The sequence below is a fragment of the Planosporangium flavigriseum genome (genome assembly GCF_011947225.1).
In the GTDB taxonomy this organism is placed as follows: domain Bacteria; phylum Actinomycetota; class Actinomycetes; order Mycobacteriales; family Micromonosporaceae; genus Planosporangium; species Planosporangium flavigriseum.
Map to the genome: position 1 here is coordinate 1 of NZ_JAATVW010000012.1, position 57671 is coordinate 57671.

At 67.6% G+C, this 57671-nt stretch carries 45 protein-coding genes, 4 pseudogenes and 4 riboswitches (1 of these 53 running past the window's edge); of the genes and pseudogenes, 25 read left to right on the forward strand and 24 right to left on the reverse strand.

Annotation, left to right across the window (positions count from 1 at the left end; translation table 11 throughout):
- Positions 1 to 181: 181 nt before the first annotated feature.
- A pseudogene (locus HC028_RS17005) lies at positions 182 to 592 on the reverse strand (DDE-type integrase/transposase/recombinase); the annotation flags it as partial.
- A gap of 142 nt (positions 593 to 734) precedes the next feature.
- On the reverse strand, positions 735 to 1175 hold the full coding sequence (locus tag HC028_RS17010) for a winged helix-turn-helix transcriptional regulator (protein ID WP_168078337.1): 441 nt from the start codon (positions 1173 to 1175) through the stop codon (positions 735 to 737).
- Positions 1176 to 1267: 92 nt separating this feature from the next.
- Between HC028_RS17010 and HC028_RS17015 the strand changes: the two genes are divergently transcribed.
- Positions 1268 to 2662, forward strand: a complete 1395-nt coding sequence (locus tag HC028_RS17015; RefSeq protein ID WP_168078338.1) for an MFS transporter — start codon at positions 1268 to 1270, stop codon at positions 2660 to 2662.
- A gap of 2 nt (positions 2663 to 2664) precedes the next feature.
- Here the strand turns inward: HC028_RS17015 and HC028_RS17020 are convergent, their stop codons facing one another.
- The 3 genes from HC028_RS17020 to HC028_RS17030 all read right to left on the reverse strand — a co-directional run bounded on the left by HC028_RS17020 (position 2665) and on the right by HC028_RS17030 (position 5894).
- Positions 2665 to 4752 carry a bifunctional copper resistance protein CopD/cytochrome c oxidase assembly protein gene (locus HC028_RS17020; RefSeq protein ID WP_168078339.1) on the reverse strand — a complete coding sequence of 696 codons (2088 nt, stop codon included), beginning with the start codon at positions 4750 to 4752 and terminating at the stop codon, positions 2665 to 2667.
- Positions 4749 to 5327 carry a copper resistance CopC family protein gene (locus HC028_RS17025; protein ID WP_168078340.1) on the reverse strand — a complete coding sequence of 193 codons (579 nt, stop codon included), beginning with the start codon at positions 5325 to 5327 and terminating at the stop codon, positions 4749 to 4751. Before HC028_RS17025 ends, HC028_RS17020 begins: the two co-directional genes overlap by 4 nt.
- Positions 5328 to 5474: 147 nt before the next feature.
- Positions 5475 to 5894, reverse strand: coding sequence for a PH domain-containing protein (locus tag HC028_RS17030; protein ID WP_168078341.1), 420 nt, complete (start codon positions 5892 to 5894; stop codon positions 5475 to 5477).
- A gap of 221 nt (positions 5895 to 6115) precedes the next feature.
- Here HC028_RS17030 and HC028_RS17035 point away from each other — a divergent pair, with 221 nt between their 5' ends.
- Both HC028_RS17035 and HC028_RS17040 read left to right on the forward strand, forming a co-directional pair.
- Positions 6116 to 7309, forward strand: a complete 1194-nt coding sequence (locus tag HC028_RS17035; protein WP_168078342.1) for a TIGR03118 family protein — start codon at positions 6116 to 6118, stop codon at positions 7307 to 7309.
- Between the two features lie 358 nt (positions 7310 to 7667).
- Complete coding sequence (locus tag HC028_RS17040) at positions 7668 to 8660, forward strand: LCP family protein (RefSeq protein ID WP_239075720.1); 993 nt, start codon at positions 7668 to 7670, stop codon at positions 8658 to 8660.
- A 598-nt stretch (positions 8661 to 9258) separates the two neighbouring features.
- Here the strand turns inward: HC028_RS17040 and HC028_RS17045 are convergent.
- Complete coding sequence (locus HC028_RS17045; protein WP_308442099.1) at positions 9259 to 9705, reverse strand: CBS domain-containing protein; 447 nt, start codon at positions 9703 to 9705, stop codon at positions 9259 to 9261.
- 700 nt (positions 9706 to 10405) lie between these two features.
- Between HC028_RS17045 and HC028_RS17050 the strand changes: the two genes are divergently transcribed.
- The 4 genes and pseudogenes from HC028_RS17050 to HC028_RS17065 all read left to right on the forward strand — a co-directional run bounded on the left by HC028_RS17050 (position 10406) and on the right by HC028_RS17065 (position 13213).
- The gene (locus HC028_RS17050; RefSeq protein WP_168078344.1) at positions 10406 to 10912 is read left to right on the forward strand and encodes a hypothetical protein; all 507 of its coding nucleotides are present in this window, start codon (positions 10406 to 10408) and stop codon (positions 10910 to 10912) included.
- Entirely contained in the window at positions 10905 to 11570 is a 666-nt protein-coding gene (locus HC028_RS17055; protein ID WP_203981596.1) for a class F sortase, read from the forward strand. Before HC028_RS17050 ends, HC028_RS17055 begins: the two co-directional genes overlap by 8 nt.
- A gap of 98 nt (positions 11571 to 11668) precedes the next feature.
- Positions 11669 to 12330, forward strand: a pseudogene (locus HC028_RS17060) (polyprenol monophosphomannose synthase).
- 199 nt (positions 12331 to 12529) lie between these two features.
- A complete protein-coding gene (locus HC028_RS17065; RefSeq protein WP_308442100.1) occupies positions 12530 to 13213 on the forward strand; it encodes an IS6 family transposase in 684 nt (227 codons plus the stop codon).
- Positions 13214 to 13394: 181 nt separating this feature from the next.
- Here HC028_RS17065 and HC028_RS17070 read toward each other — a convergent pair whose 3' ends face one another.
- The 6 genes from HC028_RS17070 to HC028_RS17095 form a co-directional block, all read right to left on the reverse strand.
- Entirely contained in the window at positions 13395 to 14105 is a 711-nt protein-coding gene (locus HC028_RS17070) for an ABC transporter ATP-binding protein (protein WP_168078345.1), read from the reverse strand.
- Complete coding sequence (locus tag HC028_RS17075) at positions 14092 to 15798, reverse strand: dipeptide/oligopeptide/nickel ABC transporter permease/ATP-binding protein (protein WP_168078346.1); 1707 nt, start codon at positions 15796 to 15798, stop codon at positions 14092 to 14094. Before HC028_RS17075 ends, HC028_RS17070 begins: the two co-directional genes overlap by 14 nt.
- Positions 15795 to 16751 carry a nickel ABC transporter permease gene (nikB, locus tag HC028_RS17080; protein WP_168078347.1) on the reverse strand — a complete coding sequence of 319 codons (957 nt, stop codon included), beginning with the start codon at positions 16749 to 16751 and terminating at the stop codon, positions 15795 to 15797. The genes HC028_RS17075 and nikB overlap by 4 nt, the downstream gene beginning before the upstream one ends.
- Entirely contained in the window at positions 16751 to 18307 is a 1557-nt protein-coding gene (locus HC028_RS17085) for an ABC transporter substrate-binding protein (protein WP_168078348.1), read from the reverse strand. Before HC028_RS17085 ends, nikB begins: the two co-directional genes overlap by 1 nt.
- A 201-nt stretch (positions 18308 to 18508) precedes the next feature.
- A riboswitch (cobalamin riboswitch) is annotated at positions 18509 to 18691 on the reverse strand.
- Between the two features lie 79 nt (positions 18692 to 18770).
- Positions 18771 to 19502, reverse strand: coding sequence for a CbtA family protein (locus HC028_RS17090; RefSeq protein ID WP_168078349.1), 732 nt, complete (start codon positions 19500 to 19502; stop codon positions 18771 to 18773).
- Positions 19503 to 19521: 19 nt separating this feature from the next.
- On the reverse strand, positions 19522 to 19743 hold the full coding sequence (locus HC028_RS17095; protein WP_168078350.1) for a CbtB domain-containing protein: 222 nt from the start codon (positions 19741 to 19743) through the stop codon (positions 19522 to 19524).
- A gap of 21 nt (positions 19744 to 19764) precedes the next feature.
- Positions 19765 to 19872: riboswitch (cobalamin riboswitch) on the reverse strand.
- A 222-nt stretch (positions 19873 to 20094) separates the two neighbouring features.
- Between HC028_RS17095 and HC028_RS17100 the strand changes: the two genes are divergently transcribed.
- The 3 genes from HC028_RS17100 to HC028_RS17110 all read left to right on the forward strand — a co-directional run bounded on the left by HC028_RS17100 (position 20095) and on the right by HC028_RS17110 (position 22095).
- A complete protein-coding gene (locus HC028_RS17100; RefSeq protein ID WP_168078351.1) occupies positions 20095 to 20247 on the forward strand; it encodes a hypothetical protein in 153 nt (50 codons plus the stop codon).
- A gap of 9 nt (positions 20248 to 20256) precedes the next feature.
- Positions 20257 to 21384: an FxsB family cyclophane-forming radical SAM/SPASM peptide maturase gene (locus tag HC028_RS17105; protein ID WP_168078352.1), complete on the forward strand. Its 1128-nt coding sequence runs from the start codon at positions 20257 to 20259 to the stop codon at positions 21382 to 21384.
- Positions 21385 to 21440: 56 nt separating this feature from the next.
- A riboswitch (cobalamin riboswitch) is annotated at positions 21441 to 21619 on the forward strand.
- A gap of 41 nt (positions 21620 to 21660) precedes the next feature.
- A complete protein-coding gene (locus tag HC028_RS17110) occupies positions 21661 to 22095 on the forward strand; it encodes a (2Fe-2S) ferredoxin domain-containing protein (protein WP_240940217.1) in 435 nt (144 codons plus the stop codon).
- 141 nt (positions 22096 to 22236) lie between these two features.
- On the opposite strand, the gene HC028_RS17115 is transcribed toward HC028_RS17110, so the two are convergent.
- Positions 22237 to 23232: a ribonucleotide-diphosphate reductase subunit beta gene (locus HC028_RS17115; protein WP_168078470.1), complete on the reverse strand. Its 996-nt coding sequence runs from the start codon at positions 23230 to 23232 to the stop codon at positions 22237 to 22239.
- A gap of 38 nt (positions 23233 to 23270) precedes the next feature.
- On the reverse strand, positions 23271 to 25646 hold the full coding sequence (locus tag HC028_RS17120) for a ribonucleoside-diphosphate reductase subunit alpha (RefSeq protein ID WP_203981593.1): 2376 nt from the start codon (positions 25644 to 25646) through the stop codon (positions 23271 to 23273).
- A 128-nt stretch (positions 25647 to 25774) separates the two neighbouring features.
- Positions 25775 to 25988: riboswitch (cobalamin riboswitch) on the reverse strand.
- Between the two features lie 137 nt (positions 25989 to 26125).
- Between HC028_RS17120 and HC028_RS17125 the strand changes: the two genes are divergently transcribed.
- On the forward strand, positions 26126 to 26554 hold the full coding sequence (locus HC028_RS17125; RefSeq protein WP_168078354.1) for a hypothetical protein: 429 nt from the start codon (positions 26126 to 26128) through the stop codon (positions 26552 to 26554).
- Positions 26527 to 26895 (forward strand): (2Fe-2S)-binding protein, encoded by a 369-nt coding sequence (locus tag HC028_RS17130; RefSeq protein WP_168078355.1) that lies wholly within the window; start codon positions 26527 to 26529, stop codon positions 26893 to 26895. The genes HC028_RS17125 and HC028_RS17130 overlap by 28 nt, the downstream gene beginning before the upstream one ends.
- Positions 26896 to 27486: 591 nt before the next feature.
- Here HC028_RS17130 and HC028_RS17135 read toward each other — a convergent pair.
- Positions 27487 to 28176: an IS6 family transposase gene (locus tag HC028_RS17135; RefSeq protein ID WP_168078471.1), complete on the reverse strand. Its 690-nt coding sequence runs from the start codon at positions 28174 to 28176 to the stop codon at positions 27487 to 27489.
- A 99-nt stretch (positions 28177 to 28275) separates the two neighbouring features.
- Here HC028_RS17135 and HC028_RS28745 point away from each other — a divergent pair.
- The 10 genes and pseudogenes from HC028_RS28745 to HC028_RS17185 all read left to right on the forward strand — a co-directional run.
- A pseudogene (locus HC028_RS28745) lies at positions 28276 to 28422 on the forward strand (helix-turn-helix domain-containing protein); the annotation flags it as partial.
- Positions 28423 to 28701: 279 nt separating this feature from the next.
- Positions 28702 to 29301: a helix-turn-helix domain-containing protein gene (locus HC028_RS17145; RefSeq protein WP_168078356.1), complete on the forward strand. Its 600-nt coding sequence runs from the start codon at positions 28702 to 28704 to the stop codon at positions 29299 to 29301.
- Positions 29302 to 29401: 100 nt separating this feature from the next.
- Positions 29402 to 31036: an amidohydrolase gene (locus tag HC028_RS17150; protein ID WP_275408261.1), complete on the forward strand. Its 1635-nt coding sequence runs from the start codon at positions 29402 to 29404 to the stop codon at positions 31034 to 31036.
- A 131-nt stretch (positions 31037 to 31167) separates the two neighbouring features.
- Positions 31168 to 32382 (forward strand): ABC transporter substrate-binding protein, encoded by a 1215-nt coding sequence (locus tag HC028_RS17155; protein WP_168078358.1) that lies wholly within the window; start codon positions 31168 to 31170, stop codon positions 32380 to 32382.
- A 44-nt stretch (positions 32383 to 32426) separates the two neighbouring features.
- Positions 32427 to 33188: an ABC transporter ATP-binding protein gene (locus HC028_RS17160; RefSeq protein ID WP_168078359.1), complete on the forward strand. Its 762-nt coding sequence runs from the start codon at positions 32427 to 32429 to the stop codon at positions 33186 to 33188.
- Positions 33185 to 33961, forward strand: a complete 777-nt coding sequence (locus HC028_RS17165; protein ID WP_168078360.1) for an ABC transporter ATP-binding protein — start codon at positions 33185 to 33187, stop codon at positions 33959 to 33961. Before HC028_RS17160 ends, HC028_RS17165 begins: the two co-directional genes overlap by 4 nt.
- Positions 33958 to 34833 (forward strand): branched-chain amino acid ABC transporter permease, encoded by an 876-nt coding sequence (locus tag HC028_RS17170; RefSeq protein ID WP_168078361.1) that lies wholly within the window; start codon positions 33958 to 33960, stop codon positions 34831 to 34833. Before HC028_RS17165 ends, HC028_RS17170 begins: the two co-directional genes overlap by 4 nt.
- A 5-nt stretch (positions 34834 to 34838) precedes the next feature.
- Complete coding sequence (locus tag HC028_RS17175; RefSeq protein ID WP_168078362.1) at positions 34839 to 35957, forward strand: branched-chain amino acid ABC transporter permease; 1119 nt, start codon at positions 34839 to 34841, stop codon at positions 35955 to 35957.
- A 520-nt stretch (positions 35958 to 36477) separates the two neighbouring features.
- Positions 36478 to 36795 (forward strand): trypco2 family protein, encoded by a 318-nt coding sequence (locus HC028_RS17180; protein WP_168078363.1) that lies wholly within the window; start codon positions 36478 to 36480, stop codon positions 36793 to 36795.
- A 31-nt stretch (positions 36796 to 36826) separates the two neighbouring features.
- Positions 36827 to 39781, forward strand: a complete 2955-nt coding sequence (locus HC028_RS17185) for a tetratricopeptide repeat-containing S1 family peptidase (protein ID WP_168078364.1) — start codon at positions 36827 to 36829, stop codon at positions 39779 to 39781.
- Between the two features lie 402 nt (positions 39782 to 40183).
- Here the strand turns inward: HC028_RS17185 and HC028_RS17190 are convergent, their stop codons facing one another.
- The 3 genes from HC028_RS17190 to HC028_RS17200 all read right to left on the reverse strand — a co-directional run bounded on the left by HC028_RS17190 (position 40184) and on the right by HC028_RS17200 (position 48681).
- Positions 40184 to 42313 carry an AAA family ATPase gene (locus HC028_RS17190; RefSeq protein ID WP_168078365.1) on the reverse strand — a complete coding sequence of 710 codons (2130 nt, stop codon included), beginning with the start codon at positions 42311 to 42313 and terminating at the stop codon, positions 40184 to 40186.
- A gap of 82 nt (positions 42314 to 42395) precedes the next feature.
- Positions 42396 to 45332: a hypothetical protein gene (locus tag HC028_RS17195; protein ID WP_168078366.1), complete on the reverse strand. Its 2937-nt coding sequence runs from the start codon at positions 45330 to 45332 to the stop codon at positions 42396 to 42398.
- 292 nt (positions 45333 to 45624) lie between these two features.
- Positions 45625 to 48681: a hypothetical protein gene (locus tag HC028_RS17200; protein ID WP_168078367.1), complete on the reverse strand. Its 3057-nt coding sequence runs from the start codon at positions 48679 to 48681 to the stop codon at positions 45625 to 45627.
- A gap of 239 nt (positions 48682 to 48920) precedes the next feature.
- Between HC028_RS17200 and HC028_RS17205 the strand changes: the two are divergent.
- The 3 genes and pseudogenes from HC028_RS17205 (at position 48921) to HC028_RS17215 (ending at position 52542) form a co-directional block, all read left to right on the forward strand.
- Positions 48921 to 49780: pseudogene (locus HC028_RS17205) on the forward strand (IS5 family transposase).
- 19 nt (positions 49781 to 49799) lie between these two features.
- Positions 49800 to 51152 carry a serine dehydratase alpha family protein gene (locus HC028_RS17210; protein WP_168078368.1) on the forward strand — a complete coding sequence of 451 codons (1353 nt, stop codon included), beginning with the start codon at positions 49800 to 49802 and terminating at the stop codon, positions 51150 to 51152.
- Positions 51153 to 51393: 241 nt separating this feature from the next.
- Positions 51394 to 52542 (forward strand): hypothetical protein, encoded by a 1149-nt coding sequence (locus tag HC028_RS17215; RefSeq protein WP_168078369.1) that lies wholly within the window; start codon positions 51394 to 51396, stop codon positions 52540 to 52542.
- A gap of 399 nt (positions 52543 to 52941) precedes the next feature.
- Here HC028_RS17215 and HC028_RS17220 read toward each other — a convergent pair whose 3' ends face one another.
- From HC028_RS17220 to HC028_RS17245, 6 genes are all read right to left on the reverse strand, one after another.
- Complete coding sequence (locus HC028_RS17220; RefSeq protein WP_168078370.1) at positions 52942 to 53742, reverse strand: hypothetical protein; 801 nt, start codon at positions 53740 to 53742, stop codon at positions 52942 to 52944.
- 72 nt (positions 53743 to 53814) lie between these two features.
- Positions 53815 to 54786 (reverse strand): GNAT family N-acetyltransferase, encoded by a 972-nt coding sequence (locus HC028_RS17225; RefSeq protein ID WP_168078371.1) that lies wholly within the window; start codon positions 54784 to 54786, stop codon positions 53815 to 53817.
- Positions 54783 to 55649 (reverse strand): class I SAM-dependent methyltransferase, encoded by an 867-nt coding sequence (locus HC028_RS17230; protein ID WP_168078372.1) that lies wholly within the window; start codon positions 55647 to 55649, stop codon positions 54783 to 54785. Before HC028_RS17230 ends, HC028_RS17225 begins: the two co-directional genes overlap by 4 nt.
- Positions 55649 to 56434: a methyltransferase gene (locus HC028_RS17235; RefSeq protein ID WP_168078373.1), complete on the reverse strand. Its 786-nt coding sequence runs from the start codon at positions 56432 to 56434 to the stop codon at positions 55649 to 55651. The genes HC028_RS17230 and HC028_RS17235 overlap by 1 nt, the downstream gene beginning before the upstream one ends.
- A complete protein-coding gene (locus HC028_RS17240; protein WP_168078374.1) occupies positions 56431 to 57093 on the reverse strand; it encodes a hypothetical protein in 663 nt (220 codons plus the stop codon). Before HC028_RS17240 ends, HC028_RS17235 begins: the two co-directional genes overlap by 4 nt.
- Before the next feature lie 2 nt (positions 57094 to 57095).
- Positions 57096 to 57671 carry the final stretch of an NAD(P)-dependent oxidoreductase gene (locus HC028_RS17245; protein ID WP_168078375.1) on the reverse strand. Its footprint extends 951 nt past the window's final position, so the window shows 576 of its 1527 coding nt (coding positions 952–1527); its start codon lies beyond the right edge, outside the window — the gene reads right to left on this strand; its stop codon occupies positions 57096 to 57098.

The following is a 57671-nucleotide window of genomic DNA, read 5'->3' on the forward strand; positions in this document are numbered from 1 at the left end:
GGTCCGCTTCACCCCCGGCCTGAAGGCCGGAGCACTACGGACGATCCAGGTAGCGGCGGAACGTGTGGGTGGCCAACTCGAATCGGCCGGAACGTCCGCACGCCACCACCGAGCAGGTCGCCGCGGTCGCTGACCGGATGCGACGGCCGATCGACGCGCTGAACTCGTGCTGGGTCCGCGGTCAGATCGCTTGGGCGATTTCGGTGAACGCGGCGGCGACCCGCAGTATGGGCGGGGCGTCGACGGCGAGTTCGTAGTGGCCACGGTGGAGGTTCTGCATGAAGGCGTGTCCGGCGATGATCACGTGTGCTGTCTGGTCCGTTCGTAATCCGCGCATCGGTCTCAACCGGTGCTTCAGTCGACTGTGATCAGCCTCGCTCGGGTTGTTGGCGTACTGATCGACGTGGTGCCACGCCTGCGGGATCAGCTCGTCGAGCACGCCGGGGTAGACCGCGGCGGCGTCGGTAACCACCTCGGTGGGCTTGACCTTCAACGCCGATAGCGCCCGGCGGAAGATCCTCCGGGCCGCGTCGGCGTCGCGGCGCGCCGACACCAGCACGTCGATGACCTGTCCGGACTGCGCGGCCGCCCGACACGACGAGCAGGACGGTGGCGGGCAGCACGGGCGGGACGGTGACCGGGATGCGGTTCATTGTCGCGTTGTCACGGTGGGCCCGCATCGAGGGCCTGCCGCACGACGCCGTCCGCGAGGCGCTGTGGACACGCAGGGTGCTTCAGCTGGCCAGATCGCGCTCGACGTCGTCGACCTCGACGGGCGCGCCGCAGTCGGCACAGACGCGTCGGTCGGTGATGAGCCCGCCGCAGTCGCGGTGGCGGACCAGCAGCGGCGGATTTCCGCCCATGAGGTGCCGGTCGCCCCAGGTGCGCAGGGCGCTGAGCACCGGCCAGAGATCGCGGCCCTTCGCGGTCAGGCAATATTCGAAACGCTCGGGACGCTCCTGGTAGCGCCGCCGTTTCATAATCCCCTCGTCGACCAGCCGGGCGAGCCGGTCGCTGAGCACCGTGCGCGCCACGCCGAGCCGGTCCTCGAAGTCCGTGAAGCGCCGGACCCCCTGGCAAGCCTCGCGCAGGATGAGCAGCGTCCAGCGATCGCCCACGATCTCCAGGGTCGCGGCGATGGAGCAGTGCTCGTTGGCGTACGCGCGCGGCAACATCCTCACGATTGTAGCGTGACCGTACCAACTCTTGGTAGCGTAACGATACCGAGTTAGTCCAATGAAACTACCCACTCCGAACGGGGTAGCCGGTGTCCGAAACGTGGCGCCTGCGGCTGGTCCTGCTGACCGCGTCCGCTGGAACCTTCATGGCCAGCCTCGACCTGTTCATCGTCAACGTCGCCTACCCCGACCTCCAGCGTGTCTTCCACGATTCGACTGACGCCTCGTTGTCCTGGATCCTCAACGCCTACACGATCGTCTTCGCCGCCCTGCCGATCCCGTTCGGCCGGCTGGCCGACGCCTACGGCCGCAAGCGTGGCTTCATCGCCGGCACGCTCGTCTTCGCCCTCGCCTCTGCCTGGTGCGCCGCTACGTCCTCGGTGTCGTGGCTGGTCGCTGCTCGGGTGCTGCAGGCCGTCGGCGCCGCCGCGCTGCTGCCCACCTCGTTGAGCCTGTTGCTGGACGAGTTCCCCGCCGCCCGCCGCACCGCCGCCGTCACAGTCTGGGCCGCCAGCGGCGCGCTCGCGGCCGCCGCCGGAGTACCCGTCGGCGCCCTACTTGTCCAGCTCAGCTGGCACTGGATCTTCCTGGTCAACCTGCCGGTGGCGGCGCTTACCGTCCTCGGCGCAACGTTGCTGCTGCATGAGTCGCGCGCCGAACACCGGCCCGGACGCCCCGACCTGCTCGGCGCGCTGTTGCTGATCGGCGGGCTGGGCCTGCTCACGCTCGGCATCGTGAAAGGCAACGAGTGGTCATGGACCTCCGGCACAACCATGGGTGTCCTCTGCGCTGGGCTACTCGCCGTCGCCGGGTTCCTCGCCCGCTGCGCTCGTCATCCGCAACCGGTGCTCGAACTCGCCCTCTTCGCCGGGCGCTCGTTCTCCGCAGCCACGGCGGCGAGCGTCGTATTCTTCGCCGGCTTCGGCGCTCACGTGTTCGGCAACATCGTGTTCCTCACACGGGTCTGGCACCACAGCGTCCTTCGCGCCGGCCTCGAGTTCGCGCCCGGTCCGGTCGTGGTGACAATCGTGGCGCTCGGCCTGACCGCTCGACTCATCAACCGCTACGGCCACCGCGCCGTGACCATGACCGGAGCCGCGGTGTTCGCGCTCGGCGCGGCACTGTTCGTCGCGTTCGTCGGCCAGACGCCGGACTACCCCGGCGCCTACCTGCCATCCCTGCTCCTCGCCGGCGTCGGCATCGGGTTCGTCGCGCCCGCCCTACCCGGCGCCATGACCGCCGCGCTACCGCCCGAACGCCGCGCGACCGGCAGCGCCATCTTCGCGATGAGCCGACAACTCGGCACCGTTCTGGGCGTGGCAACCCTCGTAGCCCTGCTCGGCGTCACCACGAGCCAACCGGTCGACGCGTTCCACCGCGCCTGGACATTCGTCGTCGCCGCGCAGATCGCGGCCCTACTGACCAGCCTAGGCATCAAACAAGCGAGTCGGGGGCCGGTGGGTGGCGTCGGTCAGACGTGTTGAGATCAGTTGTCGTCGCGTGGTCGGACGAGATTCCCGTCTGTGGCGCACGCCTCCGGCGTGCTCGATGTCGCGGCCCATGGCTCGTGCCGGTCGGTCGATACGGCCGCGCCGGGCGGCCCGACCGCGGAACCGGCCGACAGCGGATCCGTCACGTCCTGCGGCGCGGTGGCCGGGGTGGATGGGGCGGGCTGGTCGAGGCCGCGCTGTGCGCGTGCGCGGGCCCATCCGAGCAGCAGGGCGATGACGACCAGCAGGGCCGGTATTTCGCCGAACGACCAGGCGATGCCGCCGGCTGTGTGCTGGTCGGCCAGCGGGGTGGGTCCCCACGGCCGGGCCAGCTGGGCGAACCAACGGGCGGCGATCGGGGTGGCCGACTGCGTCAGCGCCACGCCGAGCAAGGCCTGGACGGCCATGCTGGCGGCCGCCAGCAGCATCCGCCGCGGGTGGGCTAGCCGTCGCGGGCCGGGGTCGGCGCCGATGATGACCCAGAAGAACAGGCAGCCGGCGGCGAGGAAACACGCGATCGTCACCAGGTGCGCGGCGTGGGCGCGCAGGGTCAGCTCGTACAGGCCGGTGAGGTACAGCGCGTACAGGCTCCCCGCGTAGATGCCGAGGACGACCAGCGGATGGGTGAGCACCCGGGCCAGCCGAGCGTGCAGGCAGGCGTGGATCCATTCGCGCGGTCCCGGCCAGTCCCGGTCGCCGGCTGCTGGCAGGGCCCGCAGCGCGAGCGTGACCGGCGCGGCCAGCACCAGCAGGATCGCGGCGACCGTGCCCAGCAGCAGGTGCTGGATCAGGTGCACGCTCACCAGCATCGGCGCGTACCGGGCCAGGCCGCTGCTGGTGGCTGCGGCCACCACTGCCCAGCCGGCCAGCCACGCCGCGGTCCGCGGCGCCGGCCAGCGCTCACCGCGGCGGCGCAGCCGCCGCGCCCCGCTCAGGTACAGCCCGGCCGCGGCCAGCGCGGCGGAAAGCACCAGTGGTTCGGGCAGCCATGCGCCCACCAGCGCGCCGGCCGTCAGGGGCGGTGGCATGGGGTAGCCCAGCAGTGCGGTGGCCGCGTCCTCCTCGGCACCGCCGGGTGGCGGCGGCGTACGTGACAGCGCCGCCGCCGCGCCCATCGCGACGGCGAACAGCAGCACCTCGACGGCGGCCAGCCGCCGGAACGGCCGGGGGTCGCCGGCGGTCAGCGCGGGCAGCGCCGAGCGGCGCTGCCACCAGCCCGCCGCGGCGATGGCGGCGAGCACGACGGTCTTGATCAGAATCAGGTGCCCGTAGCGGCTGCCGAAAAGCGCCGCGACGCCGCCCAGCCGCAGCCAGGCGCTGGCCAGCCCGGACAGCGCCACCGCGACCAGACACCACACGGCCAGCCGGGAGAACCGCCGCGCGGCCACGGCCAATACCGGCGCCGGTTGCCGCCGCGACACGGTTAGCGCCAGCAGCCCGCCGGCCCACAGCGTCACCGGCACCACATGCAACAGCAGCGCGGATACCGCCAGCTGGTGGTTTCCCGCGGCGGCGGCGTGTCCGGTGAACAGTGGCGGCACCACCGCGCCCGCCGCGGCGACCAGCGCTACTTGGCCGCCGCGCGGTGTCCACGTCAGGCGGCAGACGACGCACACCGCCGCGGCGGCCAGCGCGGTGAGTGTCCAAGCCCGGCCCAGCGGTATCACGGTGGCGAAGTTCGTCACCGCTGGCATCGACAGCGCCAGCGGCAGCGGCCTGGCGATCAGGTCGGCCAGGGTGGCGCAGAACACCGTCACCGCCGCGAGGGACCAGACCGCGGCCGTCCAGCCGGCGGCGCGCAGCCAGCGGAACCCGGCCGCCGACAGCCGGCCGTCGGTGCGCGGCGCCAGGACCAGTGCCGCCAGCAGCAGCCCGACGGTGGCCGTCGCGGCCGCTGTTGCCGTCAACCGGGCCGCGACCAACAGCCAGACCGTGGCTGCCCCGGCCGACGGCAGGCCTGGCAGGGTCGAGACCCGGGTCGCGCCGCTGTACCAGGCGAGCAGACCCAGGGTCACCGTGGCGACGGCGACGGCGGCTACCGCGAGCGCGGGCCGTGGGCGTCGCGTCGTGGAAGCGGCGGTCATGACCGGCCGGTCCGTGCCCGGCGGACGGCCCACCAGCCCGCGCCCGCGGCTAGCGCGACGGCGGCCAGTCCGGCCGCAGACCAGGCGGCAGTGCTTGATCCGCCGGACGTGCCGCCCGCGGCCTTACCCGCCGCCCCCACCGCGACCGGGGCTTGCGCGGTTGCGGCGATGGGGGACACGGGCGTGGGCGAGGGTGCGGCGGCAGGTGCGGCCACGGTGAAGCTGAGCTGCCCCTGTACCGGATGTCCGTCCACCGAGACCACCCGGTAGGCAACGGTGTAGCGCCCGTCGGGCAGCGTCGCCGGCAGTGGCTGTACCGCTCGCACGCCGTCGACGCCGACCGGCTCGCCGGTGACCGGGCCTCCGGGGCCGGTGATCGCCACGACGGTGAACTTCGGGTCGAGTCGTTCCCGGAACTCCAACACCACCTGCCGCGGCGGCGCGGCCAGCTGCTCACCATCAGCTGGGCTCGACGAACGCAGCGCGTTATGAGCCCACGCCGGCGTCGCGACCAGCGAAAGCGCCACGGTCGCCACGGCTGCGGCCAGGGCGGCCCGGATCCAACCCAGCTTCACGGTCTACCTCATCGTTTTCCGGCTACTGCGGTCACCAACGGTAGCCGCTGGTGTGCGATTGGTGTCGGTCAGTGGCGGCGGCAACCGTGGGGTGCACCCGTGGCGGGTGGCGGGCGCTGCCTGGCGGCGCGCCCGTGGGCTACTGGGTCAGCGGTGTGACGAGGGCTGCCGTGCCGCGGCATGCAGGGCGCGCAGCGCCGTTACTGCTGTCACCGCAGGGGTGCCGTCGATGCTTTGCACGGCGCTGAGTCCGACCACGTCGCCGTTATCGAGCTCGAGGTTTGCCCACAACTCGCCGCGGGGAACGCGGATACGGGTCACCGCGCTCCACGGCAGCGTGTAGTCGCCGGTGATGTGGCGAATTTCGATGGCGGTGGCGTCGGCTCGGACCAGGGGACGGGTGCCCAGCCACCAGACGATGAGCGCGAGCACGATGCCGGCGCAGACGAGCGCGACCCGTTCCGGGGTTTGATCCACCGGGGCACCGGCGGCCGTGACAGCTCCGGTCATGGTGGCGGCGCTGACCAGAGCCACGCCGATGATCGCCACTGCGGCTGCCACGCTCATGCGCTGCCACCGCAGGGGTCGTATCACCAGCGGTGCTGCGGGCTTACCTCGGCTGGCGCCTGAACCCGGCGCGCGCGACGCCGGACGCACCCGCGGGCAAAGATGGTCCGACAACCGTCGATGTGTCAGTCGAGATGGTGCGGTTTAACCAGGAGTGTTCGGGTAGGCGCGTGCCGCTCGTTCCCCGGGACCCATGTCCCGGCCTTGGCGAAGGGAGAACCGTGAAGCGAAAGGCACTCTCCCGCACCGTTGTGCGGGCGCTCGCACTCGGCCCCACCGCACTGCTGGCGCTTTCGGCGGCTGCGCCGGCCCATGCTGCGGGAGTCACCGTGACCTCATCCGGCGGCGGAGGATCCGTCTCGACCTCATCCGACGCTGGGCAGTCCGCCCCGGCGTCATCCGAAGCCGACGATGAGAGTGAAGAGACCCAGTTCAACCGGGTCGACTTGATCTCCGATCAGATGGGCACGACACCGCTGTTCGACGCGGACGTGCAAAACGCGTGGGGGTTGGCACTCGGACCGGACACGCCGCTGTGGGTGGCGAACAACGGCACCGGAGTGGCCACCATGTATGCCGACGGAATGAACGGCGAGACGCCGACGAAGGTGGACGACTCGGTGACGATCCCGGGCGGCGCGCCGACGGGAGTGGTCTTCAACGACACCGACGAATTCAAGGTGAAGACCCCGGACGGCAAGGAAGCCCCGGCCAGGTTCATCTTCGCCAGCGAGGCCGGTGACATCACCGCCGTCAGCCGGCACACCTCGACACCGGGTGAGGCCACCCTGGTCGCACAGGTGGACGGCGCCGTGTACAAGGGGATCACCATAGTCCACTGGGACGGCCACCCATTCCTGCTCGCGGCCAACTTCCACCAGAACCGCATCGACGTCTTCGACGAGCACTTCACGCTGCGGCCCGAGCTGTCCAAGCGCTTCCAGGACCCGGACATACCCGAGGGCTTCGCGCCGTTCAACGTGAAGGCCTTCGGTGACTCCGTCTTCGTCACCTTCGCCAAGCAACTGCCGCCGGACAACGTCGACGACGAGGCCGGTCCGGGCAACGGGTTCGTCGACGAGTTCACCGGGGACAAGGGCCTGACGCGCGTCGCCAGTCGCGGCACCCTCAACTCCCCATGGGGACTGGCCTTCGCGCCCGACAGCTTCGGAGAGCTCGCCGGTGCCCTGCTTGTCGGCAACTTCGGCGACGGACACATCAACGCCTTCCGCGATGGCAAGTTCCTCGGCCAACTACGCGACCAGAACGACCAAACAATCGTGATCGACGGGTTGTGGTCGCTGCTGCCTGGCACAGCTAAGACCGGCGGTACCGGCACGCTGTGGTTCAGCGCCGGCCCCAACGGCGAGATGAACGGCCTGGTCGGCCAGCTCCTGCCGGCGGACACCAACTGACCCCTACCCCCACACCAGCACACGAAGATCTCCGCCTCGTCGGGGTGGCTGTCACCACACCCGCACCCCGACGGGGCCACCGCCAGCATGCGCGCCAGGCGACCGGCTGCCAGGTCTTGTTTCCGTTGTTGTGGTCGCACGGTTCATATGTAAATGGACGGAAATACCGGAAGGCCTGAGCGGGCTTAGCGTCGGTGTCATGTCCAGTTCGCCTACTGAGACCGGTAAGCGGATGAGGAGGTCAGGCATGTTTGATCCCGGCGCCGGGTCCGCTGCGTCCGTCCGATCTACCATCGGTGGCAGGTCCCGCCGCAGGCGTCGTCCTCCCTGGGGCTGGATCGCTGCCACCGCTGCTCTGGTGCTTCTGCTGGTTGCAGTCTTCGGCATCGGTGGCGCGGTGTGGTACTACAAGAGCGTGGACGCCGGCCTGCGGCGTACCGATGCGTTCGGGCGGGGCCACGATGCGCGGGCGGCTAAGGCGACCGGCGGGGCGCAGAACATTCTGCTGTTGGGCAGCGACTCCCGCGATGCGGACGACCCCGGTCACACGCCCGAACCGGGAGACGCGCACACCGACACGATCGTGTTGATGCACGTTGATGCCGGGCACGAGAAGGCTTTCCTGATCTCGATACCACGGGACCTGTACGTCTATGTGCCGCGCAGCCCGACCCACCCGGAGCTCGGCGACACCAACGCGAAGATCAACGCGGCGTTCGCGTGGGGCGGCCTGCCGTTGGCGGTGCGGACGATCGAGGGCTATACGGGGGTACGCGTCGACCACGTGGTCATGGTCGACTTCGAGGGGTTCAAGAAAGCGGCCGACACCCTAGGCGGCGTCGACCTGAACAACGGCCGGGAGTTCACCTCGATCGCCGAGCCGAACTACCGGCATTTCGACAGGGGCGTCATCCATCTCGACGGCGCCGCGGCGTTGGACTACGTGCGTCAGCGCCAGCAGTTCGCCGACGGCGACTTCACCCGGATGTGCCACCAGCAGCAGTTCCTCAAGGCGCTGCTGGACAAGGCGACCAGCACCGGCACGCTGACCAACCCGCGCAAGCTGGATGCCTTCCTGAAGTCCGTGACCAAGCTGCTGACCGTCGACAACGGCTTCTCCCTGGCCAGCACCGCCCTGCAGTTGCGAAACATCCGCAGTGACGATCTGACCTTCCTGGTCAGCCCGAACCTCGGGCCGGTCATGGCCGGCGACCAGAGCGTGATGGCGCCCGACGACGCGAAGGCCAAGACGCTCTATGACGCGGTGGCCAAAGACAAGGTGGCCGACTGGATCTCCCACAACGACACCGGTCTCGAAGAGGTCGCGTCGGCGGGCTGCGCCGGACAGTGACCTGCTTGTCCGAACACCGGGGGCTGCCCACTCCGGGTGCTCGCCAACGGCGCCGGGTTGTGAGGTCTTCGTCAACTTCCGCTTCATGCTGACAACCGGTCACGGCTGCGCGGGACGGTGCCGGTGGGGGTGGCTGTCGCGGCTCTGGGCATCGCCGGCGTCGCCGTGGCCGACTTATTCAGGAGCGGCGACCAGGCGGGCCAGGACAGGCCGTTGGCGTGCCAGGTTTTGTTCCACGCGGCGACGAGACGACCGTCGTGGCCTCATCCGACTCATCGGCATCAGAGCGTCACGTCTCGAGATGACGAACCGCGGCCCAACCGCCAGCACGCGCACGATGGGCCTGTACGCACCCACTCCTCTTGCCGCACCGGGTGACAGTCCTGGCCGCACTGTGCCGTCAGTCAACGGGCACCCGCCCCGGCACGCCGACCCTGAGCACGCCTTCCTCGTTTCCCGCTCGCGATGTACCGCGTCATGGCTCGGTGGTATCGCACGGGCCGGATGGGTGCCGGCTGTCGTCGGGGCGGCTTCGGCTGCGTCCTGGCGCGGCTATCCCAGGTCTGTCAACGACGCCAGGATAGCCGCGCCGTGGCTGTTACGAATTGGGCGGTGCGCCGTAGACCGCTCCGGCGAACTGCGCTACCTGGTTTTTGCCGAGATGCGTGGCCAGGTCGGCTTCGCTGATCATCCCGATTAGCCGGTGGTTGTCCATGACCGGCAACCGGCGAATTTTGTGCTGCTCCATCAGGCGCAACGCCTCACGGATGTCGGCGTTCACGTCGACCCACACAGGTATGCCTTGTGCCAGTTGTCCTGCGGTGACGGTGGTGGGGTCGCCGCCTTCGGCGATGCACCGCACCACAATGTCGCGGTCGGTGATGATGCCATGTAGACGGTCGTCGGCGCCGCAGACCGGTAGTGCTCCCACGTGCAGTTCACGCATCCTGCTTGCGGCCATCTCCAGGGTGTCGTTCTCGCCGATGCACTCGGCCCCGTGGTGCATGACGTCGCGGGCTTTCGTCACGTCGGGTTCCTCCTTCACGATCGGTAAGATCCCGGTGCAATTGCATCGTGTGCCACGACACGTACGCCTGCCGCGTCGGCGGCCGGCTGCAGCCGATCACCCCCTTACGCTGACCCACGGCGCTGTCGGGTGGTCATCGGCCTGGCGCTGGCCGTGAAGTCGGCGTCTGGCAGGGCTCATCACGTCAACGCGCTACTACCCGGGCATCGTGCATGTACCCGGTTACCGTGCATGGTCAGCGGGTCCGGTCGGTCCAGGCGACCGTGTCAGCGTAGCGACGAAGTCCTGGCCGACGACCGCTACCGTGCTCGCGGCACCTGTCCGTGCTCCTGGCACCTGTCGAGCGGCCGTGAGCGTCGATCATGATCATTCGCGCCGCCCGGTCATTCGGGTCGACCGGGCTGGGTCGGCTCGCGCGTGGGCTGGCCGTGATTCTCGTCGCGCAGGTCCGACGTCGGCCCCGTGCGCAACCAGTGCGGCGTCCATTTCGGGCGGCGTGCGCCTGGACGGCATTTTGATTTAGTTCGCCTCTGGGTGGATAGCCCGTTGCCGTCCGGGTACCGCACCTACCGCCGGCCTAGTACCGATGGCGTAGGAGGTCTCATACCGCCGGCGTAGTTGGCACCACGCAAGGTTGCACCACGTGAAACCCCAGCAGTCCAAGGTCAGTACGTCAGTATGCCGACTCTGTGATCTCTAGGGGGTAACGGTGCAGGACATGTTCGACAATGGAGAGTCTCAGCAGGCAACAGGTCCCGCGCACCATCGCAGCCGGCGTTGGCTGCGGGTGTCGGTAGCGACGGGGCTTCCCGCGGCGGCGGTGGCGCTTGCGGGCGTGATGTGGGCAGGTACCGCCGGGGCTGCGGCCAGCAGTCCGCTGACACAGGAGACGGATGCGAGTGCGTCCGCGACGGCGACGGCTACGGCGACGGTGACCGCAACCCCGACAGCGACGGCAACCGTCACGCCGAAGGGTGCGGTCAGCGCCGGCGCTGGCGGGATGGCCAACCGTCCGCATGCCGGGGCTACCCCGACAGCAACGGCGACCGCAACCGCGACGGTTTCCGTCACGCCGAAGGGTGCGGTCAGTGCCGGTGGTGGCGGTATGGCCGGATCCGGCAGCGGCGGCGGCAGTGCCGTCCCGATGACGGTGACTGGTGCCGGACTCCTCGCCCTGGGCGGCGTCGCCGTCCTTGCCCGGCGCCGCCGGGCCACCAATGAGTAATCAGCAACCGCGATCGGCTCGCAGTGCGGTGCTCGAACTGCTCACCGTCCTGGCCGCACTGCTGGCCGTCGCTCAAGGTGCGTCGATGCTGATCGCATCGGGCCCATCCCGGCCAGCCCGGGCTGTCTCGCCGACCGACCGGTCGGCGGGGCAGCCCGCCCCGACAACCCTGCCGGGTCAGCCCGCCCCGACACCGCTGCCCCGATCCGTACCGGTGCGGGTGTCGATTCCCGCCATCGACGCGGACTCATCACTGATACCGCTCGGGCTCACCGCCGACCAGACACTGGAGACGCCGCCGGTGGAAGATCCGATGCAGGCCGGCTGGTACTCCCTCAGCCCGACCCCGGGCGAGGCAGGCGCCGCCGTGATCGTCGGGCACGTCGACGGCCACCACGACCCGGGCATCTTCTACCAGCTGTACAAACTCAAGCGCGGCGACCAGATCCGCATCACCCGCCAGGACGGCACCACCGCCCGGTTCTCGGTCTACCGCACCACCCAGGTGGACAAGAGTGACTTCCCCACCGACCAGGTCTACGCCGCCACCACCCGCCCGGAGCTGCGCCTGATCACCTGCGGCGGCATCTTCAACCGGGCGTCGGGCAACTACACCGACAACATCATCATCTTCGCCGCCCTCGCCGCATCACCATGACCCGGCCAGTGGGCACCCGCACCGCGCCTGGTTGGCCGTCGTGCCCAGACGAATCGGGTGCGCACGAGGCGCACCCGAGGCAACCAAGAGAGGTGGTAATGGAAAACAACGATCCCAAGATCGCCGTTGTCGTTCCCACCTACAACGAGCGGGACAACCTACCGAAAATCGTCGAGAACCTCGGCGCCCTGCCGATGCCCAACCTGCACGTGCTCGTGGTCGACGATGACTCCCCGGACGGCACCGGCGATGTCGCGGAAAAACTCGCGATCGAGTCGCCGGAGACCATCGGCGTCCTGCACCGCAGCGAGAAGGACGGCCTCGGCCGCGCCTACGTCGCCGGCATCACCCGGGCGCTCGACGAGGGCGCCGACATCGTCATGCCGTCGTGCTCGGTTCCCGCTACGTGCGGGGTGGATCCGTCGCGGGCGACTGGGGCTGGCACCGCAAGGCGCTGTCCGCGTGGGCGAACTTCTACGTCAACGCCATCCTCCGCCTGCGCGTGAAGGACGCCACCGCCGGCTTCAAAGCGTGGCGTGCGGAAGCCCTACGGACGATCGACGTGTCGTCGATCCAGAGCAATGGATACGCCTTCCAGGTCGAGATGAACTACCGGACCGTCAAGCACGGCATGCGGATCGTCGAGGTTCCCATTCGATTCCAGGAGCGGGCCGAGGGTGTATCGAAGATGAGCCTGGCCGTGCAGGTCGAGTCCGCTCTCGTACCGTGGAAGCTCCTGTTCGGCAAGAAGCTCAGGTGACCTGCCAGGAAACGTTCAGCTGACTTCACCTCAATCAGCCTGAGCCAGCTGCGCAGACGCGCCGTACGCGGTGTGCCGTGCCATAAGTCGTCACACGCTTTGTGAGCTGGGGTTCTGTCTGGCGGCACTGTTGCGTTGAGCGTTGGCGTGATCGAGGCAGGCTTGGGCCGTGAAGTCGTCGGGTCGTCCTCGCCCCTGGTTGCCGCCGACTTCGGCGTTCGCTGGCTTCCGGTTCCCACCGGAAGTGATCGTCGTCGCGGTGCGCTGGTATCTGCGGTTCAATTTGTCCTATCGCGACGTCGAGGAACTGCTGGTCGAGCGTGGCGTCGAGGTCGATCACGTCACCGTGTATCGGTGGGTGCAGCGGTTCACCCCACTGCTGGCCGACGCTGCCCGGTTTTGCCGCCACTCGCCGGGTGACCGGTGGCACGTCGACGAGACCTACGTGAAGGTCAACGGAGTCTGGCGCTACGTCCACCGGGCGGTCGACCAGTACGGGCAGGTCATCGACGTGCTCGTCTCGGCTCGCCGCGATGCCGACGCGGCCAGGAGGTTCTTCCGCCGGGCGCTGTCCACGCTGAAAGTCAAGCCCAGCGAGGTGGTTACCGACGCCGCCGCGGTCTACCCCGGCGTGCTCGACGAACTGATCCCGCAGGCGTGGCATCACGTCGAGCAGTACGCCAACAATCCGATCGAGGCTAACCACGGTCGACCTCGCCGTCGACGCCCCACCGGCCCTGCGGATCGCCGCAGCGTTCACCGAACTCGCCCAAGCGATCTGACCGCCGACCGGGCGCGGGTTCAACACGTCTGCCGGTTCCACAACGCAACGGCGCCAGACCGACTCGGCAGCGTCCTCCACGAGTATCAACATGCCGCTTGAGCTGCACGGACGAGGTATTCGGCAGGCGCAGGGTCCGACCCCGTACCCGGTCCGGTGCGGAACGCCAGTGCGGTGATGTTTCCCGTCGGCGAGGAAGTCGGCGGCGGGGATACCGTCGCCGCCGATCACCACCCTGAACCGTTCGCCGAGGTCGCTCATGCCGCCGCCTCGCTGCGCTCGCTCATGCGTACCTCAACCGGGGGGTGTCGGCGACCAGTTCGCGGGTGTGCGGGTGCTGCGGGCGGGTGAGCAGGTCGGTGGCGGCGGCCTCTTCGACCACACGACCGTTCTGGAGGACGACGACGCGGTCGCACAGCGCCGCCACGACCATGATGTCGTGCGACACGAACAGGTAGCTCAGGCCTCGTTCGCGGCGCAGTTCGTCGAGCAGGTCGAGGATCTGCGCCTGGAGCGGCAGGTCGAGGGCGGAGAGCGGTTCGTCGAGCACGAGCAGCCGTGGCCCGGTGACCAGCGCCCGGGCGATGCAGATCCGCTGGCACTGCCCGGTGGAGAGCTCGTGCGGGTACCGGTCAAGCAGGGCCGGGTCGAGGCCGACCTGGGTGACGAGGTCGGCGCCGGGCGCGGGCAGCCCGAAGTTGCGGGCCGGTTCGCGCAGCGAGCGACGGACGGTCCAGCGCGGGTTGAGGCTGGACCGCGGATCCTGGAACACCATCTGCACGTGCCGCCGCGACCGCCCGACCGGAACGCCGTCGTACGTGATCGAGCCGGCACGGGGTCGTTCCTGACCGACCACGCAACGGGCGATTGTGGTCTTGCCCGCACCGGACGAGCCGACCAGTCCGACCGCCTCCCCGTCGCCCACGGTGAACGCCACGTCCGACAGCACCGGGGTGCGGCCGTACCTCTTGCCCAGCCCGTCAACCCGCAGCACGGCGAACCTCCAGTTCGTTACCTGGAATCGCCGCGAGCAGCGTCCGCGTATACGGGTGCTCCGGGGCGGTGAACAACCTCGATGCGGGGGCGTCCTCGACGACGTGGCCCTCGTGCAGCACGACGACCCGCTCGACGACCTGCGACATCAGCCGCAGGTCGTGCGAGACGAAGAGCAGCCCGACGCCGAGTTCGGCGCGCAGTCGGGTCAACTCCTCGAGGATGCGGGCCTGGGTGGTGACGTCGAGGGCGGTGGTGGGTTCGTCGCAGATGAGCAGCCGTGGCTCGTTGATCAGGGCGATCGCGATGGCGACCCGCTGCCGCATCCCGCCGCTCAGCTGGTGCGGATAGCGGTCAAGGCAGTGCTGCGGGAGCCGGACCAGGTCGAGGGCGGCGCGGGCACGTTGCCTGGCCGCGGCTCGCGACACCCGATGGTGGGCGCGGACCGTTTCGACGAGCTGCGTACCGATGGTGAGGACCGGGTTGAGGGCGGTGAGCGGGTCCTGGGAGACGAGCCCGACGTGCTGGCCGCGGACGAGGCGCCAGTCGTGGGTGTCCCACCCGGTGGTGTCCTGCCCGTAGAGGGTGACCGTGCCGCCGGTGATCCGCAGCGGCGGCCGGAGTAGCCCGAGCAGCGCGCCGGCCAGGGTGGATTTGCCGGAGCCGCTCTCGCCGACGAGCCCGACAGCCTCCCCGGCGGCGATCCGCAGCGACACGTCGGTGAGGACCGCCTGCTCGCCGGCCGCGACGCTGACCCGGTCGAGCGTGACGAGGTCGGGACCGGGGTGCGCGGCGAGCGCGGCGGCCAGCTCGGTCGTCGATGCGCCGCCGCGCCGCCGGGTGCGTTGCGGCAGGCGGGGGCGGCGCGGTTCGAGGGCGTCACGGACCGCGTCGCCCAGGTAGTTGACGGCGAGGACGACGAGGACGACGGCCAGACCCGGGGCGAGGAACATCCACGGCGAGTCCTCGAGGTAGGGCCGGGCCTCGTTGAGCATCGCACCCCACTCCGGCTGCGGCGGGCGGACCCCGAGACCGAGGAACGACAGCCCCGCGACGGCGAGCACCACCTCTCCGAAGTCGACCACGGCGAGGACGAGCACCGGCCCGGCGATGGACCCGGCGATGTGCGTGCGCAGGATCCGCCACCACGGTGTCCCGGCGACCCTGGCCGCCTGCACGTACCCCTCGTCGCGGAGCTGCAGGGCGTACCCGCGGACGAGGCGGGCGTACCCCGGCCACGACACCACCGAGACGGCCAGGACCACACCGACCACGCCGCCCTCCAGCAGCGCCGCGATCGCGATCGCGAGGACGAGCCGGGGAAATGCCAGCAGCACGTCGAGGACCCGGGTCACGGCCAGGTCGAGCAAGCCCCCGACGTACCCGGAAATGGCTCCGACGGTCGCGCCCACGACGATGACCAGCGCGACCGCGACGGCCGCGGTGGCCAGGGACGCCCGGCCGCCGTGCACGACTCGGGTGAGCAGGTCGCGGCCGAACGCGTCGGTGCCGAGCCAGTGCTCGGCCGACGGCGGCAGTGCGGCCTGCAGGTAGTCGACGGCCGTGGGGTCGCCGGGCGCGAGCCACGGCGCGGCGACGCTGACCACGACGACGAGCAGCAGGAACACCAGGGCGGCCCCGGCGAGCTTGTCGGTGCGTGGCAGAGCCCGCAACCGTGCGGCGGTGCGACTCACGCCTCGGCCCCTTCCACCCGTACGCGCGGGTCGGCGAACCGGTAGCCGATGTCCACGACGAGGTTGACCAGGCCGTACATCAGGGACATGGCCAGGACGAACGCCTGGATGACCGGGTAGTCGCGGCCGGTGATCGCGTCCACGATGTACCGGCCGATGCCCGGCCATGAGAACACGGTCTCCACGATCACCGCCCCGCCGAACAGTCCACCGACGATGAGGCCCGTGTTGGTGAGGACCGGCAGCAGCGCGTTGCGCAGGGCGTGCCGCAGCAGCATCTGCCGCCACGGCAGCCCCTTTGCCTCGGCGGTCACCATGTACGGCTGCGACAGCGCGTCGAGCAGACCGGCCCGCAACAGTCGCGACGTGCCCGCCGCCAGCCCGAGCCCGAGTGTGACCGCCGGCAGCACCAGGTGTGCCGGGGTGCCGTGGCCAGAGGTGGGCAGCCATCCGAGGTGTACCGAGAAGCCGTACATGAGCAGCAGGCCCAGCAGGAACCCCGGCACCGACACCCCGACCAGGGCCAGCATCCGCGCCAGCCGGTCCGCGGCCGCGCCGTGCCGGGCCGCGCCGACGATCCCCGTCGGCACGGCCACCACCACCATCACGACCAGCGCGGCCCCGGCCAGTTCCAGGGTCGCGGGCAGGCGCCGCCACAGCTCGTCGGTCACCGGATCGCCGCTGCGCAACGAGGTGCCCAGGTTGCCCGCCAGCACGTTGCCGAGCCAGTCGGCGTACTGCGTGAGGTACGGCCGGTCCAGCCCGAGATCGGCCCGGAGCCTCGCGAGGTCCTGCTCCAGGCTGCTGAGGTCGGCGCCGGGGTCGACCATGGACAGCAGGATGGCGTGGCTCGGGTCGCCCGGGATGAACCGGACGAGGGAGAACACGACGACACTGATGCCCCACAGCACCGGTACGGTGGTCGCGAGCCGGACCAGCACGTACCGAAGCATCAGCCGGTGACCCACATGGTGGGCAGGATCCGCCGGGACAGGTTCGAGTCCACCCCGCGGACCTTGTTCGTGTACGCGGCGCCCCACTGCGTCGACGCGTACAGGTAGATCAGGGCCACGTCGTCGTGCACGAGTTGCTGTACCTGCTTGGCGAGCTCGTGCTGCTTCTGCTGGTCGAACTCGGTGCCCAGCTGGTCGATGAGCGTGTCGACCTGGGGGTTGGTGTAGCCGCCGTAGTTGGACACGACGCCGGAGCGGTAGAACGAGCGCAGCTGGCCGGGGATGTCGCCGGTGGCGGAGCCGCACGAGCAGTAGGTGGCGATCTCGAAGTCGCCGTCGAGCATCATCTTGTTCGACGCGGTGGTCTCGACCGGGGTGAGTTCGGTGGAGACGCCGATCTTCTTCCACTGGCTCTGCAACGCGATCGCCAGGGGCTGGAACACCGTGTACGTCAGGATCTTGAACTGCAGCCGCTGCCCGTCCTTGGTCCGGACACCGTCCGCGCCGACCACCCAGCCCGCGTCGTCGAGCAGCTTCGCCGCGGCCGCCTGGTCGGTGGTGGTCCCGGCGTCGATGGCGTAGGGCAGCCCGGCCGGGAAGTGCCCGGTGGCCGGCTTGGCGAAGCCGTGGTTCAGCCCGTCGATGAGTCCCTTGCGGTCGGCGGCCAGGTCGAGCGCCTTGCGCACGTTGATGTCGCGCAGCGCGGGCACCTTGGCCATGTTCAGCCAGATGTTGCGGGTCGTCGGTGCGGGTGAGTGGACGGTGAATTTGTCCTTGTTCTTTTCGTACTGCAGCCGCTGGTCGATCTCCACGTTGAACTCGGCCTCGGCGTCGCCGCTGCGCAGCGCCAGCATCCTGGCCTGCGGGTCGGTGCCGAGCCGCGCCTCGATCTTCGTGATCCCGGGCTTGCCCGCGGCGGGTTTGTTCCAGTAGGACGGGTTGGCCTCCGCGACGAGGGTCTCGCCGGGCACGAACTTCGTCGGCTTGAGGAAGCCGGTCAGGTCCGGGTCGCTGTTGAATGCCGCGCCGCGCCGGTCGGCCTCGGCCGCGTTGTGGATGCCGTACGTGGTGAGCCGGAACGGCACGCTCGGGTCGGGCTTGGTCGTGGTGACCCGCAGCGTCGTCGGCGTCGGGGCGCTGAACGTCATGTCCGCCAGCACCGACTTGGCCCGGGTGTTCTTGGCCTTGTGCCGGTCGAGGGACGCGGCGATGGCCGTCCCGTCGGATGGGGCGCCGCTCCAGAACGTCACGCCGGGGCGTAGTTCGAACTCCCACACCGTCGGCTCGACCGCTTTCCACGCCGTGGCCAGGCCGGGCGCGAGGGTGCCGTCGTCGCGCTGGATCACCAGGGACTCGGCGAGGCCGTTCTCCAGGATCCGCTGCGCGTCGATGTGGATCGGGTCGAGCGAGCGGGGCATGTTGATAGTGAGGAATCGCAGCGTCTGCTGTGCGGCGGGCGCGTCACTCACCTCACCGGTGGTCGGGCCGCCGCAGGCGCTGACGGCCAGGATGAGGACGCTCGCGGTGACAGCCGCGCGGGTGCGAAGTTTCAGCACGATGGGAACTCCCGGGATGGCCCGCCCGGCCGGCGGCCGGATGCGGGGGTGAACGGTCGGACGGGCCGACCGGGGAACGGCGGCACGCCGTCCGGTACCGGGAGGAGGCAGGAGGTCGCGCCGGGACACGCCCAGCTGGGCATCCCGCGCAGGACAGAGTGGGACATCGGGTCCGCCTTCCAGCACCTCGTGGCAAGGACGTGCGTACTGCACGCCGTGGCCGGTCTCCTGGCTGACGGGGTTGTCGCGTCTCCGGCCGGCCTTCCCAGGCGGACGCCCAGTGACCTCGAATACGACGAGGGCCAGAGACTTTCCCGATCACAGTGGCGAGGGCCGCGCCGGCATTCCACCGGCTTCCCGAGCACCACGGCACCGAGAGAATATGCAGGCCCAACGTCCCGCAGCAACCACGGCGACCAGCGGCCAGTTGTGACGTAGGACTCGGCGGTGCTCGCTACCGGTGTCAGGCCACGGTGGGTTGCGTGGTGCGGGCGCGGCGTTGGCTGCGGTCGGTGAGCGCGCCGAACAGCAGCCCGAGGGTGGTCCACAGCACCAGCTGGGTGCCCAGCGAGGCGAGCCGGAAGCGCCACAGCACGGTGGCGGGGAAGTCGGCGGGTACCTCGTTGACCGCGGGCAGCAGTGCGGCGGCGGCCGCGACGACCGCCACGAACGCGCCGGCGGCGACGAGCACGGCGTTCCAGGTGCCCAGCCGCGCGGCCAGGTTGCGGCCGAGCAGGGTCGCGCCGACCGCGGCGGCGACGGTGATGGCGATCAGGGTGAAGTGCAGGGCGGTACGCCGGCCGATGGTCTCCGGGTTGCCGACGGCGGGCGGGTTGGGCGGGTAGGTCAGGAACGGCGCCAGTTCGACGGCGACGAAGCCGGCCGCGGCGACCAGCAGCGCGGTCGGGCGGGCCGGCAGCCGGCCGAGCCGGCCGTAGGCGACGGCCAAGGCGAGGGCGAAGAGGCCCCCGAGCGCGGCACCGTAGACCACGACGGCGGTGGCCAGGCCGATCGTGGACTGGATGGTGCGGCTGACCAGTTCGGGGTCGTGGTCGCCGGATGTGGTGTGCGCGTCCTCGAACGCGATCGCGGCGTCGACCGGAGGCTCGCCGAAGACGGTGGCGAACAGGTAGGCGAGCACCCCGGCGGCCAGGCCGACGAGCATGCCGCGCACCAGCAGGCTACGTGCGCTCATGGCGGTGTGTCGCCAGCCGTCAGTGGCAGGGGAAGCCGAGCAGGTGCCGGCCGTCGTGGGTGAACTCGTGCACCCAGTGCCCGCCGATCAGGGAGGTGGCGCCCTGTTCGGCGCCGACGAAGTAGATCGCGAGAGCGGCCAGCAGCAGCCCGAAGACCGCCCAGGGCAGTAGCTGCCGCAGCGGAATCGGCGCTGGGACCAGCGTGGCGGCGGGGGTGGGTAGAGCGGTGGCCTCGGCCATGACGAACCTCCTTGGGATCACGCGTCCCGACTGGCGGTGCACGTGACGGCGTAGGGTCTGGCTCCCGGTCCACCTCTCAAGACGGACCGGCCACAGTGGCGCGACCGCGCCGGATTCGCACCGGCTTCCCGCGCCGTCACAACGGTTGAGGGTGACGGTACGGTCGTCGATGCGCACCGTCAACCGTCGCACACGTCATCGAGGTGGCCGCCGAGGTCAGCGGCGGTTCTCGGCAGACTTCTGCCCATGTTGGCGGCGAATGTCGGTAGACGCAACGACGACGACACCGGGACGTGTCCGGTCCTACACTCGCCGTATCCGTGTCGATGTGGAAGTGAGGTAGCCGTTGCGATGGATATGACCCGACGGCTCGACCAGCCCGCGAACCCCTCCGACAGTGTGGTCCTCACCGAGGCCGTGCGCCGTGCCCGGCGACGCCTAGCGGCCGAGCGCAGCACCACCGGTTCGTACACCTCGCGTCCGGACCACTGCACCGCGCCGTAGCCGGTCACGATGGCCGTCGCGCTGACCACCTTCATCCTCAAGGTGACCAGCCGCTGCAATCTCGACTGTGACTACTGCTACGTCTACCACCACGCCGACCAGTCCTGGCGTCACCAGCCCCGGTTCATGCCGCTGCCGGTGGCGCAGGCGGCCGCCCGGCGCATCGCCGAGCACGCCGACGCCCACGGCGTCGGGCACGTGCTGGTGGTCCTGCACGGCGGCGAGCCGACCCTGGCCGGCGGTGAGCGCATCGACGCGTACTGCACGCTGATCCGCCGCACGATCCCCGACCCCATTCGGGTCGACTTCGCCATGCAGTCCAACGGCGGCCTGCTCACCCCGCACTGGCTGCCGGTGCTGCGTCGGCACCGGATCCGGGTCGGCATCAGCCTGGACGGGCCACCAGCGGTCAACGACCGGCACCGCCGCGATGTCGCCGGCCGGTCCAGCTACCAGGCCACCGTCGCCGGTATCGAGCTGCTGCGCGCGCACGCCCCGGACTGTTACGGCGGCCTGTTGTGCGTGGTCGACCTCGCCGCCGACCCGGTCGCCGTCTACGAGCACCTCGCCTCGTTCGACCCGCCGATGATCGATTTCAACCTGCCCGACGCGCACTGGGACAACCCGCCACCCCGCCCGTCCGGCGACACCGCCGGCTACGGGCAGTGGCTGGTCGCGGTGTTCGAGGCGTGGGCCGCCGGCGCAGCGTACCGGCACTCGATCCGGTTCTTCGACGACGTCATCGGCCTGTCGCTGGGGGCGGCGAAGTCCACCGAGGCGCTGGGCCTGGCGCCGGTGACCCTGGTCGTCATCGAGTCCAACGGCGCCCTCCAGGGGGTGGACACCCTCAAGACCACCTTCGCCGGCGCCCCCGACCTCGGCCTGACCGTCATCGACGACACCCTCGACCGGGCGCTGACCGCGCCGCAGATCGCCGACCGGCAACAGGGCGTCGCCGCGCTGAGTCCGACCTGCCGGCGCTGCGACCTGGTGGGGGTGTGCGGCGGCGGGTACCTGCCCCACCGGTACGCCGCCGGCAACGGCTTCGCTAACCCCTCGGTCTACTGCGCCGACCTCCAGGTGATCATCCGGCATATCCAACGCCGGTGCGGGCTGACCGCGACCCCGCCTCGGTAACCGGTTCGCGCGGCCGGGTGGTGCGGCACCCCGGCTGCGCGGCGCGCCGGCCACCGCTACAGTGCAGGAGTCGCGGTGATCGGGAAGCCGGTGTGAGTCCGGCGCGGTCCTCGCCACTGTGACCGGGGAGCCAACCCTGCTGTTCGTGCGTCACTGGGCCGTCACCGGCCTGGGAAGGCGTGGGGTTGTGCGGCGATCCGGGAGCCAGGAGACCGGCCGCGACGCCCTTGTGCCCGAACGACCCCACGAGCGATGGGGAAAGGAGCCGCGCCCGTGATGCCACCTGTCGACGATCCGACCACTTTGACGCCGACCGCTGATGCCCTCCCGGCCGTCGAGTTCCGGGCCGGGATCGTGGTCTGCCGGGGCTGCTGCTGCGGCAGCGCCGGCAAGCATCCCGACGTCGACCACGCCGCCCGACTGGCCCGGTTGGAGCGGTTCGCCGCGGAGCATCCCGCCGCGGCGTCGGTACGCACCAGCGAGTGCCTGGGCCCGTGTGAACACGCCGACGTGGTCGTGGTCCGGCCCTCGCCGGCCGGCCGCGCCCGCGGTGGCCGGCCGGTCTGGTTCGGGCTGGTCGACGACTACGCGCTCGACCGACTCATCGCGTGGGTCGTCGCCGGCGGCCCCGGCCTCGCGCCCGTCCCCGACGTGCTGCTGCTGCACGGCATCAGCCGGCCACGCAGCCAGCTCACCCCGGCCCGGACCTAGCCGATTGGCAGGCGCGCGGATCCGCCTTGCACAGACCGAGGCGATCACCGCCACGGCGGATCGGCGAAGGCGCCGGTGTACGCCGTGCCGCCCGTCCGGGGCGATGCGGTCTCGCCCCGGACGGCGGCACCGGCCAGCCGGTCAGAAGTCGTCGTCGAAGCAGACGTTGCCGGTCACCCCTACTTGGTACGCGGACACCCGGCGTTCGAAGAAGTTGGACAACTCCTGGACGTCCTGCAACTCCATGAAGGCGAACGGGTTGCGGCTGCCGTAGAGCGGCTCGATGCCGAGCATGGCCAGCCGCCGGTCGGCGACGTGCTGCAGGTACTCGCGCATGTCGGCCAGGGACAGGCCGCTGACTCCCTGCTCGAGCAGGTCGGCAGCGAACTGGGCCTCGCATTCGACCGCCTCGGCCAGCATCTCCTTGACCTGGCGTTCCATCTCGGCGTCGAACAGCTCGGGCTCCTCCGCGCGGACGGTGTCGACGACGTCGAACGCGAAGGCCATGTGCATCGACTCGTCGCGGAACACCCAGTTGGTGCCGGAGGCGAGGCCGTGCAGCAGCCCGCGTGAGCGCAGGAAGTAGACGTAGGCGAAGGCGCCGTAGAAGAAGAGCCCTTCGATGCAGGCGGCGAAGCAGATCAGGTTGAGCAGGAAGGCCCGCCGGTCCGCGCGGGTCTTCAGTTCCCGCAGCTCGAAGATCGAGTCGATCCACTTGAAGCAGAACTCCGCCTTGCGGGCGATCGAGGGGATGTTCTCGACCGCGGCGAAGGCTTCGAAGCGTTCCGTCTCGTCGGGGACGTAGGTGTCGAGCAGGTTCAGATAGAACTGGACGTGGACGGCCTCCTCGAACAGCTGCCGGGACAGGTAGAGCCGGCCTTCGGGGGAGTTGACGTGCTGGTACAGGTTGAGGACCAGGTTGTTGGCGACGATGGTGTCGCCGGTGGCGAAGAACGCGACCAGGCGGCTGACCAGGTGCTGCTCGGCGGAGGACAGCCTGGCCAGGTCGGCGAGGTCGGCGTGCAGGTCGACCTCCTCGACGGTCCAGGTGTTCTTGATGGCGTCCTTGAAGCGGTCGAAGAAGTGCGGGTAGCGCAGCGGCCGCAGGGTCAGGTCCATGCCGGGGTCGAGCAACATGTGCCGTTCGTTGGTGGTGCCGGGGGCGGGGATGGTGGTCACTGGCAGGCCTCGCAGGTCTCGGGGTTTTCCAGGGAGCAGGCCAGCGCCTCGGCGTCGGACGCGACGACGGGCTGGGCTGCGGGGGTGATCGCGACGGTGGCCTGCTGAATACGCGTCGCCGGACGCGAGCGCAGGTAGTAGGTGGTCTTCAGCCCGGCCTTCCAGGCGTGCAGGTACATCGATGACAGCTTGCCGATGGTCGGCGCGCTCATGAACAGGTTCAGCGACTGTGACTGGTCGACGTAGGGCGCGCGGGCCGCGGCCAGGTCGATCAGCGCCCGCTGCGGCAGCTCCCAGGCGGTGCGGAACAGCTTCCGCACGTCTTCGGGCAGGTCGGCGATCCCCTGCACGGAACCCTCGGCGCGTTTGATCTGCTCGCGGACCTGCGGGGTCCACAGCCCACGTGCCCTCAGTTCGCGTACCAGATAGGTGTTGATTTGCAGGAACTCACCGGACAGGGTCTCGCGTTTGAACAGGTTGGACACCTGCGGCTCGATGCACTCGTAGCAGCCGGCGATCGAGGCGATCGTGGCGGTCGGTGCGATGGCGACCAGCAGCGAGTTGCGCAGCCCGTGCGCGGTGATCTGCGACCGCAACGCGGTCCACCGCTTGTGCTGGGTGGGTTCCGAGCCCCAGAGGTCCGGGTGCAGATCCCCGCGGGCCGCGCGGGTCTCCGGGTACGCCGGATGCGCGCCGAACTTCTCGGCGAGGCCGGCCGACGTCTCCAGGGCGGTCAGGTAGATCTCCTCGGCGACCCGGGCCGACAGTTCGCTGGCCTCGGCCGAGTCGAACGGCAGGCGCAGCGCGAAGAACGCGTCCTGCAGGCCCATCAACCCGAGCCCGACCGGCCGCCAGCGCGGGTTCGACGCCGCGGCCTGTGCGGACGGGTAGTAGTTGATGTCGATCACCCGGTCCAGGAACACGACCGCCGTGCGTACCGTCTCGCGCAGCTTGACCCAGTCGATGCCGCCGGCGGTGACGTGCGCGCCCAGGTTGATCGACCCGAGGTTGCACACCGCGGTCTCGTCGTCGGAGTTGACCTCCAGGATCTCGGTGCACAGGTTCGACAGGTGGATCGTGTTGCCAGGCGCGCCGGTCTGGTTGGACAGCCGGTTCGAGGTGTCCTTGAACGTCATCCAGCCGTTGCCGGTCTGCGCCAGGGTGCGCATCATCCGCCCGTACAGGTCCCGGGCCTTGACCGTCTTGACGGCCTTCTTCTCAGCGATCCGGTACGCGGCGTCGAACTCCTCACCCCACAGATCGGGCAGGCCGGGGGCGTCGGACGGGTCGACCAGCGACCAGTCCTCATCCGCCTCGACGCGGCGCATGAACTCGTCCGGGATCCAGTTGGCCAGGTTGAGGTTGTGCGTGCGACGGGCGTCCTCCCCGGTGTTGTCGCGCAGTTCCAGGAACTCCTCGATGTCCGGGTGCCACGGCTCGAGGTAGACGCAAGCGGCGCCCTTGCGCCGGCCGCCCTGGTTGACCGCGGCCACGCTCGCGTCCAGCGTCTTCAGGAACGGCACGATGCCGTTCGACCGGCCGTTCGTGCCGCGGATCAGCGCGCCCCGGCCACGCACCCGCGACCACGAGATGCCGATGCCGCCCGCGAACTTCGACAGCCGCGCCACCTGCTGGTAGCGCTCATAGATCGAGTCCAGCTCATCACGCGGCGAGTCGACCAGAAAGCACGACGACAGCTGGGTGTGCCGAGTGCCGGAGTTGAACAGCGTTGGCGAGCTGGGCAGATAGGCCAGCGACGACATCAGCCGATAGAAGCCGATCGCCTCGCCCGGAGTGGCCGACAGACCACACGCAACCCGCAACAGCCAGTACTGCGGCGTCTCCACCACCAGCCGGCTCTGCGGGTGGCGCAGCAGGTAGCGGTCGGCCACCGTGCGCAGGCCGAAGTACTCGAACCGCAGGTCGCCTTCCGGGTCGACCGCGTCGTCGAGCTTGCGCGCGTTGCCGGCGACGAACGCCGCGGTCTCGTCACCGATCAGTCCCTGATCATGGGCATACGCGATGGACTGGCTGAAGCTCGCGATGCCCTGCCCGCGCACCTCCTTGTCCACGAACGCGGCCAGCAGCCGCGCCGCGAGCTTCGAATACTGCGGCTCCTCGCCGATCAGTTCGGCCGCCGTCTGGATCGACAACCGGTCCAGCTCAGCGGTGGTCGCGCCGTCGTACAGGCCGCTGATCGTCTTGGTCGCCACGCGCAGCGGATCCACCTCGTCGAGGTCGGCGACCCACCGCTCCACCGCTTTGACGATCTTGTTGACGTCCACGGGCTCGAGGTCGCCGTTGCGTTTGCGGACCTGCATCACATGCCGGCGCTGCTCTGGCGCGTTCGTCTTCTCCGGTGTGACCGTCATGACCCTCTCCTCGCGAGTCCATAGCCTCCGGACACGCGCGGGCGCCAAACCACGGTCCTCCGCGCACACAGGCGCCGAGGTCGGCTGGCGTCGGCCGTCCCGCGCGGCCTTCGACCGCCGCACGCCGGGCGGCGTGCGGCGCGCTGGCAGGTCTTCGGACTCGCGGGCGTGACCTCACGGTCGCCTACTGGCCGTCGCTTCCCAGGCCCGTACGGGCCCAGTGCTTGGTTGACGGCGGTCGCTCCCACTCACCGCTGCGGGGCAGTCCCGGACTCCCACCGGGTTCCCTCTTGCCTCGGCCATCCCGTACGGCACGGCCGAACCAGCTGCGGGCAACACCATATATGGGAGATACCGCGCCGGTGAAACACCACATGGTGTGCCCGGCGTGTCGCGTCACCGCCGTCACCGCGAATAGCCGCGCGGCGGCACGTTACCGTCGACAACAACCGGACGGCAGGCAGCGGAGGGAGGCGGCGATGAGCGGCGTCGACGCGGCTGGTGCACTGGCCCGCGCCGCCACGCTGGGGCCCTACTTCCGGTGGGAGCCTGCCGAGTCCGGCGCGGGCTGGCGCCCGTGGCGAGAGCTGGCCGACGAGGAGGTCGTCGCCGAACGGGTGCGTACGGCGCGGACCGCACTGGCGCAACGCGGCGGCCTGTCCGAGGACGTGCTGCCCGAGCGGGTGGTGGCATCGGTGACGTTCCTCGGCTATGCGGCCCGCGCCGTGTCGCCGCTGCTCGCCGCGGCGGCCATGACGGGCACGTTCCCGATCGTGGCACCAGCCGACCTGTGGTGGCGGCCGGTGTCCGGCGGCCCGCTGCCGCTGGCGTACACCGGAGCCGTGCCGCGACCGACACCAGCGCTCTCGCCGCGACGATCATGGAGGTCGCGGTCGGCGCCCTGCTGACCCCCGTCATGACCGCGTACCGGACCCGCTTCGTCCTATCGCCGCAGGTGCTTTGGGGCAACGTCGCCTCGGCGCTGGCCGGCGCGGCCGGCATGATCGCCGATGCGTACCCGGCGGCCGGCGACCGCGCCGGCGCCGTCGTCGCCCGGATGCTCGAACTCCCCCCACTGGCCGGAACCGGAGCGCTGGTGCGCCCGGACCCGGCTCACCCACGCCGGTTCCTCGTCCGCCGCAACTGCTGCCTGTACTACCGAATCCCTGGCGGCGGGACCTGCGGCGACTGCGTACTGACCCGCGATACGGACCGGCGCCGGCACTGGCGTGAGGTGCTCACGCGCTGATCGCTGCCGGCCGGGTGCGCCGAGACCCCGAACTGGGCGACTGGATGGTCGGCGGCGGCGATGACAAGGGTGCCGTCCGGCCTCGCACCTGCGTGCCCCCGACCAGGTCGCGGTGGTCGACACCCGAGACGCCGCCGATCGGCTACTCGCCCTGTCGGGCTCGTTGGACGTACTCGACCGGACCGTCGACAAGGTGGTGATGCCCTGCCACCGCGACTTGCCGGCGGCTGGCTGGCACCAACCCAACCTTCCAGGTACGCCAGCGACAACTCAGATCCACATGAGCACAGTTGTCGGCCTTAGTGGACCGAGCGTCAGTTGCGACCCAAGCGCCGGGCCATGATCCTGGTCCGCTCGCGCATCACCCAGCCCGGTGGGTGATACCCCGGTGCCGTGCTGGCCGGACTCGCCGCGTTCCGTGTTGACGTCTCTCTGTACTGAACCGCCTGCACGTCAAAGTCAGACGTTCCCTCAGTACGTCCGCCGCGCACGGCTCACCTTGGTCGATATCGTTGAGCCGGGTAGACCCGGAGGGTGGCGCCGTTGCATTGTCTGATCCGCAGACGTGTTGAACCTCGGTTTGGCCCAAGGTCAGATTGCGTGTGCGAGTTCGGTGAATGCGGCGGCGACCCGCAAGGCGGGTGGAGCGTCGAGTCCGAGTTCGTAGTGGCCGCGGCGAAGGTTCTGCAGGAAGGCGTGTCCGGCGATGACCGTCTGCGCGGTGTGGTCAGTTCGTAGGCCGCGCATCGGGCGTAGCCGGTGTTTGAGCCTGCTGTGATCAGCCTCGATCGGGTTGTTCGCGTACTGCTCGATGTGATGCCACGCGGCGGGGATGAGCTCGTCGAGCACCGCGGGATAGACCGCAGCGGCGTCGGTGACCACCTCGGTCGGCGTGACCTTCAACGCCGACAACGCCCGCCGGAAGAACCGCCGAGCCGCATCAGCGTCCCGGCGGGCAGCGACGAGCACGTCGATGACCTGCCCGTACTGGTCTATCGCCCGGTATACGTAACGCCACACACCGTTGACCTTGACGTAGGTCTCGTCGACGAACCACCTGTCGCCGGGCGAGTGGCGGCAGTATCGGGCCACGTCGGCCAGCAGCGGCGTGAATCGTTGCACCCACCGGTAGACGGTGACGTGGTCGACCTCGATGCCGCGTTCGACCAGCAGTTCCTCCACATCGCGGTAGGACAGATTGAACCGTAGGTACCAGCGGACCGCGACGACGATCATCTCCGACGGGAACCGGAACCCGGCGAACGCCGATCGCGGTGGCAGCCAAGTGCGGGAACGGATCGACGACTTCACATCCCAAGTGTGTCTCGATCATGCCGGCGCTCAACGCAACGGACCCACTAGGGCGGTGCCGCACGCAGGACCGGTCTCCACCCGCACACGGTCCGTGACCGGGTGCAGTCGCTCGCCGGACGGTTAGGCGTTGAAATCGACGTATTCGAGGGGCGAGCGAGGCTTTGGGTCGCGATCAGCGCTCACACGGTGAATGGGCCTGCGTCGGCGCGCTGAGCAACACGGCTCTCGTCCGCACGCACCGGGCTGGCGTGCCAGCGTTGATGGTTACGCATGCAAATCATTGGTTACGACATCGCCACCGCGCTCACTAAGGCTTCAGGCAAAGATCGCGACCGCGCGCCAGGGATCGGCTAAAGAAATGGGGGACAACCAGGTCGTGCGAAGGACATTTCGGATGTATTTCAGTACCAAAGTTTTCTGCGGCATAAACCAAATTGGTAGTTGCAGATACCGCAGTTGCATGTAGCCTGATCGAATTGACGGAGGGTTACGATGTTTACAGACTCGCCGAGTAGTGCGACGACAGCAGCGTTACCGGACGGCGGAGAGAAGTCGATCGGGTCGCGCCTTCGCCGCCGGCGACTCGCCCTGCGACTCACGCTCAAGGAGGTCGCGGCTCAGGCGGACGTCGCCGAAAGCTTCCTCTCGCAGCTGGAACGCGGAGTCCACTCCGGAAGCGTACGCACGCTGCAGAAGATCTCGGCCGCCCTCGGCCTCCAGGTCGGCGCGCTGTTCCAGGAGGGCGACCGACGTGAGCCGGCAGTCATCCGCTTTCACGACAGTGTCGGCTTCACCTTCGGCATCAATGTCCACAAGCGCGCGCTGACCGGCCATCACTTCGATCATCTGCAGGCGTTCCTCGGTGAATTCGACGCCTACGGCTCCACGGGAGTCGAGCCCTACAGCCATGGGGACTCCGAGGAGATCGTCCTCGTCATCCAAGGCGAGGTGGATCTGCAGGTCGGCTCGCAGACCTATCGACTCGGGCCCCTCGATTCGATCACCTACCACAGCAACGAAGCGCATCGCATCGCCGAGGCCGCGGGGGACCGGGCGGTGGTCTTCTGGGCGATGTCACCGCCCTCGTTTTGAACCGGGCCGTAAGAACCGGCGTCTGAGCGCCGGACGACACCCGAGCCCGACTCCTCGCCCCGTCCCCGTCAATGACAGCCCAGGATCCGGAGAGCCACTCGTGAACCACCTTCTACTCGGTGCCGTCAGCGACATCGGCGCGCCCGGACGTTCGGCCCGCGCCGTCTGGATCCGGGATGGCAGGATCGTCGAGGTCGGCGGCGAGGCCACGATCGACCGGGCAACGGCCGAAGGGGCCGCAATCCACGACTACGGTCACGGGTACCTCGTCCCGGGCTTCGTCGACCCGCATGTGCACCTCGAGGTAACCGCCGTTGCGAATGCGACCACCCTCGATCTGCGATTCCCCAGAATGCGAACGATTGCTGACGTGCTGGAAGCGCTCGCGCAGGCCGTGGCCCGCGAGTCGGCCGGCACCTGGCTGCTCGGCCAGGCGAACCTATTCTGGAACCGCAAACTAGATGACCGCCGCTATCCGACCCGGGCTGAGCTCGACGCGGTGTCGACCGAGCATCCGATCGCAATCCGCGCCGGCGGGCACGTCTCGATCCTCAACTCCCTCGCGCTCCGCATGGCTGGCATCGCGGAGTACGAGGACCAGCAGGGGATGATGGGCCGGGCGGTAATCGAGCGTGACGAGCATGGCGACCTCACCGGTCTCATCGCCGAGCTCGACGCGCTCCTCCCGATCCCGCAGCTGGTCGGCGACGCGCTGACGAACGCGCTCGCCGTCGGGATGCGGGATCTGTTCACCCGCCGTGGCGTCACGACGATCGGCGAGATCTCAGAGACGCGAGAAGGCGGCTCGGCCTTGCGCGCCCTCGCCGCGTCCGGTCGCCTCGGGACTCGCGTCCGCCAGTATCTCTGGGCGCCTGGCGCGTTCCGCCTTGATGAGCTCGATGCCGAGCTCGCCGCTGCCGAGTCGATCACCGACTTCGAGGTCGCGGGGGTGAAGGTCTTCGCCGACGGCGGCTACTCGTCACGGAACGCGGCCGTGCTCATCCCCTACCTGCGCACGGAGGCAGGCCAGGCACCGTATGGCGATCTGAACCTTCAGGAGCAGGACGTGCTCGGCTTGCTGGAAACCTGCCATCGGCATCACGTCCAGCTCATCATCCATACCAACGGCGAGCGCGCGCAGCAGATGGCCATGGCGGCGCTCCGCGTATTCGAGGACCGGCAGGGCGAACGGCTTCCCGGGCTCCTGCGCCTTGAGCACTTCGGCAACCTGATGACCTCGGCGGACACGCTTCAGCAGTTCCTCGACTCTAGTGCTGAGGGAGTGACCCAGCCGGCGTTCCTCTACTCGTTCGGTGAGCACGTCGAGGAGTTGCTCGGCGACGACGTATTGACGCATCGACACCCATACAGACGCCTCATCGACGCCGGCGTCCGCCTCGGCGCCTCCTCGGACGTGCATCTCGGCGCCGAACCCGAGCAGACCAACCCGCTATTCGGAGTATGGGCTGCGCTCTCCCGCGAGAGCCACACCGGACGAGTCCTCGATCCGGACCAGGCCATCACCGGCCGACAGGCGCTCGAGATGGTTACTTTGGAGGCAGCCCGGAGCCTCAACAGCGATTCGGACTTCGGCTCGATCACCCCCGGGAAGCGAGCCGACATCGTTGTCCTCGAGGCGGACGTGACGGCTGTCCCCATCGAGCAGCTGCGCAGCGTCGCGGTGCGTGAGGTCTGGCGCGACGGACGAATCGTGCACTCCGCCGAAGACCGGTGACCTCATCGGACTCAGTCCGCCGACAGCCCCGTTCCCTCCCTGTCCAACGAACCGCAATCACCGAACGCCGAGAAGTACGAGGCTCTTGAGCCGTGATTCACCGGCGAACACCCAGAAAGGCAACGACGAACATGAAACGCAAGAAGCCACTCCTCGTCAGCGCCATCATGGCGATGGGCGCGCTAGCGCTCGCGGCGTGCGCGCCGCAGAGCTCGGGCGAATCCGGGGCGAAAGACGGCGCGACTCTCAAGGTCGGGTTCGTCACAAGCGAGACCGGATCGTGGGGCGCGAACGGCCCGATGGTTAAGGACGGTTTCAAGGCCGGCCTCGACTATCTGACGAACGGCACCGACACGGTCAAGGGCATCAAGATCAACGTCACCTACAACGACGACGCAAGCGACCCGGACAAGGGTGTGTCGACAGTGAAGACGCTGGTCGGCGGCGGCGCCACCGTGATCATCGGCACCGGCGTCTCCGCGGTCGCGCTGCCCACGGCACAGCTCGCGGCGCAGAACCACTTCCTCTACATCACAGGCGGCGCTTCGAGCGACGCGATCACCGGGATCAACAAGTACACATTCCGGGCAGCCACCTCGGCGGGGCAGATCGTGAACGCGATGGGAGCGGCAGCGGGCGACCTCCGCGGCAAGAAGGTCCTCGCGTACAGCATCGATTCGGCCTACGGCCAGAGCGTGGTCGCCGGGCTCACGAGGTACGCCAAAACCCAGGGCGCCACCACCGAGTCGGTGCTGGTCCCGTCGACCGTGACCGATTACACGCCCTTCTCGCAGCAAGTGCTCAACAGCGGCGCGGACCTCGTCTGGGTGAGCTGGTCCGGCAGCACGACCGGTGCCATGTGGCAGTCGCTCAAGCAGCAGGGCGTCCTTGCAAAGAAGACCGTCGCATCGCTCCTCGACGCCTCGTGGTCGTGGGATGCGATCGGACCGGTCGCCTCCGACATTCCGCTGCTGATCTCCCCGTACTTCGACGGGGCTAACGACAGCGATCTGGTCAAGGCCGTCAACAAAAACATCGCGAAGAGCGGCCACAAGCCCGACACCTACACTGCAGACGGCTACAACGCCGCAGCGATGCTGGTGCACGCCATCGAAAAGGGCGGCACTGACGTCGACAAGATGATCAACGCGCTCGAGGGCTACTCGTTCGAGGGCATGCGCGGACCCGTGACCATTCGGGCGACCGATCACGGCCTCATCGAGGGCATGTACCAGTCCAAGTTGGTCGCGAACGGCGGCTCCTACAAGGCCGAACTGGTGAAGCGGCTCGACGGGGACCAGATCGCGCAGCCCGAGGTCAAGCCCACGCCCGCAGCCAGCCGCTGACCTCAAGGCGCCACCCCTCCCGCATCTGAAGGAACGAATCCGTGATGAATACCCCCCATTCCGCATTGAAGATCGAGGGGCTCGGCCTCCAGATCGGCGGGGCGACGATCCTCAAGGACGTCGAGCTCGACATCATGCCAGGTGCCCGAGTCGGGGTCATCGGGCCGAACGGCGCCGGCAAGACCACGTTGTTCAACGCGATCTCCGGCGTCGTCCGGCCCACATCCGGACGCATTCTGATGGACGGGAGGGACGTCACCAGACTCGATGTTTCGAAACGAGCTCGCATGGGACTCGGGCGGACGTTCCAGACCTCAAGCATCTTCCCGAAGCTGACGATCTTTGAGAACGTCCGGCTCGCTGCGCAGGTGTCGCTCGGCGGGAACTATTCCCTCCTGCGATTCCCGCGCCGCTCCGACGCCGCATCCCGACTGGCAGCAGAGACGATCGAGAAGGTCGGGCTCATCCACCAGCAGGATGCGTTTGCAGGTGAGGTGTCGCACGGCGACAAGCGCAAGCTGGAGATCGCCGTCCTCATGGTCACCGACGCTCGCGTCGTGCTCCTCGACGAGCCGATGGCCGGCGTCGCTTCAGGGGAGGTCGCCGCGCTCACCGAGAACATCCGCTCGATGCACGCCGAGCAGCAGTCGACGCTACTCATGGTCGAACACCACATCGACGTCCTCATGGGCCTCGTCGACAAAGTCGCCGTGATGTACTCCGGCACCGTCCTCGCCTTCGATACACCGCAGAACATCATGAACAATCCCCTCGTTCAGAGCGCCTATCTCGGGACATCGGCATGAGCGCGGCCACCCCCATCCTCGAGGTGGAGCACTTGAGCGCATCCATCGCCGGGCAGCAAGTGGTCGAGGACGTCTCCTTCACCGTCCCTCGAAGCGGCGTGACCGCCCTGCTAGGCCGCAACGGCGTCGGTAAGACGTCGACGCTTCGCGGCATCCTCGGACTGATCCAGCGGCGCGGCATCGTGAAGTTCGCCGGCGAGCGCATCGACACCATGCAGACGTATCGCATCGTCCAGAAGGGGATCGGCTACGTGCCTGAGGAGCGCGAGGTGTTCTCGAAGCTCTCGGTGGCGGAGAATCTGGAACTCGCGGAGCGGCAGAAGAACCCCCACCGAGAGTTCGTAGCCCGGCTCTTCCCGGACCTCGTCCAGCGCCGGGACCAGCAAGCCGGCACGCTGTCCGGCGGGCAGCAGCAGATGGTGTCGGTCGCGCGGGCGCTGCTCAATGACAATCAACTGCTTCTCGTCGATGAGCCGACGAAGGGGTTGGCGCCGAAGATCGTGAACGAGGTGGCCGATGCGCTTGCCGCGGCCTCGAAGACGGTTCCGATTCTGCTCGTTGAGCAGAACCTCGAGGTGGTGCGTCGCCTCGCTGATCGCGTGGTCGTCATCGTGGGCGGGCGCGTCGCCCACGTCGGCGATGCAGCTGCAACGCTGGACGACGCCGATCTCGTCCGACGTCTGCTGGGTGTGCACGTCGGCGATTCGGCGCATGGCGGTATCGCGCCCGCTCGAAACGCTGGCGAAGGCGCGGAAGGGGGACAGCACGCATGAGCAGTGTCGTGCTGGTTTTGATCACGGGACTGGGAGTTGGCGCTCTCTACTTCCTGGTCGCCTCGGGGTTGAGTCTCATCTATGGGCTGATGAACGTGCTCAACTTCGCGCATGGAGCCTTCATCGCCCTTGGGGCCCTCATCGGGTGGGAGGTTGCAGAACACACAGATGCCGCGAGCTGGTGGTCATTCCTACTGTCGCTCGTCGTGGGCGCCGTCGTCGGCGCTGCGTTCGCCGCATTCACCGAACTCGTGCTGATCCGGCCGCTCTATCAGCGACACATCGAACAGGTGCTCGTGACGGTCGGCCTGTCGTTCGCCGCCATCGCGCTCTTCGACGGCATCTGGGGCCAGGATCTGCACAGCGTCAAAGGACCGGCCTGGCTCGACGAGGTAACCGTCGTCGCCGGCGCGCACATTGCCAACATCTTCTGGGTGCTCATCGTTGCCGCGGTTCTCGTTCTGGGAGGACTCAGCCTGTTCCTGCGCAAGACGCGGTACGGCAAGATCATCCGAGCGGGCGTCGAGAACCGCGCGATGGTAACTGCGCTCGGAATCGATGTGCGACGGGCCTTTACGCTGGTCTTTTCGATCGGTGGGGCGGCCGCCGGCCTCGGTGGCGTCCTGGCGATGCACTACATGACCGGCGTCACGCCTGAGATCGGGTCGAGCCTCCTGATCTTCGCATTCATCGTCATCATCATCGGGGGCACCGAATCCCTCGTCGGGACGGCGGTGGCATCCGTCATCGTGGCCGTGCTGCAGCAGTTCGCGAACACCTACCTCTGGGGCACCGGAGACTTCATCGCGATCGTGCTGCTCCCGATCGTGCTGCTCCTCCGGCCGTCCGGCCTCTTCGGAAAGCGTGCGTGATCGCCATGAAGCTCTCGTTCGATGTCCTGCGCAAGTCGGGGCCGTTCATCATCGGCGCCGTGCTCGTCATCGTCATGGCGCTGCTCCCGATGCTCAACATCGTGATCCCGGGCGTGCTACCCGGACCCACATATCAGCCGGGATCGCTCGCGCTCCTCTCGTTGTGCATGGTCTACGCCGCGATGGCGCTCTCGTACAACCTCTTGCTCGGAACGTCCGGTCTGCTCTCGTTCGGGCACGCCCTCTACTTCGGCGCCGGCGCCTACGGACTCGGGATCCTGCTCAGTCGCACCGGCCTCCCGTTCTGGGTATCCACCGGGGTCGGCCTGGTCGGCGGGCTGGCATTGGCTCTGCTGTCTGGCGCCGTCGCGCTGCGCACCGTCGGGATCGCGTTCGCGATGGTCACCCTCGCGTTCGCGCAGACCGGCTCGCTCTTCGTGAGCCGGTCGTCGTCCCTGACCGGCGGCGAGGACGGCATCACGGTGAATACGATGAACGTGCCCGCCGCATTCGTCGGCATACTCAACACGAAGAATCTCTACTGGCTGGCCCTCGTCGTGCTCGTGCTTGTGTACCTTGTGGCGCTGTGGGTCGACAAGAGTCGGCTCGGTCACGTCGCCGCAGCCACCCGCGAGAACGAATTGCGGCTCCGCGTGCTCGGCTTACGCCCCTTTACGACGAAACTGATCGTGTTCGCGATCGCCGGCCTGATGGCCGCGGCCGCGGGCATGGTGTACCTCCTGCTTCAGTCCGGTGTGGGACCGAAGGCCGTCAACTACGACCTCACCGTCACGATCCTGGTGATGGTGGTACTGGGCGGCGTGGGATACCGGTGGGGGGCGATCGTCGGCGGCTTCGTCTACACGCTGCTGGATCAGCGACTCACTGCCCTGGCTCAGTCGGACGCTGTCGACTCGCTACCCGCATTCCTGCGCGTTCCGCTGTCCCAACCGCACTTCCTCCTCGGAATCGTCTTCATCCTGATCGTCATGTTCTCGGGAGGCGGCATCGCCGGAACCGTTGACAGCCGGATCCGACGTCGGGACTGGCGGCGAGCGGCTGAAGCTGCTCTTCCTCGGGCCGGTGGCGATGAGAGCGTCGCTCGTCCTCGTCTTCGTCCTTGAGCCGCTCGGCCCGCCGAGCCAGGTGGCCTTCACGACCCGAACGCCGGCATTCGTCGTCGGGATTCGGCTGGGCGACTCATGATCCCGACGGGAGATCGGCAAAGGCCCCGGTCGGAATTTCCGAACCGGGGCCTTGGCCTGCATAAATGCTGGTGGGCGATACTGGGATCGAGCCAGTGACCTTTTCGGTGTGAACGTGGACGCCGCACCGCCTTGACCAGGGTGAACACGAGCCGGCGCAGGTCAGCGGTATTCGTTCGCCGCAGCTTGACGCCGTTCGGAGCAGTTCAGCGCGGTTCGGGTCGGCCGCGTGCTCCCCATCTGCTCCCCAGGTGCTGTGCTGCACTCAGTGTCTGACGCCCACAGACGGCTGTTGGACATCTCCGACACCGCCGCGCTGGAGGCGCCGTCTTGGACGCTTCGCGTCCGCCTGTGTGCAGACCTCGGCGGCTGGCTTCTGCTCGAGGTTCCGGCGCTGTGAGAGGGTGGGAGCGTTGGGATGCCGGGCCAAGGAGCGTAAGTGGAGCCTGACTATCTGCCGCTCGCGGATGCGATCGGCGAGTTGCGCAACGAGTTGATGGCAGCCGTCGACAACGCTACCGGCGAAGATCTCCGGTTCGCGGTCGAAGCCATCGAGGTCGAGATGCAGGTCGTGGTGACCAACACGGTGAAGGGCGAAGGTGGCGGGACGTTGTTCGGCGTCCTGACGCTCAAGGCCGGTGCCGACCATGCCAAGGCAGCGACCCACAAGGTCAAGTTGATGCTGAAGCCGATGACTTTGTCGGATCCTCATGCTGACGTCTACGTAGCGGACCCCGTCCCCGTTCGGCCCGAGTGAGGGAGCGGAACCGCAGATGCGAATCAATTCTGTGGCTGAGGTCTACGGCGGAGCATCCGGCACCGGGCACGTACTCGGGCAGGATCTGGTCTTGACCGCATCTCATGTGGTGGCGGACGGTCATGCAGCGTCGGTACGGACTCTCGGGAGTGCCGAGTGGGTCGATGCTGACGTGATCTGGCGTGGCACAGGGGATGTGGACGCGGCACTGCTGCGCACCCGGCGGCCCCTCCCGTCCGAAACGGTGGATTCTTCGCTGCGCTGGGGAAGCGTCGGAACCTACGAGCAGATCTCTTGCCGGGTCACCGGCTTCCCGGCCGTCCAGGCGCGCTCCAGCGGAGTTCGTGACACCGACACCTTCTGCGGCCAGACGGTGCCCGGGGCGGGCTACAAGAACGGCCGGATTGTCATCCAGTCCGCAGGGGGTCCGCGCGACCGCATCGGGTCGGTTTCCCCTTGGGCGGGTATCTCGGGAGGCGCGGTGTTCTCGTCGCCCGAATCCCATCTGCTCGGGATTGTCGAGTCGGTGCCTGCGGGCTACCCGAACAACCGCCTGAAAGTGGTGCCGACGAGCACTCTCCTCAAGGACTCTCGGTTCCGCGAGTTCGTGGGTGATCCTGCAATTCGCTCCGTGACCAAGTCCGGTTCCGTGATCCACCCGCCGTACGGGACGCTGCCGGACCGCCATCCAGCTTCTTGGCTGCTCGACCCTCGCTACGCGGTTGTCGACTTCATCGATGACGGGGGGTGGCTGGATGACCTGACGAAGTGGGCCACCTCGTCCGAGCGGTTTAGCATCGGCGCCATCAGCGGCAGTGGCGGGATGGGCAAGAGCAGGCTCGCAGCCGAGTTGGCGGATCGCATGCGGCAGGTCGGCTGGGACGCGGGCTACCTCAACATCGACAATGTTCAGAGCTGGCATGAGGTCTCGTCCGAGCACCCCTTGCTCATCATCATTGACTATGCGAGCCGATTCGGTGAGCGGCTAGCCGGGCTCATTGAACGGCTCGCGGCGAACTCGTCGGGAAAGCCGGTCCGGCTCCTTCTCGTCGAACGAAGATTGGGAGCCTGGTGGGAGACCGTCAACCGGGTGACGCGTCGACGTGCTCAGCATCTTCTCGACAAGCATGTCGTACTCCGCGAAAGCTCGATCAGCCCGGAATCGGTGAGTCGGCACCTGGAACTGGCTATGAGCTCACTGTCCCGGAAGCTCGGGGTGGAGCCGATCCCGGCGAGCGAGATCCGGACCGGAGACTCGACCAGCCCGCTCCTGATTCACATCTCGGTACTCCTCGCACTTAGGGGAACGGGACTCGAACCCGGGGGTGCGGAACCGCTAGGGCGTAGTCCGGCCACGCGGGAAGCGCTGCTGCAGGGCTTGCTCGATCGCGAGGTCACGCGGTGGGAGGCAGCCCTGGAGGCTCACAAGCTGGGTCATCTCCATTCCGCCCAAGCGGGCCGACTCGTGGCTATGGCCTCTCTCTTCAGCCCCACGCGAGCCGAGGCTAAGGTGCTGCTGGAGAGGATGCCGGAGATCTGTTCGCAACCGGACGTCCTCAAGGCTGTGGAGTGGCTTGCGGACATGTTCGGCTCCGAGGACGGGGTGATTCGTCCCGTCGGGCCGGATCTTGTCGTTGAGCACCTGCTCGAAACACTGAACGACCTCGACTCGCTCGTCCTCCGCCTGCTCGACGTCCGTGATGCCCTTACCGATGCGCCTCGGGCGAGAATGTTCCACCTGCTGAGCCTTTCGGCGCAGAGCGGAAGGAACTCCCGGGCCGCGTTGACGGCAGCCTTGGCGAGGCATCTGCCGCAGCTCCTAGAAGCGGAGATCAGCAACGCGGAAACTGAGGACCATAGCTTGCTCGTCGGAGCCTTGTCGGCCTCTGACAAGTCAAATATCGCGTTGTCGAGAATCGCCCAGCAGGTCGCAGCGAGCATTCCGTCTGATTCGGAGAGGCTCGCCGAGGTCCGGGCGGAGGTTTTCGGCCTGGCGATCACCCGTGGCCGCAGGCGTGCTGGTGGCGGCATCGACAAGGTACCGGACGAGCTGCTCGTGGACGAGCGGGCTGCGGACTTCGCGGAGCTCGGACGCCTGCTCAACGAACTCGGGACGAGCCTAGGTCACCTCAGCCGTTGGGGACGGGCACAAGCCGCGACGCTGGAGGCCGTCGAGATCTTCTCGGTACTCAGTGCCAAGTTCGGCAACTTCCACGATCGGCGCAGCCTTGCGGTTGCGCTCAGCCACGCGGGACAGTTCTTCCGAAGTCTGCGACTGCACGACCAATCTCTGCGGTCCGCTATGAGGGCTACCGAGCTGTGGCGCGAGCTCGCCGTGGAGGATCCGAAGGAAAGGGAAGACCTCGCCATAGCCTTGACGAATCTGGCGGACTCCCTTTGCTCCGCAGGGAAGCCGGCCGAAGCAATCGCCTATAGCACCGAGGCCATAGCCCTTCTGCGATCCGAGTTGCGTCAGGGCGGCGAGCGCGCAAGGCCCCGGCTCGAGCGGGCTCTCTCTGAGCTGGCCCATCACCTGATGGAGGTCGGGGACGTCGACTGGGCACGGGAGGCGATCACCGAGGCCGCCAGCTCCGTGGGTTTCGAGGTGGGACAGACTGTCGAGACCAACAGGCTTGACTCGGTCGGCTACCTCAATGGATTGGCGGCGGAGTTGCTGTTGCGCGAGGGTGAGTTCGAGAAGGCGAAGTCCTGCGCCATCATCTCGGCATCCGCCTACGGCAAATATGCCCACGAATACCAGGGAAACTTTTACTACCTGCGCGGAAGCCTGCAGCTCCTCCTCAGAGTTCTGGATGCGGCCGGCGAGGCCGAGGATGCAGCCGCAATGCGAGCGGATCTGGCACATCTACTCGTGGAGCCAGGTATCGAAGACTACGACAAGGAGGTCAAAGAGTTCGAGGCGTTCGCGCACATCATCGAGGGCCGAGGTGCTTCAACGATGTTCTCGACTGCCGTCCGACGCTGACGACTTCGGCAGACTAATGGGAATGGATCACCGGCGACCGTAGCGTCACGGTTCGCATGGTGGTACCTCCAGCGCTGCTCTTGCCGAAAACCTCAGCCGCCCTGGTCGGAGCCGGTGCGTGGGGTGGACGGGATGTCGACCCCGATTGCTTGGGCTGGGGCTGAAGTCAGGGCGATGTCGGCTGCCGTCGACGGCACAGCGGTGTAAGCCGGCAGCGGACGGGTCCGGCGAGGCCGCAACCCTCGGGCGCCGTGTCCATCACACAGTTCGCGCCACAGCCACGTTATGGCGCCAGATGTCGCTGAGTTTGGGCACCAGCCAGATCTTGCCAGTCTCGATGTTCGTGAGTTTCGGCGCCACCCGCTTGGGTCGATCTCACCTTCCGTCGTATGAGCCATCCGCTCACGCATGGTGATGAGCCGCAGGAGCTGGACGCACGTCGTCTGCGGCATGAGAAATGTTGACGCCGCCGCTACCGGTCAGGGGCGCTGAGACGGAGGCTGCGCCAGCGCCAAGGTGCGTCATGATCGTCTGATACAGGGATGCGACTGCCGCAGGGGGCGCCGGATGGCGGGCGGCGAATAGCGCACCGATCTGCGGTTTGCTTCTGGTCCCGATTTCGGTCCGGACGTCGTCGAGAAGTTGGGGGTCGATCCGCGCGAGAAAGGCTTCAAACTCGCCAGCTTTCGTACCATCGTCACCGAACGTGTCAGCCACGGTAAACACACCGGCCTGCGCCCAGTAGGCACGGAACGCCGTGAAGTTAACGGCTTCAATAGGTGGCTGCTGCGGCCTGTGACCGAGTCGGTGAAGTTGCTGTGCGAGTGTGCTGTTGGGTCGCAGCGCCGGTCCGTCGACGATGGCTGCCCACGGGATCCCAAAGGCGTCAAGGTATTCGATGTAGCCGCCAAAGCCATGGTCGCCGCCGACGTCGATGATTGGCATATTTTCCGCCTCCGGGTTGGGCAGCTGCCACAGGGCGGTATCGCTCCACCATTGGCGGAGCGCACCGACTTCAGTCGCTCCTTCGCAGAGGATATCCTTGCTAGCAAACAGCAAAGCGCGGACGTGCGTGGGCTCGAAGAGCTTCAGCCATCGCGACCACTCGCGCCGGTGGATCAACCCGGCTCGCCTAGGCCGGGGCCCAGCCTTGGTCGGTGCCAGCCGGATGATGTTTTCTAGGTCGCCAGGCTGGTCGACCGGGACAACGTCTGGGCTGTGAGTGATAACCACGCACTGCCCAGTGGTCCGCAGCGTCCGAATGAGTCGTCGCTGCATGGTGGGCTCGACGTTGACGGCCGGTTCGTCGAGCACAATGACGCGACCGGGCTCGCCGGGCAGGAGGAAACTTAGCACCAGGGCTTCCTGCGCACCTGCGCCCGCGAACTCGATCGGGTATTCCCGGTCGTCGGTGATAACGGTCGGCTCGATGATCAGTCCGTCGGCTGAGATGTGGGTCGGCTCAACGCGGGTTCGAAGTCCTAGCCTGCGGCCGGTGAGGTCCCTAAAGGTGTGCTCGATCGCGGCGTACCGGCGTTGGGCGGTGACGTCACCGTTTCTGAGCCTGAACAACTCTGCCGGGATGTTGCTACCATCGCGGACGTCGATCGGCAGGTCGAATGCGGCGTGGGCGAATCGACGCCGGAACGGCACGCGGCGATTGTCGGTAATTACAAATTGGCGCCGCAGGATCTCCCACAACACATGGGCGAACTCGAAGTTGTAGCGCTCATAGTCGGAAACCTGTAGCCTGGCCGCCAACTCACGCAGGCTTAGCGCCGCGGGAGCCGACATGTCGGTTTGGGTGTTCATGTGCATGCTGAAAGCCTGGCCGGGGCCGGGCAATGTGTTCGCGAGATCCATCAGTCGTCGTGGATCATCGGTATCGTGCTCATCGGTGGGCGCGTCGACGTTTAGTCCGGGAATGGTTGAGGTCAAGGCCATCGCGATGTTGATGCTGGTGTCGACCGGGGGTAACAGCGCCTCTGCTGGCCCACCGCGAAGCTGACCGGAGTTAGCGCCGACGAGCGTGATGTGGCAGGTGCGGTCGCCGTGGTGAAACTCCCAGGCTGCGAACCAAGGGCTGCGTAGGCCTGCGTCGTAGCGAATGTGCAATGTACCTGTCCATAAAGGCGTCAGTGATTCCTCTGTGATTCGTGCACGACCGATTACGTCGAGGGACGCAGCATTGCGCCGCTTCGCTGCGTCGTCGCCGAGTCCGCAGCAGGCATAGGCAGTCCGTATGTAGCTCAGGATGAGCGAGCGTTCCCAGGGCTGGTCTAGCGTCAGTCCCAGTGCCACCTGGTACGCACTTGCGCCGCGGTTCCCAGCGCTCTCGTACAGCGCCTGCGCTTCGGTGGGCGGGCCGCCTCCGTATCGCGCCATTACCGCTAACGCCACGTCGAGGCAGCGGCCCACATTCGTCTTGCCGACGCCGTTCGGGCCGGTCAGGATGGTCAAGCCGGGGCCAAGGTCCAGCTCGAGAACGTCGAACGACAGAAAGTTGTGAGCGGAGATCTTTGTCAGATGCACGCCAAGAACCTCACCTTCGGCAGATCTCTGGGATGCCAATCGCGCGGGCGCCGCGTCGCGTAGCCCTTGGGGGAGTCTTCATCTATCCGTGCGAACGAGCCCCGTCGGCCGGAGGGAAGAAAGGCATGTGCTCCACATCGTCTTCCCAATAGCGGTACCGCGCCTTGAGTAGCGCCTCGACTGCTTGAAGGTGTGGGGTGTCCTGGTTGACCTGCAGTCCCCACGTGGTAGCGACGGACACGGCTGCGAGTGCCAAGAATCGGTCGAAGGTACCCGCAATCTCTGCGACCGACGGCGAGGAATCTTCGGCTCGTTCCTCTCGTGTCAGCTCTTCGCGCTCCACCGCGCGGCGCAACTGGTCGGACGGCCCGACGAGCGGTCCGTAACGATGGTTGATCCTGTGGTTGAGGGCAAGATTTGCCAGCGCCATGAGCAGGTGCCATTCCTTGCGGCCTTCGCTGAGAAGCCGAGTGAACATGGCCCGGAGCGCTTCGTCGGCCAGTGCCCGAGGCAGAGTTTGCCGTGTTGCCGCAGCCGAATGTTCGTACCGTGCGCGGATCGCCCTCTCAGCTTCCTTACGCGTGTATCCGGGGCCGGCCGTGGTCGGTGCTGCTAGTTCGGCGACGGTGTGGACCGGAAACTGATCCGGCGTGCCCAGTGGTGCCGCGTACACGCCATCGGCTGAATCCGGCTCCATGGCGAATGCGGCCATGATCTGACGGTAGCTGTTGACGACGGTGAGTCTGTGACTGAGCCCAGTTCGGAAGGCGTCTTCCATAACCGCCATGAACTTGTCGGCAGGTAGCAGTGAGCTGCTGTGCAGGATCTGCATGAGGATCGTCAGGGTCTCGACGTCCGCGTCGGGGGCAGACGCCGGCTCGTCCGATGGCAGGTAGATCTTCCATCGTGCACAGGTGTTGTCGGGAATCGGTTGCGCTCGTTCTGATGGCTCGTTCGCGGCGTCAAACAGCTCCACCTCGATCTCGATCGTGGTCTGCAGGAGCACGGGATCAGCCATGGCGAGTTCGACAAGGATGACCTGGGCGGCGGCGCAGAACTCCTCCGCCGCTACGGCGGCCGGCCGCTCGTTGCGGAAGCGCACTCTCCAGTGCTGGCCGAGAGCCCCGAACTCGATCAGGCGGATTGGAGCGGCATCGGAGAACGGGGCACCAGTTAGTTGCTCCACGCTTTCAGCCAGCCAAGCCGCCTCATCCCAATGTAATTGCGTGTGGTTCTGCGCGAGAACCCCGTCAACGTACTCACTCAGCCCAGCGTCGGCGATGAGCTGGGTAACCGCGCCGGCCAGTTCTGGCCGATGCCGGACAGCCGCCTGGATCACCACGGCGTGTACGGTCGCCGACGCGAGGTCCCCGTGCCGGTCCATGTTCCAGGGGTCTGCGGCAACTTGTGTGTGGAGTAGGACCGCAGTGCGGGTCATTCGCAAAGCCGACATCCATGCTCCGGCTAGGTGGTCATAGCTGGCCGCTTCGAAGACGCCAGCCGGAGCCAGGTCACGCACGTTCCGATCGGGCAGCGTACAGGCGGCGAACGCTGCTGACAGCGCATACTTCTTAGCTGCCAGTGGCATCCTGAGCTCGCCGTAGAGGCGGGCGATGAAGAGCATCGCGAGTAGCGAACCGCGCAGTGTGTCGCCGTGCCACCAGTTGACCTTGGCCTCGTGTAGTTCGCGCAACGCGGCTAGTCGTCGACCGCTTCGATACAGCGACATGGCCCGCTTGCGGCACCGGTTCGCAGTGGAGGCGTCACCGGCTTGGCGGCTGGTTGCCTCGTCCAGTGCGCTGCGTACCGGTTCGTAGAGTGGATGGTCGACGAGGGCTGGCGCAAGCATGTCGAAGTGCCTGGCGAGCGAGTCGATCGGATAGGTGGGTGTCTGCGGCAGTAGTTCAACGAGTTCCCGTAGGCATGCCATACCGTGGTCGATGTCGACGAGCGGGAGCCAATCTGGAACCTCGGTGATGCTCAGCAGTTCGTCGTCGTCAGGCGGGGCGTGCTGTTTGGTTCCCGCGGCCTGTCGTTCCTCGTGCGCCTCGACCGCGGCGTAGTCGAAGTGTAGAGATAGGTGCGCGGCGGCGTTGAGGAGCCCGGCGCGGCGGCCTGCGGTCGTTGGTGGCTCCAGCAGAGTGGTCAGGTGTTGGCGCAGCTCCTTGGCCCAGTCGCGAAGCTCATCCTCGTCAAGAGCGGACTCGCCGGCAAGGCGAGCTGTTTCCGTGTACTGGAGAAGAACGCTGGCATCCAGCAGATCAGCGGGAAGGGTCATGGACGCGACGTCGCCGAAGAAAGCTCGGACGTGGTGCTCGGCCGGCCGCAGGTCGCCAGCTCCACGCAGGGTTGCCCGGGAGAGTTCGTAGCGTGCTCGTTGCGCTGCTTCGAAGTCGGGTTCGGTGGCTAGAAACTGTTCGATGAGGCCTAACCATTCGGGCAGGTCAGGTCGGGCGGCGGTGGTGTCAGTCGCGTGGCGTAGTCCGCGCACCAGCTGCGCCAGGTCGCCCTGGTTGACGGGTGTGCGTTCTGTGTTCGCCCACCGCTGCTTTAGCGCGGAGTACCAGGCGGGAAGCGATGGCTCGTTCGGAGGAGCAACGGGACGCATGTCGGCCGACAGTCGCAGGTACGTCTCAGCGATCCAGAAAACGTCCGGGTCGGTCAGTAACTGCGCAATGGCAAGACCATCAACGATCTCCAGCTTTACCTGGTGTGCGTCGTGGACGAAGGACTGAAGCTCGTGGCGCTCTGCTACCGGTACGGTTTCCACAGCGAAGAAGTAGATGCGGTGCACCGGGGTGCCTTGCGTGCAGATCGACTTCACATCTGCTTTGATCTTGGACTTTAGCTTGTCACGCTGAAGCGTGCAGGCGAAGACCACAGTGTCCGTCGCCGCCAGCGCGAGGAAGCCTGTGGCGAACCGCAGGCTGCCCGCGAGATAGGAATGGAAGGTCTCGAAGTCGCGACCTTGATCACCGCCAACGGCCACCGGGCCGGTCGCCGGCAGCACGTTGCTCACGAACCGTGCCCTAGCCAGTTCCCGACACAGGTTTTCGAACTCGTGGTGGCCATTATGGCCACTCAACTCACTCAGCTCGAACCTGATCCTGCGCGCAAGCTCCGTCGGCGTCGCCACTCGTACCTCTCATACCAACCCACGCCACGATTCCGGATTCATGAATGCACTAGCCTACCGAGCGGATGCAGGGCGACCGGCACATTCAATGGCTGCTGCCTGCGTCGATGCCCATGGCCCGCATGCACCGACCACGTCCGCAGGCTGCCGGAATTGTCGATCAAGTCATGCTGTACTACCTAGTCTGTCGTGTCGCTGACGCTGGCTGGAACGGATCTTCGTGCTCGACGTCGTCGCTGCCCCAGCCGTAGCGGGTGATCAGCACCTGCCTTATCGCGTCGATGTCCAGGCTGTGCTGCCGCAGCGATATCTTCCACATCGCGCTGGCACTGGCCGGAAGAGTCACATCGAGTGCCTGCTCGAGGGCGCTCAGTGAGAAGAACCTTGGCGGCACTGGGGCACCCTCAGGCTCCGGCGCAAGGAAGAGTTCGCGCGCGGCCTCGAGGTCCTCCTGAGAGTGTGGGGACCTGAACTGCAGTCGGGCGTTCTTCGCGACGCAATGGGTCGCCAGGAGGATTTGCCAATCGAGCCAGCCACGTTCGCGCAGGGACGCCACCGTGTCGGCGAAGGCCGGTGTCTGCCTGAGGGCTGCCAGCGTTGGGCGCATGCGCCGGGGGAGATCCTCGTATTTGAATCGCACCTCGCTGTGGCTGTTCGCGAGGGTGTATCTGGGGCCTGGGGTGCTGGGGAACTCCAGGCCGGGCCCGGCGTCGGGGCACGCCGTGTCGTCGTCACCTAGCGGTGGTTCGTCGTCGGGGTTCAGTCGGAGACGGTTGTGCCGGGCGACGTTGTGGAAGGCGATGTCGTAGGGCATGGCGAAGGTCGCGATCGACGGTAGGTTCTGCTCGAACGCTTGATCGAGCAAGAGCTTCCAGTGGTCGTTGGGCAGTGTCGAGACAGTAACGATGACGCTCGTCGCGGCTGCCAGGGTTTGCTGGGCGGCATTCCTGTAGGCCTCGGAGTCGCGGCTGTCGATGGTCGCGAGCACGCAGCGGAAGCGTGTTTCGGTCGGGGCCGACTGGACTTGCTCGATGGTGAGGTCGGTGCCGGGGGCGCCGGCGGTGACGAGCACCGTGGCACTGGTCGGGAGTAGGGCAGGGTCTGCGTGCGCAAGGTGGGCCAGCGTGATCTGCAGCGTCGCGGCGAAGCGCTCGCCCACCGCAACGTCCTGGTCCTGATTTCGGAACTCAACCGTCCAGGTCACTCCCACGCATCGGAAACGGATACGCCGCTGCGAGCCGGCGTCGCCGAACGGGGGGCGGCCCAACTGTTTGACGACGTGTGTGACGAGCTCATCGGCGTCCAACCTGTCCCACCACAGCGGCCGGTTGTGGTTCACGCCTTCGATGAAGGAATCCAGGAGCACGGAGACACCGGCCTCGGTGATGGCGTCGTCCACTAGATCCTTGTAGGGCGTGCCCAGCTTGTCAGCCAGCGCCCTGGTGTTGGTCAGCTCGAACAGGGAGGCGCCCAGCCACGGATGCCGGTCGAAGTCGAGGGCCTGCTCTGCCAGGAGACCGTGGGCGACGAGGGCGACGCGGTTCAGTTGCGTTGAGCTGACCCAGTTGCCCTGGTGGTAGTCGGCGGCCGCGGCCTTGAACAGGCCTTGGGGGTAAAGCTCCGGATTATCTTGCTGCGTCAGGGCCGAGGCGACAAGGCCGTAGTACTTGGCTGCGGAGTAGAGGCGAAGCTGCTGATACGCCTCAGCGGTCGCCAGAGTTGCCTCGATGAGTCGGGACCCGGCTTCGCCGTTGAATAGGCTGAGCCGGGCACGGTGCAGGTGGCGCAGTCCGTCCAGCTTGCGGCCGACCTTGAAGAGGGCGCTGGCGCGGTCGAGCGCCTTGTCGGCGGCAGCGGCATCCCCCATGGACGCCGCCAGCCGACTGTCGAAAACGTCTACGAGGGCATCCCACTGCGGTTCGTCGATTAGCAACGGTGCGTGGAGGCTGAGGAACCTGCTGGCGTGTTCAACGGGGTAGAGCGGCGCGGAGGGCAGCGTCTCGGCGAGGCGGGCGAACGCCTCGATGACACCGGACCGGTCGACGCTGGGGACAGCAATCGGCTGCAGTCCGTTCTCTGCGATGGCTTGCAGTCGCTCGCCGAGAGTGAAGTCGGTGGTGGCGTCGGCGACCTGGTAGATGTGGCCTTCGGCGGCGGACTGGTCCAGGTCCGGCTGCATTCTGAGCGCAGCCAGCGACTCGAGGAGTGAGCAGACTTCACCGGGATTGAGGCCGCTAGCGAGAAGTTCATCGATGCGAGCTCTGAGCGTTCTGTTCCAGGCCATGATTTGGTCGGCAGTGTGGCTGGTTTCGCCCCTCGCAGATGCAGCGCAGGTAAGTAGGAGCACAACCGTTGCGTCCGCGATGACATTCGGGTCGTTCGAGTTCAAGGCGGCGTCGAGTTCGGCGGCGGTTAGATGGTCGATCGGGTGCATAGACCCAAGGCCAAGGTGGTGGGCGATGATGCTTTGGTGTCGTGCGGCGTGCCGCAGCAGTTCGGGAGCGTCGTCGTCCAAAAGAGGCGCGAGCTTTTCGAGCCAGAACGGGATGTCCTCGCGTCCTTCGCGGGTGTGGTATGCGTACCGCAGACAGCCAGTGAGGTCGACGTAGTGTCCCCAGCTGACGACGGGTTCGGTAGTCGCGCGCCACCTGGCGAGGTCAGCCTCGTACCAACCCGGTCGGTCCGGGGGCGGCGGCAGAGCGCGAGCTGGCAGGTTCAGGTAGGTCTCGGCAATCCAGAATGTCGCGTGGTGTGCCAGAAGTTCTGCGATCGCGGTCCCGTCGAAGATCTCCAGGCGGACAGCGTGCTTGGTGCGGACCTGACGCTGCAGCTCATGTCGGCGCGCGACTGGGATGTTGACCTCGCAGTACGCGAGGACGAACCTCACCTTTGTCCCGTCCGCCAGGATCTTGTCGACATCCCCGCGGATCTTGGATCCGATGTCCTCCTGCTGAAGGGTGCATGTGAAGCCGACGCCGTCGCGGTCCCGCATGCCGAGCTTGTGTCCGAGCCGCTGCGTCTGTCCAGCCATCTCAGTGTGGAACGTCTCGAAGTCTCGACCCTGATCGCCGCCCGCGGCTACTGGCCCGGTGGCCGGAAGGATGTTGCGCGTGACGGTGGCCCGAGCCAGCATCCGTGCCAGCGTCTCGAACTCATGCTGCCCGTTCCGGGCCGCCAATTGGTTCAGGGCGAAGCGGATCTCCGCCTTGGTCTGCTCCACCAAGTTGGACACCGCGACCCCTTTCCGTCCCGTAGCTCCATCAAGTGTCGCGTCGGGAACCTCCAGCACCCGTTCATCTGGGATGAATCATCCTGCCATGCGGTACTGACGGGAATGCGGAAATGGCCTGCCCGGTTTGCCTTTGCCGCCGGAAGGGCTCAACTCGGTGTAACGCCACTGCGGGCTAGGGTCTGTCCTGTCGATCATATTGATCTTCGTCGACAAATTCGTCGGTTGTCGGTCGGGGCGAGTTGACGGACAAGGCGTGGGCGGCGATCGAACCATTGCTGCCCAGGGCCGGAGCCCGTAACGGGCGATGGCGCGATCACCGCCGGGTCATCAACCGCATCTTGTGGAAGCTGCGCACGGGCGCGCCGTGACGGGACCTGCCGCAGCGGTACGGGTCGTGGAAGACCTGCCACGAGCGGCTGCGCCGGTGGACCGCCTACGGCACCTGGGATCGGATCCTGGCGCATGCCCAGGTGTACGACGACGGCCGGCCGGTGGAGTGGACGATCAGCGTGGACTCCTCGATCGTGCGGGCGCACCAGCATGCCGCGGGCGCCCGCAAAAAAAGGGCTCCCGAGGGTTCGGGTCGACCGGCGCGACGGTGGGTGCGCAAGACGGTGAATCGCTCGGCCGGTCGCGAGGCGGGCTGAGCACGAAGATTCATCTGGCCGTCGACGGGCGGGGCCGACCGCTGTCGATCCTGCTCACCCCGGGTCAGGCCGGCGACAATCCGCAACTGCTGCCGCTGCTGGACGCCGTCAGCGTCAACCCGCCCGGCCCTGGTCGGCCGCGCAAACGCCCGGACCTGCTGATTGCCGACAAGGGCTACGCTCACGACCCCACCCGCCGGGCGCTGCGCCGGCGAGGGATCCGCCACGCCATTCCCGAGCGATCCGACCAGGTCGCCCGCCGCGCCGCCAGGGGCAGCCAGGGTGGGCGACCACCGGCGTTCGACCGTGAGATCTACAAGCAACGCAACGTGGTGGAGCGTTGTTTCAACCGGCTCAAATGGTGGCGTGATCTGGCCACCCGCTTCGCCAAACGCGCCTCGATCTACCGGGCCAGCCTCGTGCTCATCGCCACCGTCATCTGGCTTCGATGATCGGCAGGACAGGCCCTAGTTGGCGCCGATCGGTCCGAGTAGCCTCCAGATTACCGTCAGCGGACTCGCCATTACGGAGATGCACGAGCGGATGCCCAGAACCTGGTATAAGAGCATCTTCATCAACGGCCGCGAGGTCTTCTCGTATCGGGATGAGCTGCACCCAGAGACCACCTACTACTTCCAACTGGACGAATTGGTATGGCTTCGTGGTGAGGAGGCAGCGCCGTTCGCGCTCGGTGTATACGGACGCGATGAGGAGCGCTTGCAAGCAGATCTACCGGACCTCGAACTTCCACTCTTCAGCGCGAAGGCCCGGGTGCTCAGAGAGCGACTTCAGGTCCTCGGTTACGGCGAGCCCATGATGCATGGGGTATTCGACGTCCTCCGTCAAATCCATGTGGACACATGGACCGGGGTAACGGGAGGAGCGGACGAGGACGATCTGGAGCAAGTGATGTCCTACCAGGAGTACGCGTTCGAGGACTGGGTGGGGGACGTCAAGGAACACATCCGCCTGAAGCGAACAGGGAAAGGTGCGCTCAACGACGTTGGCTACCTGCCATCACTTGGTCCCCTGCACCTCTTCGAGTCGATGGACGAGCGCCTGGTCATGGCAGTGATCCTGCTGTCAGTCGAGGACGACGCCGATGTGTGGGTCGAAGCCAGTGAGCTTGCCGAGTCCCGGTGGCTAGACGACGATGCCGAACACGACGAGGATGTCGGTACGGCAGCTATAAATGGCGAGCACGGGATCGTGCCGGCCATCGTCATCACGGAAGGTACCTTCGACGCCTTCGTGCTCAGTAATGCGCTCGCGCTGCTTCGGCCTCATCTCAAGCCGTACATCCGGTTCCTGGACTACGACATGGGCAACGAAGGCGGTGCCTCTGCTGCGGTCCGCATGCTCAAGAGTTTCGCTGCGGCCGGCATCGCCAACCGGATCGTGGCCCTATTTGACAACGATAGTGCCGCGTATGAGGCGGTCATTGCGCTCGACCAGGTTCGCCTTCCCAAGAACTACCGCGTCGCCCACTATCCTGATCTTGAGTGGGCTCGCGCCTACCCGACATTCGGGCCCCAGGGCAACACCGTGATGGACGTCAACCGCCTTGCCGGCTCCGTTGAGCTGTACCTGGGGACCGACGTACTTGCCGACGACAATGGCCGGCTGCGGCCCGTGCAATGGAAGGGCTACATGGGCAAGGTGAAGAGCTATCAGGGGGAGCTGGTGGACAAAGCCATCGTGCAGCGTGCCTTCCGCGACAAGCTGAAGCTGGCGCACGCCAATCCAGAAGTCGTCGCTTCTCAGGACTGGGCAGACATCGAGCTTATCCTCGATCACCTGCTTCGCGAGCTGAGCACGGTCTGAGCTGTGCCGTGCTTGCTGGCTGCTGAGGCCCGGTGCCGGCATGCTGCCTCGAGCAGCGTCTTGATGAGATGAGCTTCGTCCGTCTGTCTCGCACATCCGCAGACGGGGGACGGCGGGCCAAGGCGGCGAGGCAACATCAACCCAGACGGCAGCGGATGCCGGTAAGGCCGTCGCCGGTGGGCAATGCACCGACGGTGAATATGCTGTCGATCCATAGCCCAAGGTGTCCGAGGATGTAGGGATGACGACCCGCCGAGCTTCAGCTTCGGCCGGCAGCAATGCTTGTGCCCGGCCTACACCGACGGTGCGCTTTGACGCCCGCACCCGCGACTGGTATCTGGGCGGCCGGCGCCGACGATACGACGGCGCCGGGAACGTAGTCGTCCATGTTGACGATCTGGCTGGATGCTCAGCGTCGGACCTGCTACGTGCGATGCGACGTCATCACGCCTACTACGGCGACGGTTCGACCATTCTCGTAAGCGAGGTCCACGAAGGGTTTTTCGACGAGGAGGACAGTGTTGTCGGCGCAGTGGCCTTCGAACTCCACGACAACGCGCTCAGCCTCGACATCACGCTCGTCGTCGATGATTTCGACGACGAAGACGAGTTGCGCGGGCGGCTGAGCAGCTGCCTTGCCCCACTGCTGCGCCGCCACCGGATGATGTTCCAGTCGGCGTGGCAGGATCCGAACTACGCGGCGCCCCCGTGGCCATGGCATGTGCGTGTGGCCGTCAACGCGCGGGGCCGAGACCTCGCCGACCTGTTCGAACTCGGCCAGGACATGGCGCAGCTGGCAGAGGCCATGACCGACGGGCAGCTCACCCGCGCCACCGCAGGAGACCTCGTTCGTGGCGGTCACGCTCACCTTCTGATCGGTCAGCCCGAAGGGCACTGGCTGGACGTGAAGAGCCAGCACTACGATCTTGCTGGGGATCACGGGCAAATCTCGCTGGCTCAGGCCGTCGCGCGCTTCTGCAATGCAGAAGCAGGGGGCCTGGTCGTGGTCGGCATGAGCAGCAAGAAGGTACCGGGCGGGGAGGAGATCCGCGGGCTGTGTCCCGTACCCCGAGACAACCGCATGGTTCGCCGCTACCAGCAGACTCTGGAGCGCCGACTGTTTCCACCGCCGGATGACCTGACCATCGAAGCCATCCCGATGGGCGAGGACATGATCATGCTCATCGAAGTGCCACCCCAGCCAGAGGAACTCAAACCGTTCCTCGTCCACGGCGCAATCGTCGACGGTCGAATCGAGGGTGCGTTCATCAGCATCGTACGGCGTCGCGGCGAGTCCTCCATCCCAATCACTGCCCCGATGATCCATTCGACGTTGGCGGCGGGACGTGGACTCCTACGACGGGGCGAAATCCCGAGCAAGGGGGCCTGACTGACCCTGGCGGCACTGGATGCGCGCCGTGTGCAGAGCCGGCGCAGCGAAGGTTCCCTCCGACTGACGTCACCCGGGATCGCCGGACGGATCTCCGCGGCGACTAGGAGTCACTGCTGGGATCGCCCCCATCATGCCGTCAGCCATGTCCGACTTTGCGCCGGCCTGGCGGCTCCGCGTGATTACAACAGCGACACGGCCCTGGATGTCAGTCAAGGGTAGTGTCGTACGACTGGCGGAAGGTGGGCGAAGCACGCATTCACGAACGGTTGCCGATCAACCACGCTGCGTTCTTGCAGTTCTGTGACGTGCCCCGGCAGTGTCCCAGCAGGATTTGAACCTGCGCACCCCTCTCCGGAGGGCGTGGTGTCATCAGCTCGTCGGACGCCGACCGATGCCTTACGGCCGCCGTGACAGCTCCCAAGCAAGCCTTTCTAAAACTGAGCCGAGCGGCCAGAAGTGGACGTCCAGCCAGGGACGAGCCTGCCCCACGCCTTTGTGCTTCAAGCCCTTGCGCAGGTCCTTCAGCGCGATCAGTAGGTCCTTGCCGGAGAGCGCGTTGGATGGCTCGCTGTACTGCCATTGCAACAGGTCCACGCCTGGGAGGATGGCGGCATCCTCCGCCTTGTCCACAAGGTCACTGAACGCCGGAGCCCGAATCTTCCCGCACCATCGCGTGAGCATTAGTTCGATTGCAGTGTGCAACTCCTCAACGACGACCTCTGGCGGAATCTCATCCAGTAACCAGCCAGAGATGATCTCCTCTGTCACCACGAGTCGAGCCCATAGATCTTGGTGTTGTTCCCCCATCCACAACGAGTGGACTGGCCACACTGATGATCGAGTAACGGCACGCAGGCGGGGAACGTAGTCCGCGTCATAGCGGTCGTAATACGAGCACCGATACTTGGTGAGGATGTCTACGAGCCCGTTCGCGAATTTCCGACGCCATGCCGGTGATCTACCAGCTGGGACAGCCTCTGCGATTGCCGGTAGGTCCCGGCGCAGGCGTTCTAGGAAGATGTCTAGCTGGAACGTGTTCCCGTCGAGAACGACGTACGCGTGGCCATCAGTGGAACTAACGCGTGAACGCCAGCGCACGAACATGGGACGGGCACGGCGTCGAGCCGCCTGAAAGATCTCGCCGAGTAGCGCCGCATGCTTGGGGTCGAAGGTGAACGTCGCGTCGAACCCCGCCACTCGGTGTCCTCCTCGGGGCATGTCTGCTACTTGCTGATCCTGCGCCAACAGGAGTAATAACGGACAACAAGATCATACAAACACCCACGCCATGGAGCAGGGCCTGTGTGCGTAGCGGTAGTAGCGCAGCCGGTCGACGCGGTGGAATCCCAGACGGAGGAGCAGGTTCACCACGTCGGTGTCGGCAGTTACGGCGCGGGCGACGGTCGCGTTGACGGTCTGGGCAACGGTGTTGAGTGCCGTGGTGACCAGGGCGGTGCGCAGCCGGTCGATGGCAGTGGTGGTGAGTAGGTCGGCGAGGAGAACTTCGGTGGGCTCGCGGGGATCACGGTGGGCGAGGGGGTAGGCCAGCGCCGCGGCGATAAGGCCATGGCGGTCTTCGGCGACGGTGAGGCTCTCTGGAGTGAACCGCTCGTCGGCGCACCAGCGAGAGAAGGCGTCGGCAGCGGCCGCAGGGTCGCTGCCGGGATTGGCCGTGGCGTACAGCTCGGCGAGGGGCATGGTCAGGTCCTCGCGGGGATCCGGCGTGCGTAACCGGATACCGGGCGGCACCTCTTCAGCGGAGGGCAGCGGCAGCCAGCGCTTGAGTAGCGCAGCTTCACCGGCGGGTTGCCAGCCGGCTGCCTGGTAGAAGCGACTGGCGGCGCTTCGACGGGCCGGGACCTCGGCGGTGAGGATGGCCGCGTCGTTGCTGGCAAGGTGCCGCGTGAGCGCGGTGAGGACGGCGTTGCCGAGGCCGCGCCGCCGGTGTGCGGGGTGGATGATCGGCCCCCACAGCCGGCCGGGGGTACCGGGGTAGCCGGGCCAGCGCAGCGCAGCCGCGGCGATGAGCCGGCCGCCTGGGGTGCGATGGGTCGCTAGCAGAGTTGCCGCGACCTGACCGATCGGGCACAGCCGCGAGCGCACCAGCGCGTCGGTGATGGGCCGTTGGTCGGGCCACCCGGCTACAACGGCGTAGCCGAGAGCGGCGAGTTCGGCATCGAGCTGCGGGTCTGGCTGGTAGCCGGTGACGGCAACCGGTGGGGTGGTGACGGATCGGCTCATGATGCGCTCCGGGGATGGGTGGCGGCGATCCCTACGCTGATACTGCCGGTGCCGCGTCGGGTGGAGGGGTGCAGCCGCACCGCGAGCGTGTGCGGCCGGCTGCGGCTGATCAGCCGAATGTTGCTGAAGTGCCGGGCGAAGGCGGCGCGGACATCGTCGGGGCTGGCGAACGGATTCGGTCGCGAGCGGCGTGTACGCACGCTGTGGGCGAGGTCGCGGCGCTCGTCGCGTGGACCGCGCCAGGCCAGGCGGGCGGCGGCGGCCTGGATGGCGCGGCCCAGCCGGTCGTACTCGAGCGCGCCGGAACGGGCGATGCGGGTGGTGTAGAGCAGCAGTCCGTCGGGGTCCAGTGCCGCGGCTAGGCGGGCCAGCAGTGCGTCGGCGTCGCGGGGGTGGGGCAGCAGCGACAGCAGCCCATCGGTGATGACGAGGTCGAACCGGGTGTCCCAGTCGGGCAGCTCGGGTGCGCGGGCTTGCGCGGTGGTGAGCGCGACGTGGTGGCGGCGGGCGTAGGCGGCGGCCAGCAGCAGCGGGGTGCGGCAGGAGTCGACGAGGGTCACCAGCAGCCGGCGCGCGCCCACGAGCCGGGCGAGGACGGCGAGCATCATCTCGTCGGAGGCCGCGCAGATCAGTACCCGGACCGGCTGGTGCGCCGGCAGTGGGTGCGTGTCGAGGGTCTGGGCGTAAAAGCCCGTGTGCCAGCCGGGGTGACCCTTCAGCCCGGCGCGGCGACACAGCCGCCAGGCGGCGTGGTAGGGGAAACAGCTGGCCTCGCAGTGGGCACGGGCGACGGCGACGGAGCCCGGCAGGGTCAGCAACAGCCGGTCCGGCACAGCCAACGGCGGGAGGGTCCCAGCCGGCATCACGCGCTCCGTCGGGCGATGAGGTGGAACAGCCGGGCGACACTGCGGTAAGGGTCGCGGGCACCGGCGGCCCACTCGGCGGCAAGGATCTGGTCGAAGTCGGCGCCAACGGGTGTGTTGCCGAGGTGGTCGGTGAACACGCGCACCCCGTACCAGGCCTCGGTAACCGCACCGGCGGCCGCCAGGGTGCGTTGGATGGTGTCGAGATCGTCAGCACGGCTGGGCAGGCCGAGGCCGCCGGTCTCGGTGGCCTGGTCGATGACCGCGAGAGCGTCGGCCCAGCGGCCTTCCAGGCCGGGGCGCATGGCGAGCGCGGCGCGGTTCTTGACCAGGACGGAGATCAGACCCCCGGGGCGGACCGTGTCGACGAGCGCGCCCAGCAATGGAGCCGGGTCATCAACGTACATGAGCACGCCGTGGCAGCAGACGGCGTCAGCAGGCTCGTCACCGAGGATGTCACGTGCATGTTCACCGAAGCCCTGCCGGAGGGTGACCCGGGCGGCCACCTCGTCGCCTTCGGCGTTGAGCGCGTCGGCGGCGCGTTGCAGCATCGCGGCGTCGGGGTCGATGACGGTGACGGTGTGCCCGGCGCGGGCCAGGGCGATCGCCTGATGGCCGGCGCCGCCGCCGACGTCGACGACGTGTTGTGGCGCGGCGGGCAGATGGGTGAGCAGTGCCCGGGTGACCAGCGCGTGGCGCAGCGCACCGCGCAGACTGTCGGCGTGGCGGGCGTACGCGGCGGCGAGGTCGTCGCCGGTGGGTGTCCAGGTGTTGGCTGTGGTCATGGCAGCTCCTCGGTGAGTAGTTGGGTGAACAGGTCGGGGTGCTGGTAGACGAGCCGGATCGACAGGTACCGGCGACCCAACAAGATGGACAGTCGCCGTGCGGCCGGGGTGTCGGGTAGCCGGCCCTGGCGGTGCGCGGCGCGCAGCCGTAGCAGCGCCGGCAGCCGATCCTCAACAGGCAGGTGGGGCAGGGGGCCGCCGAGCCAGCGGCGGGCATCGTCGGCGCGGATGAGTTCCCAGACGACCACGTCCTGCAGTTGGCCGGGTGCGGTGACCATGCTGACGAGGTGCGGCAGCCGGAGCATGCCGTCGGGTAGTCGGGGTCGGTCGGTGGCAGTGATCCATACGCCGTGGAGCTGTCGCCGGGAGCGGACGGCGGCCAGATGCGCCGAGAACGCCACCGCCAGGGCGAGCCGGTTGGGCCGGCCGTCGTTGATGGTGACGGTCTGGACGTCCGGGCGGGTGAGCAGGCGTACCGCGGCGTCGGCCCGGCGATGCTCGGCGGCGGGCAGCCACCACAACGGCATTCGGCCGTCGATGCCGACCGGGGTCGCGCCGGGCAGGTAGCCGAGGTCACCGCCGACGATCAGCCCGGCCGCGATGGTACGCAGCGTGGGCAGGTCGGCGGGGCCGAAGCAGCGTTCCCGCAACGGGGTCACGGTCACCACGATGGACCGAACCGGGCGTAGTAGCGCTCCAGTAGCCCGCACGATTCCAGGATCTCGTCGGTGCGGGCGACGTTGTGCCCGGCGACCAGGCCACTGCGGGTCGGATGGGCCAGAGTGGCGACGCCGACGAGCAGGCTGGCCAGCACCAGGTCGGCGTATTTGTTCGGCATCGACTCGGCGTAGTGGAAGTTGATCGGGTAGCCGTCGCCGACCACGGTGGCTACCGGTCCGTGCGGCAGCTGCAGCCGGACGCCGAGCACGCCGGCGTCGGTCACCGACCGGGCCTCCTCAACCAACTCGTCCAGGGCGAACTCGGCGGTCCGGGACGTAGTCGACACCAGGTAGCAGTCCTGGTCGAGCGCGGCGGCGTGCTCGCCGCGCAGCGACGTGCGGCCGGTGCTGCCCACGATCAGCAGCGGCCGGTGCCGGCGCAGCAGTTCGACCAGCGACCTGGCGGTGGTAAAGCCGCGTTCGTGCGCGGCCACCAGCCGCACGATCGCGGAGTCGTAGACAGCCACCCGCATCCGCCGGGTTCGCAGGACCTCGGCGATCTGCTCGCCGATGCGGCC

Coding starts and splice junctions, on each gene's coding strand:
- HC028_RS17010 (WP_168078337.1), bottom strand. CDS start 1,175: ATGTTGCCGCGCGCGTACGCCAACGAGCACTGCTCCATCGCCGCGACC.
- HC028_RS17020 (WP_168078339.1), bottom strand. CDS start 4,752: ATGACCGCCGCTTCCACGACGCGACGCCCACGGCCCGCGCTCGCGGTA.
- HC028_RS17030 (WP_168078341.1), bottom strand. CDS start 5,894: ATGAGCGTGGCAGCCGCAGTGGCGATCATCGGCGTGGCTCTGGTCAGC.
- HC028_RS17050 (WP_168078344.1), top strand. CDS start 10,406: ATGTTCGACAATGGAGAGTCTCAGCAGGCAACAGGTCCCGCGCACCAT.
- HC028_RS17055 (WP_203981596.1), top strand. CDS start 10,905: ATGAGTAATCAGCAACCGCGATCGGCTCGCAGTGCGGTGCTCGAACTG.
- nikB (WP_168078347.1), bottom strand. CDS start 16,751: ATGCTTCGGTACGTGCTGGTCCGGCTCGCGACCACCGTACCGGTGCTG.
- HC028_RS17090 (WP_168078349.1), bottom strand. CDS start 19,502: ATGAGCGCACGTAGCCTGCTGGTGCGCGGCATGCTCGTCGGCCTGGCC.
- HC028_RS17095 (WP_168078350.1), bottom strand. CDS start 19,743: ATGGCCGAGGCCACCGCTCTACCCACCCCCGCCGCCACGCTGGTCCCA.
- HC028_RS17100 (WP_168078351.1), top strand. CDS start 20,095: ATGGATATGACCCGACGGCTCGACCAGCCCGCGAACCCCTCCGACAGT.
- HC028_RS17105 (WP_168078352.1), top strand. CDS start 20,257: ATGGCCGTCGCGCTGACCACCTTCATCCTCAAGGTGACCAGCCGCTGC.
- HC028_RS17110 (WP_240940217.1), top strand. CDS start 21,661: ATGCCACCTGTCGACGATCCGACCACTTTGACGCCGACCGCTGATGCC.
- HC028_RS17115 (WP_168078470.1), bottom strand. CDS start 23,232: ATGTTGCTCGACCCCGGCATGGACCTGACCCTGCGGCCGCTGCGCTAC.
- HC028_RS17120 (WP_203981593.1), bottom strand. CDS start 25,646: ATGACGGTCACACCGGAGAAGACGAACGCGCCAGAGCAGCGCCGGCAT.
- HC028_RS17125 (WP_168078354.1), top strand. CDS start 26,126: ATGAGCGGCGTCGACGCGGCTGGTGCACTGGCCCGCGCCGCCACGCTG.
- HC028_RS17130 (WP_168078355.1), top strand. CDS start 26,527: ATGGAGGTCGCGGTCGGCGCCCTGCTGACCCCCGTCATGACCGCGTAC.
- HC028_RS17145 (WP_168078356.1), top strand. CDS start 28,702: ATGTTTACAGACTCGCCGAGTAGTGCGACGACAGCAGCGTTACCGGAC.
- HC028_RS17155 (WP_168078358.1), top strand. CDS start 31,168: ATGAAACGCAAGAAGCCACTCCTCGTCAGCGCCATCATGGCGATGGGC.
- HC028_RS17160 (WP_168078359.1), top strand. CDS start 32,427: ATGAATACCCCCCATTCCGCATTGAAGATCGAGGGGCTCGGCCTCCAG.
- HC028_RS17165 (WP_168078360.1), top strand. CDS start 33,185: ATGAGCGCGGCCACCCCCATCCTCGAGGTGGAGCACTTGAGCGCATCC.
- HC028_RS17170 (WP_168078361.1), top strand. CDS start 33,958: ATGAGCAGTGTCGTGCTGGTTTTGATCACGGGACTGGGAGTTGGCGCT.
- HC028_RS17175 (WP_168078362.1), top strand. CDS start 34,839: ATGAAGCTCTCGTTCGATGTCCTGCGCAAGTCGGGGCCGTTCATCATC.
- HC028_RS17215 (WP_168078369.1), top strand. CDS start 51,394: ATGACGACCCGCCGAGCTTCAGCTTCGGCCGGCAGCAATGCTTGTGCC.
- HC028_RS17225 (WP_168078371.1), bottom strand. CDS start 54,786: ATGAGCCGATCCGTCACCACCCCACCGGTTGCCGTCACCGGCTACCAG.
- HC028_RS17230 (WP_168078372.1), bottom strand. CDS start 55,649: ATGCCGGCTGGGACCCTCCCGCCGTTGGCTGTGCCGGACCGGCTGTTG.
- HC028_RS17235 (WP_168078373.1), bottom strand. CDS start 56,434: ATGACCACAGCCAACACCTGGACACCCACCGGCGACGACCTCGCCGCC.